Source organism: Pseudomonas sp. MMS21 TM103, assembly GCF_022132145.1.
Lineage (GTDB): Bacteria > Pseudomonadota > Gammaproteobacteria > Pseudomonadales > Pseudomonadaceae > Aquipseudomonas.
Window position 1 is genome coordinate 286,535 of record NZ_JAJISP010000004.1, and the last position, 56,765, is coordinate 343,299.

Annotated in this window: 51 protein-coding genes and 2 riboswitches (2 of these 53 running past the window's edge); of the genes, 27 read left to right on the forward strand and 24 right to left on the reverse strand. The window is 64.8% G+C overall.

Features of this window, described 5'->3' with window-relative positions; genetic code table 11:
- Positions 1 to 334: the final stretch of a lytic murein transglycosylase gene (locus LJY18_RS14775; RefSeq protein ID WP_238042579.1), read on the forward strand. 959 nt of this gene lie to the left of the window's left edge; the window shows 334 of its 1,293 coding nt (coding positions 960-1,293); its start codon lies beyond the left edge, outside the window; it ends in the stop codon at positions 332 to 334.
- A 15-nt stretch (positions 335 to 349) separates the two neighbouring features.
- On the opposite strand, the gene LJY18_RS14780 is transcribed toward LJY18_RS14775, so the two are convergent.
- Both LJY18_RS14780 and LJY18_RS14785 read right to left on the reverse strand, forming a co-directional pair.
- Entirely contained in the window at positions 350 to 784 is a 435-nt protein-coding gene (locus LJY18_RS14780; RefSeq protein ID WP_238042580.1) for a GFA family protein, read from the reverse strand.
- 182 nt (positions 785 to 966) lie between these two features.
- A complete protein-coding gene (locus LJY18_RS14785; RefSeq protein ID WP_238042581.1) occupies positions 967 to 1,932 on the reverse strand; it encodes a carbon-nitrogen hydrolase family protein in 966 nt (321 codons plus the stop codon).
- A gap of 136 nt (positions 1,933 to 2,068) precedes the next feature.
- On the opposite strand from LJY18_RS14785, the gene LJY18_RS14790 reads away from it, so the two are divergent.
- Positions 2,069 to 2,782, forward strand: coding sequence for a winged helix-turn-helix transcriptional regulator (locus LJY18_RS14790; RefSeq protein WP_238042697.1), 714 nt, complete (start codon positions 2,069 to 2,071; stop codon positions 2,780 to 2,782).
- 237 nt (positions 2,783 to 3,019) lie between these two features.
- On the opposite strand, the gene LJY18_RS14795 is transcribed toward LJY18_RS14790, so the two are convergent.
- Positions 3,020 to 3,229 (reverse strand): hypothetical protein, encoded by a 210-nt coding sequence (locus tag LJY18_RS14795; RefSeq protein WP_238042582.1) that lies wholly within the window; start codon positions 3,227 to 3,229, stop codon positions 3,020 to 3,022.
- A gap of 150 nt (positions 3,230 to 3,379) precedes the next feature.
- Here LJY18_RS14795 and lipA point away from each other — a divergent pair, with 150 nt between their 5' ends.
- Complete coding sequence (gene lipA, locus LJY18_RS14800; protein ID WP_238042583.1) at positions 3,380 to 4,432, forward strand: lipoyl synthase; 1,053 nt, start codon at positions 3,380 to 3,382, stop codon at positions 4,430 to 4,432.
- A gap of 50 nt (positions 4,433 to 4,482) precedes the next feature.
- Here the strand turns inward: lipA and lipB are convergent, their stop codons facing one another.
- The 11 genes from lipB to LJY18_RS14855 form a co-directional block, all read right to left on the reverse strand.
- Positions 4,483 to 5,178: a lipoyl(octanoyl) transferase LipB gene (gene lipB / locus LJY18_RS14805; protein ID WP_238042584.1), complete on the reverse strand. Its 696-nt coding sequence runs from the start codon at positions 5,176 to 5,178 to the stop codon at positions 4,483 to 4,485.
- The gene (locus LJY18_RS14810; protein WP_238042585.1) at positions 5,178 to 5,456 is read right to left on the reverse strand and encodes a DUF493 domain-containing protein; all 279 of its coding nucleotides are present in this window, start codon (positions 5,454 to 5,456) and stop codon (positions 5,178 to 5,180) included. Before LJY18_RS14810 ends, lipB begins: the two co-directional genes overlap by 1 nt.
- A 66-nt stretch (positions 5,457 to 5,522) precedes the next feature.
- Positions 5,523 to 6,683, reverse strand: a complete 1,161-nt coding sequence (locus tag LJY18_RS14815) for a D-alanyl-D-alanine carboxypeptidase family protein (protein WP_238042586.1) — start codon at positions 6,681 to 6,683, stop codon at positions 5,523 to 5,525.
- Between the two features lie 91 nt (positions 6,684 to 6,774).
- The gene (locus LJY18_RS14820) at positions 6,775 to 7,776 is read right to left on the reverse strand and encodes a septal ring lytic transglycosylase RlpA family protein (RefSeq protein WP_238042587.1); all 1,002 of its coding nucleotides are present in this window, start codon (positions 7,774 to 7,776) and stop codon (positions 6,775 to 6,777) included.
- Positions 7,776 to 8,786, reverse strand: coding sequence for a lytic murein transglycosylase B (gene mltB / locus LJY18_RS14825; protein ID WP_238042588.1), 1,011 nt, complete (start codon positions 8,784 to 8,786; stop codon positions 7,776 to 7,778). The genes LJY18_RS14820 and mltB overlap by 1 nt, the downstream gene beginning before the upstream one ends.
- 18 nt (positions 8,787 to 8,804) lie before the next feature.
- Positions 8,805 to 9,908: a rod shape-determining protein RodA gene (rodA, locus tag LJY18_RS14830; RefSeq protein WP_238042698.1), complete on the reverse strand. Its 1,104-nt coding sequence runs from the start codon at positions 9,906 to 9,908 to the stop codon at positions 8,805 to 8,807.
- A gap of 38 nt (positions 9,909 to 9,946) precedes the next feature.
- Positions 9,947 to 11,836 carry a penicillin-binding protein 2 gene (mrdA, locus tag LJY18_RS14835; protein WP_238042589.1) on the reverse strand — a complete coding sequence of 630 codons (1,890 nt, stop codon included), beginning with the start codon at positions 11,834 to 11,836 and terminating at the stop codon, positions 9,947 to 9,949.
- A gap of 40 nt (positions 11,837 to 11,876) precedes the next feature.
- Positions 11,877 to 12,344, reverse strand: coding sequence for a 23S rRNA (pseudouridine(1915)-N(3))-methyltransferase RlmH (gene rlmH, locus LJY18_RS14840; RefSeq protein ID WP_238042590.1), 468 nt, complete (start codon positions 12,342 to 12,344; stop codon positions 11,877 to 11,879).
- Positions 12,345 to 12,356: 12 nt separating this feature from the next.
- On the reverse strand, positions 12,357 to 12,722 hold the full coding sequence (gene rsfS, locus LJY18_RS14845; RefSeq protein WP_238042699.1) for a ribosome silencing factor: 366 nt from the start codon (positions 12,720 to 12,722) through the stop codon (positions 12,357 to 12,359).
- Between the two features lie 37 nt (positions 12,723 to 12,759).
- Positions 12,760 to 13,404 carry a nicotinate-nucleotide adenylyltransferase gene (gene nadD, locus LJY18_RS14850; RefSeq protein ID WP_238042591.1) on the reverse strand — a complete coding sequence of 215 codons (645 nt, stop codon included), beginning with the start codon at positions 13,402 to 13,404 and terminating at the stop codon, positions 12,760 to 12,762.
- Positions 13,397 to 14,665, reverse strand: a complete 1,269-nt coding sequence (locus LJY18_RS14855; RefSeq protein ID WP_238042592.1) for a glutamate-5-semialdehyde dehydrogenase — start codon at positions 14,663 to 14,665, stop codon at positions 13,397 to 13,399. The genes nadD and LJY18_RS14855 overlap by 8 nt, the downstream gene beginning before the upstream one ends.
- Positions 14,666 to 14,857: 192 nt before the next feature.
- Between LJY18_RS14855 and LJY18_RS14860 the strand changes: the two genes are divergently transcribed.
- Both LJY18_RS14860 and LJY18_RS14865 read left to right on the forward strand, forming a co-directional pair.
- Positions 14,858 to 15,574 (forward strand): DNA-3-methyladenine glycosylase, encoded by a 717-nt coding sequence (locus LJY18_RS14860; RefSeq protein ID WP_238042593.1) that lies wholly within the window; start codon positions 14,858 to 14,860, stop codon positions 15,572 to 15,574.
- Positions 15,571 to 16,887: a bifunctional DedA family/phosphatase PAP2 family protein gene (locus LJY18_RS14865; RefSeq protein WP_238042594.1), complete on the forward strand. Its 1,317-nt coding sequence runs from the start codon at positions 15,571 to 15,573 to the stop codon at positions 16,885 to 16,887. Before LJY18_RS14860 ends, LJY18_RS14865 begins: the two co-directional genes overlap by 4 nt.
- Here LJY18_RS14865 and LJY18_RS14870 read toward each other — a convergent pair.
- The 3 genes from LJY18_RS14870 to LJY18_RS14880 all read right to left on the reverse strand — a co-directional run bounded on the left by LJY18_RS14870 (position 16,881) and on the right by LJY18_RS14880 (position 18,667).
- Positions 16,881 to 17,477 carry an LON peptidase substrate-binding domain-containing protein gene (locus LJY18_RS14870; protein ID WP_238042595.1) on the reverse strand — a complete coding sequence of 199 codons (597 nt, stop codon included), beginning with the start codon at positions 17,475 to 17,477 and terminating at the stop codon, positions 16,881 to 16,883. The genes LJY18_RS14865 and LJY18_RS14870 overlap by 7 nt on opposite strands.
- A gap of 114 nt (positions 17,478 to 17,591) precedes the next feature.
- Positions 17,592 to 18,308, reverse strand: coding sequence for an LrgB family protein (locus LJY18_RS14875; protein WP_238042596.1), 717 nt, complete (start codon positions 18,306 to 18,308; stop codon positions 17,592 to 17,594).
- On the reverse strand, positions 18,305 to 18,667 hold the full coding sequence (locus LJY18_RS14880) for a CidA/LrgA family protein (protein WP_238042597.1): 363 nt from the start codon (positions 18,665 to 18,667) through the stop codon (positions 18,305 to 18,307). Before LJY18_RS14880 ends, LJY18_RS14875 begins: the two co-directional genes overlap by 4 nt.
- Positions 18,668 to 19,159: 492 nt before the next feature.
- On the opposite strand from LJY18_RS14880, the gene LJY18_RS14885 reads away from it, so the two are divergent.
- The 6 genes from LJY18_RS14885 (at position 19,160) to LJY18_RS14910 (ending at position 25,916) form a co-directional block, all read left to right on the forward strand.
- Positions 19,160 to 19,615, forward strand: a complete 456-nt coding sequence (locus LJY18_RS14885; protein WP_238042598.1) for a MaoC family dehydratase — start codon at positions 19,160 to 19,162, stop codon at positions 19,613 to 19,615.
- 130 nt (positions 19,616 to 19,745) lie between these two features.
- Complete coding sequence (locus tag LJY18_RS14890; protein WP_238042599.1) at positions 19,746 to 21,512, forward strand: C13 family peptidase; 1,767 nt, start codon at positions 19,746 to 19,748, stop codon at positions 21,510 to 21,512.
- A 50-nt stretch (positions 21,513 to 21,562) separates the two neighbouring features.
- Positions 21,563 to 22,204: an oxidoreductase gene (locus LJY18_RS14895; RefSeq protein WP_238042600.1), complete on the forward strand. Its 642-nt coding sequence runs from the start codon at positions 21,563 to 21,565 to the stop codon at positions 22,202 to 22,204.
- A 27-nt stretch (positions 22,205 to 22,231) separates the two neighbouring features.
- Entirely contained in the window at positions 22,232 to 22,585 is a 354-nt protein-coding gene (locus LJY18_RS14900) for a DUF5629 family protein (protein ID WP_238042601.1), read from the forward strand.
- Positions 22,586 to 22,602: 17 nt separating this feature from the next.
- Positions 22,603 to 23,214, forward strand: coding sequence for a class I SAM-dependent methyltransferase (locus tag LJY18_RS14905; RefSeq protein WP_238042602.1), 612 nt, complete (start codon positions 22,603 to 22,605; stop codon positions 23,212 to 23,214).
- 101 nt (positions 23,215 to 23,315) lie between these two features.
- Positions 23,316 to 25,916 (forward strand): EAL domain-containing protein, encoded by a 2,601-nt coding sequence (locus LJY18_RS14910; RefSeq protein WP_238042603.1) that lies wholly within the window; start codon positions 23,316 to 23,318, stop codon positions 25,914 to 25,916.
- Positions 25,917 to 25,928: 12 nt separating this feature from the next.
- Here the strand turns inward: LJY18_RS14910 and LJY18_RS14915 are convergent, their stop codons facing one another.
- From LJY18_RS14915 to LJY18_RS14925, 3 genes are all read right to left on the reverse strand, one after another.
- Positions 25,929 to 28,580 carry an EAL domain-containing protein gene (locus LJY18_RS14915; protein WP_238042604.1) on the reverse strand — a complete coding sequence of 884 codons (2,652 nt, stop codon included), beginning with the start codon at positions 28,578 to 28,580 and terminating at the stop codon, positions 25,929 to 25,931.
- Positions 28,581 to 28,705: 125 nt separating this feature from the next.
- Positions 28,706 to 29,353 carry a response regulator transcription factor gene (locus tag LJY18_RS14920; protein ID WP_238042605.1) on the reverse strand — a complete coding sequence of 216 codons (648 nt, stop codon included), beginning with the start codon at positions 29,351 to 29,353 and terminating at the stop codon, positions 28,706 to 28,708.
- The gene (locus tag LJY18_RS14925) at positions 29,350 to 31,647 is read right to left on the reverse strand and encodes a PAS domain-containing sensor histidine kinase (protein WP_238042606.1); all 2,298 of its coding nucleotides are present in this window, start codon (positions 31,645 to 31,647) and stop codon (positions 29,350 to 29,352) included. Before LJY18_RS14925 ends, LJY18_RS14920 begins: the two co-directional genes overlap by 4 nt.
- A gap of 258 nt (positions 31,648 to 31,905) precedes the next feature.
- Here LJY18_RS14925 and LJY18_RS14930 point away from each other — a divergent pair, with 258 nt between their 5' ends.
- From LJY18_RS14930 to LJY18_RS15000, 15 genes are all read left to right on the forward strand, one after another.
- Entirely contained in the window at positions 31,906 to 33,528 is a 1,623-nt protein-coding gene (locus tag LJY18_RS14930) for an acyl-CoA synthetase (protein WP_238042607.1), read from the forward strand.
- 115 nt (positions 33,529 to 33,643) lie between these two features.
- Positions 33,644 to 35,017, forward strand: a complete 1,374-nt coding sequence (locus LJY18_RS14935) for a solute carrier family 23 protein (protein WP_238042608.1) — start codon at positions 33,644 to 33,646, stop codon at positions 35,015 to 35,017.
- Between the two features lie 69 nt (positions 35,018 to 35,086).
- Positions 35,087 to 36,859, forward strand: coding sequence for an acyl-CoA dehydrogenase C-terminal domain-containing protein (locus tag LJY18_RS14940; protein ID WP_238042609.1), 1,773 nt, complete (start codon positions 35,087 to 35,089; stop codon positions 36,857 to 36,859).
- 118 nt (positions 36,860 to 36,977) lie between these two features.
- Entirely contained in the window at positions 36,978 to 37,844 is an 867-nt protein-coding gene (locus tag LJY18_RS14945; protein WP_238042610.1) for an MBL fold metallo-hydrolase, read from the forward strand.
- Positions 37,845 to 38,024: 180 nt separating this feature from the next.
- Positions 38,025 to 38,185, forward strand: a riboswitch (FMN riboswitch).
- Positions 38,186 to 38,310: 125 nt separating this feature from the next.
- Positions 38,311 to 38,973 carry a riboflavin synthase gene (locus LJY18_RS14950; RefSeq protein ID WP_238042611.1) on the forward strand — a complete coding sequence of 221 codons (663 nt, stop codon included), beginning with the start codon at positions 38,311 to 38,313 and terminating at the stop codon, positions 38,971 to 38,973.
- 12 nt (positions 38,974 to 38,985) lie between these two features.
- Complete coding sequence (gene ribBA / locus LJY18_RS14955) at positions 38,986 to 40,080, forward strand: bifunctional 3,4-dihydroxy-2-butanone-4-phosphate synthase/GTP cyclohydrolase II (protein ID WP_238042612.1); 1,095 nt, start codon at positions 38,986 to 38,988, stop codon at positions 40,078 to 40,080.
- 186 nt (positions 40,081 to 40,266) lie between these two features.
- Positions 40,267 to 40,743, forward strand: coding sequence for a 6,7-dimethyl-8-ribityllumazine synthase (gene ribH, locus LJY18_RS14960; RefSeq protein WP_087515564.1), 477 nt, complete (start codon positions 40,267 to 40,269; stop codon positions 40,741 to 40,743).
- Complete coding sequence (gene nusB / locus LJY18_RS14965) at positions 40,740 to 41,231, forward strand: transcription antitermination factor NusB (protein WP_238042613.1); 492 nt, start codon at positions 40,740 to 40,742, stop codon at positions 41,229 to 41,231. Before ribH ends, nusB begins: the two co-directional genes overlap by 4 nt.
- A gap of 104 nt (positions 41,232 to 41,335) precedes the next feature.
- On the forward strand, positions 41,336 to 42,304 hold the full coding sequence (gene thiL, locus LJY18_RS14970) for a thiamine-phosphate kinase (RefSeq protein ID WP_238042614.1): 969 nt from the start codon (positions 41,336 to 41,338) through the stop codon (positions 42,302 to 42,304).
- Positions 42,297 to 42,809: a phosphatidylglycerophosphatase A family protein gene (locus LJY18_RS14975; RefSeq protein ID WP_238042615.1), complete on the forward strand. Its 513-nt coding sequence runs from the start codon at positions 42,297 to 42,299 to the stop codon at positions 42,807 to 42,809. The genes thiL and LJY18_RS14975 overlap by 8 nt, the downstream gene beginning before the upstream one ends.
- Positions 42,810 to 43,000: 191 nt before the next feature.
- Entirely contained in the window at positions 43,001 to 43,738 is a 738-nt protein-coding gene (locus LJY18_RS14980; RefSeq protein WP_238042616.1) for a transporter substrate-binding domain-containing protein, read from the forward strand.
- Between the two features lie 17 nt (positions 43,739 to 43,755).
- Complete coding sequence (locus LJY18_RS14985; protein ID WP_238042617.1) at positions 43,756 to 44,403, forward strand: retropepsin-like aspartic protease family protein; 648 nt, start codon at positions 43,756 to 43,758, stop codon at positions 44,401 to 44,403.
- 140 nt (positions 44,404 to 44,543) lie between these two features.
- A complete protein-coding gene (gene ribA / locus LJY18_RS14990) occupies positions 44,544 to 45,164 on the forward strand; it encodes a GTP cyclohydrolase II (protein WP_238042618.1) in 621 nt (206 codons plus the stop codon).
- Complete coding sequence (locus LJY18_RS14995) at positions 45,161 to 45,577, forward strand: MFS transporter (RefSeq protein WP_238042619.1); 417 nt, start codon at positions 45,161 to 45,163, stop codon at positions 45,575 to 45,577. Before ribA ends, LJY18_RS14995 begins: the two co-directional genes overlap by 4 nt.
- Positions 45,577 to 46,374, forward strand: a complete 798-nt coding sequence (locus LJY18_RS15000; RefSeq protein ID WP_238042620.1) for a cobalamin-binding protein — start codon at positions 45,577 to 45,579, stop codon at positions 46,372 to 46,374. The genes LJY18_RS14995 and LJY18_RS15000 overlap by 1 nt, the downstream gene beginning before the upstream one ends.
- A gap of 171 nt (positions 46,375 to 46,545) precedes the next feature.
- Here LJY18_RS15000 and LJY18_RS15005 read toward each other — a convergent pair whose 3' ends face one another.
- The 4 genes from LJY18_RS15005 to LJY18_RS15020 form a co-directional block, all read right to left on the reverse strand.
- The gene (locus LJY18_RS15005; protein WP_238042621.1) at positions 46,546 to 48,450 is read right to left on the reverse strand and encodes a TonB-dependent receptor domain-containing protein; all 1,905 of its coding nucleotides are present in this window, start codon (positions 48,448 to 48,450) and stop codon (positions 46,546 to 46,548) included.
- Positions 48,451 to 48,551: 101 nt separating this feature from the next.
- A riboswitch (cobalamin riboswitch) is annotated at positions 48,552 to 48,789 on the reverse strand.
- Positions 48,790 to 48,949: 160 nt separating this feature from the next.
- Positions 48,950 to 50,848 carry a 1-deoxy-D-xylulose-5-phosphate synthase gene (gene dxs / locus LJY18_RS15010; protein WP_238042622.1) on the reverse strand — a complete coding sequence of 633 codons (1,899 nt, stop codon included), beginning with the start codon at positions 50,846 to 50,848 and terminating at the stop codon, positions 48,950 to 48,952.
- Between the two features lie 146 nt (positions 50,849 to 50,994).
- Positions 50,995 to 54,285: an acetyl-CoA carboxylase family protein gene (locus tag LJY18_RS15015; protein ID WP_238042623.1), complete on the reverse strand. Its 3,291-nt coding sequence runs from the start codon at positions 54,283 to 54,285 to the stop codon at positions 50,995 to 50,997.
- Positions 54,282 to 55,973, reverse strand: a complete 1,692-nt coding sequence (locus tag LJY18_RS15020) for an AMP-binding protein (RefSeq protein ID WP_238042624.1) — start codon at positions 55,971 to 55,973, stop codon at positions 54,282 to 54,284. Before LJY18_RS15020 ends, LJY18_RS15015 begins: the two co-directional genes overlap by 4 nt.
- A gap of 157 nt (positions 55,974 to 56,130) precedes the next feature.
- Here LJY18_RS15020 and LJY18_RS15025 point away from each other — a divergent pair, with 157 nt between their 5' ends.
- Positions 56,131 to 56,765, forward strand: partial view of a LysR family transcriptional regulator gene (locus LJY18_RS15025; protein WP_238042625.1) — the 5' portion only. It continues 286 nt past the right edge of the window; the window shows 635 of its 921 coding nt (coding positions 1-635); its start codon is at positions 56,131 to 56,133; its stop codon lies off the right edge, out of view.

Genomic DNA, 56,765 nt, shown 5'->3' on the forward strand with positions numbered 1-56,765 from the left:
CCCGGCCTTCCTGCTGCTGAGCAATTTCCGCAGCATTCTCAAGTACAACAACTCGACCTCCTATGCCCTGGCTATCGGCCTGCTGTCCGACGGCCTGCGCGGCGGCGACGGCGTCCATGCCGCCTGGCCTCGCGAGGAGCGTCAACTGGGGCGCAGCGAGCGCATCGAACTGCAGGAGTTGCTTGCCCAGAACGGCCTGGAACCAGGGGCGGCCGACGGCATCATTGGCGCCAAGACACGCAAGGCTGTGCGCGCCTTCCAGCTGCAACTGGGCTGGCCAGCCGACGGCTACCCGACCCAGGAACTGCTGGTGCGGCTACGCACGCCGCTCTGAGACCGGATGGCCGGGCTATTCAGGCATAGTCAGCCCCGAGCCGCCCATCTCCGTGGGCACATCCTGCAGTTTCGCCAGCCCATCTTTGATATGCAGAACCGCCTCTTGGTAATGCACATGGACTTCTGGCGTGTAGGCCAGTTGCGGGACGAGAGCCGCATACACATCGACCAGTCCCATTTCCGGATGATCGGTGAACAGGTGACCGCCACAACTCTTGCACCACTTGCGGCTACTGCGCGGCGTCTTGTTGTAGCTGCCGATATTGTCGGCGCCGCGGGTCACGGTCAGCGCCTCGGGCTTCCACAGGGTGAAAGCATTGACCGGTGCGGCCGACCACTGCCGACATGACTGGCAGTGGCAATAGCCCATTGCCACCGGCTCGCCGCTGACCGTAAATTCCACCGCGCCGCAGAAACAGTGCCCCTGGTAAAGCTGTTCGCTACTCATGCTTGCTCTCCTCTGTCGTTACCCAGGCTTGTAGGCCGTTGAAAAGCGACCTATGTTGTCGATTCGTCGTTAAAAACAGGCTTGGGGGGGGCCCAGACTTGGCGCCCCCGAAAAATGCTCCGTTACAACACGCAAACTGCGGCGTGCTGGGTTGCGCCTGCTGTTGTCTAGCCTCGACTGCCTCACCTATGCTTTTCAACGGCCTGGTAGTCGTCGATCTGCCGCAGGCTTGTCGCCGGCGTACGCCGCACCTGCAACTCGAAGATGTCAGCGCGGGCGTAATGCCCGCTGACGTCTAGGGTGCGCCGGGCCGGCGCTACCTGGCCGACATCGATGTCTGCATACAGAATGCCTTCCTCGCGGTGCAACGGCCCCGCCACCAGCCGACCCATGGGGTCGACCACCAGCGAATCGCCGTCATTGATCCATTCCTGCGGATCGGCAAACAGCTGCTCGCGGCCGGGAAAGTCCTCGGGAATGTCGCTGCCGCGCAGTACGGTGCCACTGCCGAGCACCCAGCAGCGGCCTTCGAGGGCGATGTGGCGCAGGCTGCCGATCCAGCTGTCGCCACTGTCGTAGGTCGGCGCGATGTAGATCTCCACGCCCTGGGCATAGAGCGCGTAGCGGGCCAGCGGCATGTAGCTCTCCCAGCAAGTCAGCGTTCCCAGGCGGCCGACGGGGGTGTCCACCGTGCGCAGCCCAGCGGCATCGCCGGGCGCGTGCACCATGCGCTCGGGGTTGGTCGGCATCAGCTTGCGGTGACGATTGAGCAGCTCACCGTCGGCGCCAATCACCACCACACTGTTGTAGAGGGTGCCGCCACCCTGGCGCCGCTCGCACTCATTGAGCCCACAGACCACGGTAACGCCATGCTCGCGGGCCGCTTGGTACAGGGGGTCGAGATCCGCGCTGGCGAGGTCCACGGCATTGGCCAGCAGTCGCCCATGCAACAGACTCAGCAACGCGCCATCTCGGCCTGGGGCCAGGCGCCAGATCCACGACGGATAGCCGGGAATGAACAGCTCGGGCAAGACCACCAGCGTGGCTCCCGCCGAGGCTGCCTCGGCAACCGACTGCACGCCTCGCGCCAGGGTCGCGGCGCGATCGAGCAGAACGGGTGGGCGCTGGATGATGGCAATCATGGTCATGATGCTCTCCTAGGCGTGGACGCTTTCGCTATCGAAGCTTCAGCCTGCGCCTGGCGTATCAAGCAGACTAGTCCAGAATCTGAAGTGTTGAATCTGGCGCCTTGAACCCCAGACGCCCCAACATTGAGAGTTCATGATGGATGACAGCTACGGGCAATTCTGTACGGTCGCACGCGCCGCCGAGGCGCTGTGCGAACGCTGGACGCCGCTGGTGGTGCGCGAGTTGCTGTGCGGCAGCAAGCGTTTCAACGATCTGCACCGCGGCGTACCGCGCATGTCCACCAGCCTGCTGAGCCAGCGCCTGCGCCACCTGGAAGAGCTCGGTGTGGTGCGGCACAGGGCCAATGGCAAGGTCTGGGAGTACAGCCTGACCGAAGCGGGCGAAGACTTGCGCCCGATCATCATGGCGCTCGGCCACTGGGGCGCGCACTGGATCGGCAGTCGTCTGCGCGACGACGAACTCGACGCCGGTCTGCTGATGTGGGATGTGCGCCGCTTCGTGTGCATCGCCGAATTCCCGCCTCGGCCGGTGGTCATCCAGTTCAGCTTCCGCGACGCCCGGCCTGGCGAATCCGCGTGGTGGCTGCTGGTCGAGCAGGGCGTGGCCGACCTCTGCCGCGACGATCCCGGTCGCGAGCCAACCTTGGTGGTGGACGCGACAGTGCGCGCCCTCACCGACGTCTGGAGTGGCGAACGCAGCCCGCAAGAAGTGCTGCAGGCGCACGAGCTGCAGGTGCTCGGCGCGCCTGTGGATGCGCAGAACCTTTGGCGCTGGCTTGGCACCAGCGCCTTCGCCACCACTCGGCGCAACGCACCGCGGCCCCAGGGCGATGGCAGCACAGCCTCTTAGGGGGCGCCGTGCCCCGACCCGGGCCAATCGCAGCGACAGCACACCCACGCCCCAGAAACAATAAAGCGCCCCCCGATGGAGGCTCGCTGCGCGGGCATTCTGCTCAGTCGGTCATGACTGCTTGGGTCTGCCGGTCGACATGATAGCTGGCACTCCGTAGCGGGCCGGTCATAGCGGCCCGGCACTCAGGTTGCCGAGCAACGGCCGCAGCATCCTCAAGCACAACAACTCCAGGTCCTATGCCCTGGCCTCGGCCTGCTCTCCGACACCCAACGGAGCGACGCTTAGCTGCAGGGCAGCTGGCAACATCATGACCGTCAACTGGGCCGCAACGAACGCATCGAGCGACAGGAGCTGCTGACCAAGGATCAGGCCGACGGCATCGCCGGACCTACACACCACGCGGCTCGCGACTTTCAGCAACTCCCGGGGCAGCAGCTCAGACAACTGACAGCGCTGCGCTTTACCTGGCCCTCCCCCGCCGGCGGCCTGAACCACACGGCGCCCCACGGATTGAACAGTCAGCTTCTGTGGTAAAGTTCGCGGCGGCCACAAGCCGCCTCGTCCACGGAGCCTCTAGCGGAGCCCAGATTGCCGATGTCCGATACCTCTCAACCCAAAACCGTTGCCAGCGGCGAAAAATTTCGCACCACCGAGGGCATCACCGCAATCAAGGACGGGCAGAAGCGCCGCGCCTCAAGCGAACCCCAGGTGTACGAACCCAAGCCCAAGTGGCTGCGGGTCAAGGCACCCGGCGGCAGCCGCTTCGAAGCGGTCAAGCGCAATGTCGGCGAACACCGTCTGAGCACCGTGTGCCAGGAATCACATTGCCCGAACATGGGCGAATGCTGGTCCAACGGCACCGCCACCATCATGCTGATGGGTTCGGTATGCACCCGCGCCTGCCGGTTCTGCGCGGTGGATACCGGCAACCCCAACGGCTGGCTGGATCTGGAGGAGCCACAGAACACCGCCAAGTCGGTGGAGCTGATGGCGCTGCGCTATATCGTGCTGACCTCGGTGGACCGCGACGATCTGGACGACGGCGGTGCCGCGCACTACGCCGCCTGTGTGCGCGCGATCAAGGAGCGCACCCCGCAGGTGGTGGTGGAGGCCCTGACCCCGGACTTCGACGGCGACCACCAGGCCATCGAACGCGTGGTGGACTCCGGCCTTGAGGTCTTCGCGCAAAACGTCGAGACGGTCAAGCGCCTGACCCACGAAGTGCGCGACCCCCGCGCCGGCTACGAGAAGACCCTGCGCGTACTGGAGCATGCCAAGCGCCATCGCCCGGCGATGCTGACCAAGACCAGCCTGATGCTGGGCCTGGGCGAGACCGACGAGGAAGTTCTGCAGACCATGGATGACCTGCGCGCCATCGGCGTGGACATCCTCACCCTCGGCCAGTACCTGCAGCCAACCCGCAACCACCTGCCGGTCAAGCGCTGGGTCAGCCCGGAAGAGTTCAATCGATTCCGTGACCTCGGCCTGCAGAAGGGCTTTATGGAAGTGGCCGCGGGTCCGCTGGTTCGCTCCAGCTACCGCGCCGACAAGGTGTTCGAGAAGAACAACCTGGGTCTGGCCGCCCCTGTGCCGGTGCCGGGGCAGCAGGTCGACAGCAGCCTGATCCCGACGTTCAACCTGAACTGATCGGCCCACACAACGCCTGGCCCAAGGCTTTGCCTGGGTCAGGCGTTTGTTTATCCGCTACTTTCAGCGCAAGGTGGAAAGCTAGGCGGCACCTCGGCTTTCCCGCTAATTGCGCCCGTCAGGGTCTTCTGCTGCGCGTATTCGAGGTGTTTGCCCAACTGCTCTCGCAGCCGGGCACTGACCTCGGAGAACTCTACTGGCCCAGCGACCAGATCAGCCAACTGGGTCATGGCCATACCGGCATAGCCGCAGGGATTGATGCGCTGAAATGGCGCCAGATCCATGTCCACATTCAGCGCCAGGCCATGGAAAGACCGGCCATTGCGGATGCGCAGGCCGAGCGAGGCGATCTTTGCCCCATCCACGTAAACCCCGGGCGCATCGGGCTTGGCGCTAGCGCTCACCCCATAGCTGGCCAGGGTAGCGATCAGGCTGCGTTCGATGCGGCTGACCAGTTCGCGCACGCCAAGACCGGAGCGACGCACGTCCAGCAGCAGGTAGGCCACCAGTTGGCCGGGGCCGTGATAGGTCACCTGGCCGCCGCGATCGACCTGTACCACCGGGATATCACCGGGCAGCAGCAGGTGTTCGGGCTTGCCGGCCTGGCCTTGGGTAAATACCGGCGGATGCTGCAACAACCAGATCTCGTCGGCGGTGTCGGGGCCACGCTCATTGGTGAAGCGCTGCATGGCCTGCCAGGTCGGCTCGTAGTCGACCAAGCCGAGCTCGCGAAAGCCCAGGCTCATCACAACACCATGTGCACGCGGCCAGTGGCACGCAGATCGAGGTGCAGCGCTTGCAACTGCTCCACCCCGGTGGCGGTGATCAGCACCTGCACCGTAAGGAAACGACCGTTGCGGCTGTCGCGTACCACCAGCGAGGTCGAATCGAAATCCGGCGCGTGGCGCTGGATGACCTCGACCACCAGTTCGGTGAAGCCTTCGCCAGCATCGCCGATCACCTTGATCGGATAGCGCTCGCAGGGGAACTCGATTTTGGGGGCTTGAACGTCAGTATCAGTCATGGCATCAGCAGGCTTGTGGCCTGTCCAGAACGGGACGCCCCGGGTAAAGGCGCCCCTGGGGCAGAATCAGTTGAACAACCCGAAGAAGAACAGACGAATGCTATCCCACAGACGCCGGAATAGGCCACCTTCCTCGACGGTTTCCAGGGCGATCAGATCGGCGCTGTGTACCACCTCATCGCCCAGTTTGACCTCGACCTTGCCGATCACGTCACCCTGCTGGATAGGTGCGATCAGCTGCGGGTTAAGGGTCATGCCGGCTTGCAGCTTGTCCAGTTGGCCTTTCGCCATGGTCAGGGTCAGGTCGCTGGCCAGGCCAGCCTTGAGCTGACGAGTGGCGCCTTTCCAGACCTGTGTTTTGGCCAACTCAGCACCTTTCTGATAGAAGGTACGGGTCTCGAAGAAGCGGAAGCCGTAGGTCAGCAGCTTCTGGGTTTCAGCGGCGCGGGCTTGTTCACTATTGGTGCCAAATACCACGGAGATCAATCGCATGCCATCACGTACGGCGGAGGACACCAGGCAATAGCCGGCTTCGTCGGTGTGCCCGGTTTTCAAACCGTCGACGGTCTTGTCGCGCCACAGCAGCAGGTTGCGGTTGGGCTGCTTGATGCCGTTCCAGAGAAATTCCTTCTGCGCGTAGATGGCGTAGTGCTGCGGGTCTTCGAAGATGATTGCGCGCGCCAGCCTGGCCATATCTTTGGCCGAGGAATAATGATCAGGGTCCGGCCAGCCGGTGGCGTTGCGAAATTGACTGTTGTCCATGCCCAGACGCTGGGCAGTGCTATTCATCATGTCGGCGAAGGCTTCTTCGCTACCGGCGATATGTTCGGCAATCGCCACGCTGGCGTCGTTACCGGACTGGATGATGATGCCATGCAGCAGGTCGTCAACCGAGACTTCCTTGCCAACCTCGACAAACATCTTCGAGCCGCCCATGCGCCAGGCTTTCTCGCTGATACGCACCATGTCGGTCTGCTTGATCTGGCCGCGGTTGATGTCCAGGGTCGCCAGGTAGGCGGTCATCAACTTGGTCAGGCTGGCTGGCGGCAGGCGCTCGTCAGCATTCTCCTCGATGAGGACATTGCCGCTGGCGGCATCCATCAGCACATAGGACTTGGCAGCCAACTGTGGCGGCGATGGAATTGCCATCTGGCTGGCCCAGGCGGCCGGTGCGGTGAGCAGCAGGAGTGACAAGGAAACGCGTTGGGCAAAGCAGGTGATATTCATCCGTCTCTCTAGGTTGCTAATGGTCGAACAGGCCCAAAGGGGCAAATCAGGTAGTGCTTGGAGGGCGGTTTGTGCCCCGGTAAATGTCATCTCAGTCTGCCTTGACCAGCCTTGGCTCGCCGAGGTTGGCCAAGCGCACACTGAGCTGCAATTGCTCAGCCTCGCCCCGGCTGCTCACCGGCCCCAGGCGCACGCGATGGAGAATCTGCTGGTTGTGCACCACTGAGCTGATGAACACCGGGGCAGCCACCGTATCGCTCAACTTGGCCTTGAGCAACTCCGCAGCGTCCGGATTGGCGAAGGCTCCCACCTGGAGATACAGGCCAGAGGCTGCGCCTGAAGCGTTTTTTTTTGCGTCTATGAGGACCGGCAGCACGGCCGCGGCATGCTGCTCTACTGGCGGCGAGTACTGTTCAAGCGGCGCTGCAACCGGCAGGGCGACGGGCTTGACCTGAGCCGCGGGTTGCGCCGCCAGCACCAGTGGCACCGTGCGCCCCTGCTGGGCCCACCACTCATTGGGATCAATGCCCTCGACCTTGACCCGCGCGGTACCCTGTTCGGCATAGCCGAGCTTTTTCGCGGCCGCAAACGACAGGTCGATGATCCGATCCGAATAGAACGGGCCGCGGTCATTGACCCGCACAATCGCACTCTTGCCATTGTCCAGGTTGGTTACCCGCACGTAGCTCGGCAGCGGCAAGGTCTTGTGCGCGGCGGTCATGCCGTACAGATCGTAAGTCTCGCCGTTGGCGGTGGCCTGACCGTGAAACTTGGTGCCGTACCAGGACGCCGGACCTATCGCGTGATAGCGACGCGCGTCGGGGATCGGGTAATACTGCTTGCCAAACACCACATAGGGGCTGGCCTTGACCCGACCATAATGCGGCATTGGCACGGCATCCTGGATCAACGAGACATCGACATCCCACCAGGGCGCGCCGTCCTTGTGCGGACGACTAAAGTCACCGGGACCGGAAATAGTCGCACTCGGCTTGCCCGGCGCCACTGATTGCGGGGCGCGGGTGGACGTGCAGCTGGCCAGCAAAAGGCCGAGCGCAGTGCAGACGACAATCTTGAGCGGCAGGCCCGACATCAATTGGCCCCTCGCGCATCAACCAGCAATTCAGCCAACTGATTGACCGCCATGGCGTACATCACGCTGCGGTTGTAGCGTGTGATGACGAAAAAATTCGGCAACCCCAGCCAGTACTCATCGCCCTGCGCACCCTCGAGGCGGAAGGCGGTGACCGGCATTTCGCCGTCCAGAGCAGCGCTGCTCGACCAGCCGAGGCGGCGCAGTTCGTCGACGTTCATCTGTGGGTCAAGGCCGGCGCTCAAGCCTTGCTCGACCTGGTCGCCGGTGACCGTGGCAACGCTGACCACCGGCTCGCCAGGCAGCCAGCCGTGGCGGCTGAAGTAGCTGGCCACGCTGCCGATGGCATCCACCGGGTTGGTCCAGATATTGATATGGCCATCGCCGTCGAAGTCCACTGCATAGGCGCGGAAACTGCTCGGCATGAATTGCGGCAAGCCCATGGCCCCGGCGTAGGAGCCCTTGAGGGTCAGCGGATCGACCTGCTCCTCGCGCGAGAGCATGAGGAACTCGCGCAGCTCCTTGCGAAAGAAAGGCGCGCGCGACGGGTAATCGAAAGCCAGGGTCGAGAGGGCATCCATGACCCGGTAGCTGCCGGTGTTGCCACCGTAAAAGGTTTCCACGCCAATGATTGCCACTATCACCTGCGCCGGCACGCCATATTCGGCCTCGGCGCGCGCCAGGGTCGCTTGATGCTCACGCCAGAAATCCACACCGCGGGCGATCCGCGAGTCGGTAATGAAGATCGGCCGGTAGTCCTTCCAGGGCTTGACCTTCTCCGCCGGACGCGAGATGGCGTCGAGAATCGATTGTTTTCGCTCCACTGCGGCGAACAAACGCCCCAGTTGCTCCGAGGCAAAACCATAATCGCGATTCATCTCGGCGATGAACTCGCTGACCTGCGGCGAATCCTGGTAATCGGCGGCGAGCGCCGGCTGAACCACAGCCAAGGCAGCGGCCAGACCGAGCCAATGTGTTTGCCGTGCTGCCCAGCCACGCGATATGTGCATTGAATTCATAACCCCAATTTAAGCCTGTGCAATCCACTTACGGTGAGTGTGGATCGACATCAAAATGCCAAACCCTGCCAGCAGGGTAATCAGCGACGTACCGCCATAGCTGATGAACGGCAACGGCACCCCCACCACTGGAAGCAGACCACTGACCATACCGATATTGACGAAAACATAAACGAAGAACGTCATGGTCAGCGCGCCCGCCAGAAGCTTACCGAACAGCGTCTGCGCTTGCACGGTAATCACCAAACCGCGTGCGATCAACAGCAGGTAAACCAGCAGTAACAAACAAACACCGACCAGGCCGAACTCCTCCGCGAGCACGGCGATGATGAAGTCGGTGTGGCTTTCCGGCAGGAAGTCCAGATGCGACTGGGTGCCAAGCAGCCAGCCCTTGCCGAAGACCCCGCCCGAGCCGATCGCTGCCTTCGACTGGATGATGTTCCAGCCGCTGCCCAGCGGATCGCTCTCGGGATTGAGAAAGGTCAGCACGCGCTGTTTCTGGTATTCACGCAGGACAAAGAACCACATCCCCACTGCAACCGGGACCAACGCACCCAGTGCACCGATAATCCAGCGCCACTGCAGCCCGGCGATGAAGAGTACGAAAACCCCCGAAACGATCACCAGCATCGAGGTACCCAGGTCTGGCTGCAGCAGAATCAGCACGAACGGCAACAGAATCATCGTCATGCTGATTACGATGTGCTTGAAGCGCGGCGGCAAACTGCGCTTGGACAGGTACCAGGCGATGGTTGCCGGCATGATCAGTTTCATGAATTCCGAGGGCTGGAAGCGAATCACCCCGGGGATATTGATCCAGCGGGTGGCGCCCATGGCGTTGTGACCCATTACATCCACTACCACCAGCAGGCCGACGCCTGCCACATAAGCCAAAGGCACCCAGCGCGCCATGAAGCGCGGCTCGAACTGGGCAAGGATGAACATGCCCACCAAGCCAATGCCAAAGGAACTGGCCTGCTTGGTCAACAGGTCAACATTCTTGCCGCTGGCCGAATACAGAATGAACAAGCTGCCGACCGCCAGGATCAGTAGCAGCAACAGCAGAATGCCGTCGATATGCAGGCGCTGCAGCAGACTGGCGCGACGGCGCAGTACATCTTCGCTGGACAGCACGCGGTCGAAATTACCGTTCATCGCTGACTGATCTCTGTACTCGCCGGCTGGGCGTATTCGGCCTTGAGCTGGCCGTTGTCATCGAGCAACCAGGCATCCATCACCTGCTTGACCACCGGAGCGGCCACACCCGAGCCGGACTCGCCATTTTCCACCATCACCGCCACCGCGATCTGCGGGTTTTCCGCCGGGGCGAACGCGACGAACAGGGCATGGTCACGATGGCGTTCCAGGGTCTTGTCGCGGTTGTATCGTTCACCCTGCTTGATCGCCACCACCTGCGCCGTGCCGCTCTTGCCGGCCATTCGATAGACCGCCGTGTCGCCAACCTTGCGGGCGGTGCCGCGCGCCCCATGCATCACTTGCTCCATACCGATACGGGCGTAATCCCAGTACTTGGCATCGTGCAGCAGGATATCCGGCAGCGGCTGGCTATCCACCGGCGGCACCCCCTCGAGGGTCTTGGCCAGGTGCGGACGAATCCACTTTCCCCGGGTGGCAATCAGGGTTACCGCCTGCGCCAACTGCAGCGGTGTAGTCTGCATATAGCCTTGGCCGATGCCGAGAATCAGGGTTTCCCCCGGGTACCAAGGCTGACGGTAGCGCGCGCGTTTCCAGTCGCGCGACGGCATCAGCCCGGAAGTTTCCTCGAACATGTCCAACGACACTCGCTGACCCAGGCCGAAGCGGCTCATGTAGTCGTGCATCCGGTCGATGCCCAGCTTGTGGGCCAAATCGTAAAAATAGGTGTCATTGGAGCGCATGATCGCCATCTCCAGACTCACCCAGCCGTCGCCATTGCGGTTCCAGTTGCGGTATTTGTGGCTGTTGCCGGCCAGTTGATAGAAGCCCGGATCGAACACCCGCGAACTGGGGGTGATCACCCCGGCATCCAGGGCGGCCACAGCCATCATCGGCTTGATGGTCGAGCCCGGTGGGTAGAGGCCACGCAAGACGCGGTTGAACAATGGCTGGTCGAGCGAATCGCGCAGCTCGGCATAGGCCTTGAAGCTGATGCCGGTGACGAATGGGTTGGGGTCGAAACTCGGCTGACTGACCATCGCCAGTACCTCGCCGGTGCCTGGCTGGATCGCCACGATGGCACCACGGCGCCCGCCCAGCGCAGCCTCGGCGGCTTCCTGCAGGCGCACATCGATAGTCAGCATGACATCCTTGCCCGGCAGGGGATCGATGCGCTTGAGCACCCGCAGCACCCGGCCACGGGCATTGGTCTCGACTTCTTCGTAGCCGACCTCGCCGTGCAACTGCGCTTCATAGAAGCGCTCGACACCGGTTTTACCGATATGGTGAGTACCGCTATAGGCCACCGGATCGAGTTCCTTCAGTTCTCTCTCGTTGATCCGCCCGACATAGCCCACCGAATGCGCGAAATGCTCGCCCTCGGGATAATGCCGCACCAGCTGCGCCACCACCTCAACCCCGGGCAGGCGGAACTGGTTGACCGCGATCGTGGCGATTTGCTCTTCGCTCAACTCGAACAACACCGGCACCGGCTCGAACGGCCGCCGCCCCTGGCGCACGCGTTTTTCGAACAGCGCCCGCTCCTCGCTGCTCAGCCCCAGCACCTCGACGATCACATCCAGCACCGGCTCCCAGTCGCCCGCCCGCTCACGGGTCAGGGTCAGGCTGAAACTCGGCCGGTTGTCAGCGAGAATCACCCCGTTGCGGTCGAAGATCAGCCCACGCGTCGGCGGAATCGGCTGAACGTGAACCCGATTGTTTTCCGAAAGGGTCGAGTGGTACTCGTACTGCACCACCTGCAGGTAATACATACGGGCAACCAGGGCCGCGGTCAGCAGCAGAAACACCAGGGCACCAACCACGGCACGCCGGCGAATCACGCGCGCGTCTTTTTCGTGGTCCTTGAGGCGAATCGGCTGCGGCATCTAATGACTGCTGATTATGGGTGGGACATCTGCTGGGAAATCATTTGTGGTACGGGTGCCCGGACAACACGGTCCAGGCCCGATACATCTGTTCGCCGATAACAATCCGTACCAGCGGGTGCGGCAGGGTCAACGGCGATAGCGACCAACGCTGTTCACTGCGCGCCTGTACTTCCGGCGCCAACCCTTCAGGACCGCCGACCATGAGATTGACGGTGCGTGCATCCAGGCGCCACTTGTCCAGCTCGACCGCCAACTGCTCGGTGCTCCACGGCCGCCCTTCGACTTCCAGGGTGACGATGCGTTCCCCCGGCTGCACTTTGGCCAACATGGCTTCGCCTTCCTGGCGAATCATCCGCGCCACATCGGCATTCTTGCCGCGGGTGGTCAACGGAATCTCGACCAGCTCCAGGGCAAGCTCCGTCGGCATGCGCTTGGCGTACTCCTGCCAGCCGTCTTCGACCCAGCGCGGCATGCGCGAGCCGACGGCAATCAGTTTGATTCGCACAGCGCGCCGCCCTTATTCTTGTTCCGGCTCAGGGCTGAACTGCGCACGGCTCTGTTCGGCACCCTGCCAGAGACGCTCGAGGTCGTAGAACTGACGGGCGGTTGGCAGCATCACGTGGACGACGATGTCACCCAGGTCGAGCAGGGCCCACTCGCCAGTGTCCAGGCCTTCGCTGCCCAGTGGACGCACGCCCTTCTCCTTGACCTTCTCCAGCACGTTGTCGACCAGCGACTTGACGTGACGGCTGGAGGTACCGCTGGCGATCACCATGAAGTCGGTGATGCTGGTCTTGTCGCGCACATCGATGGTGGTGATGTCTTGCGCCTTGATGTCTTCCAGGGCAGCGATGGCCAGTTTGACCAGGTCTTCGCTGAGCATTTTTTGCTTCTTCATAAGTAACTCGTTTGCCTTGTGTTCAGTTCGACGCACGGTAGAGTCCGTGCGCATGGATATAGGTGAGTACCGCATCGGGTACCAGGTAACGCGCCGATTTGCCGCTCGCCAGCAGCGTGCGAATCTGCGTGGCGGACACCGCCAGGGGTGTCTGCCAGATAAAGGAAATCTGTCCCCCGGGCCCCTCCAGGGTCAACGGGTCGCTGATGCTGCGGGCCGCCAGCAAGTTGCGCAAGGTTTCCGGCGCTTCGCTGTCGGCATCCGGGCGCTGCAGCACCAGAATATGGCAGTGCTCCAGCAACTCGTTCCAGCGATGCCAGGTGGGTAGCCCGCAGAAGGCATCCCAGCCGATAATCAGGAACAACTGGTCGTCGGCCGCCAACTCGGCGCGCAACGACTCCAGGGTGTCGATGCTGTAGGACGGCTTGTCACGCTTGAGCTCGCGGTCGTCGACACACAGCGGTGACAAACCGGCCACCGCCAGCTCGACCATGGCTAGGCGATCGTGCGCCGAAACCTGTGGCGCCTCGCGGTGCGGCGGCCGCGCACTGGGGATCAGGCGCAACTCGTCGAGGGCCATGAACTCCGCCACTTCCAGCGCACTGCGCAGGTGGCCGATATGCACCGGATCGAAGGTGCCGCCGAATATGCCGATGCGTTTAGGCATTCTGCCCGCGCAGTTGACCGTCGCCGATCACCACATACTTCTCGCAGGTCAGGCCTTCCAGGCCCACCGGGCCTCGGGCATGCAACTTGTCGGTGGAAATACCGATCTCCGCGCCCAGGCCGTACTCGAAGCCATCGGCGAAACAGGTTGGCGCATTGAGCATCACCGAGCTGGAGTCGACCTCGGCGAGAAAACGCCGGGCGCGGCCCTGGTGCTCGGTGACAATGGCATCGGTGTGGTGCGAGCCGTAGCGATTGATGTGCTCGATGGCCTGGTCCAGGCCGTCGACCACGCGGATCGACAGGATTGGCGCCAGGTATTCGGTGCTCCAGTCCTCCTCCATCGCCGGGATTGCCTGGATCAGTGCGCAGGTGCGTTCGCAGCCGCGCAACTCGACGCCCTTCTCGACGAACATCTGCTCCATGGCCGGCAAAAACGCAGCAGCCACGGCCTGATCGACCAGCAGGGTTTCCATCGCGCCGCAGATGCCGTAGCGGTAGGTTTTGGCGTTGAAGGCGATAGCCTGGGCCTTGGGCAGCTCGGCCAGGGCGTCGACATACACATGACAGATGCCATCCAGGTGCTTGATCACCGGTACCCGGGCGTCGCGACTGACCCGTTCGATCAGGCCCTTGCCGCCACGCGGGACTATCACATCGACGAATTCGGGCATCGTGATCAGCGCACCGACGGCGGCGCGGTCGGTGGTTTCCACCACCTGCACCGCGGCGGCCGGCAGACCGGCCGTCGCCAGGCCGCGCTGGATGCAGGCGGCAATCGCACGGTTGGAATGAATGGCTTCCGAGCCGCCACGCAGGATGGTGGCGTTGCCGGATTTCAGGCACAGGCTGGCCGCGTCAATGGTCACGTTGGGCCGCGACTCGTAGATGATGCCGATCACGCCGAGCGGCACGCGCATCTTGCCGACCTGAATACCCGACGGACGGTAACTCAGGTCACGGATCGCGCCGACCGGATCGGCCAGACTGGCAACCTGGCGCAGGCCTTCGATCATGCCGTCGATCCGCGCCGGGGTCAGTGCCAGACGGTCCAGCAGCGCCGGCTCCAGGCCATTGGCCCGGCCAGCGGCCAGGTCCAGCTCGTTGGCGGCGGTCAGTTCGGCGCGCGCGGCATCCAGGGCCTCGGCGGTAGCCTGCAGGGCACGGTTCTTCTGCCCAGTGCTGGCGCTGGCGACCACGCGCGAGGCGGCGCGGGCCGCACGGCCCAGGCGGGTCATATAGTCGAGTACGGACTCGGTCATGGTCTCGGTAGCCTGGCAATAACTAAAGCGGCTGATTATAGCGGCGCCACCGCCCCACGCACAGCGGCGCCTGGCGGATAGTGGACAAGCAGTAGCAAAGACCTGCCGACCAGGACAGGCTCAGACACCAATACGGCTCTTGTTGGTATCATCGAGCCCCACCTGAGGCCTGCCTTCAACCAGGGACACCTGATGCCTGCCGAACCCGCCCGAAGCCTGCCCTGGCCACAAGCCCGCCCCCTGAGCGCCAGCTTCTTCGAGCGCGACGCGCGCCTACTCGCCCGCGAGCTGCTCGGCAAGGTGATTCGCCACCGCTGCGGCACGCTCTGGCTGAGCGCGCGGATCATCGAGACCGAAGCCTACTACCTCGAGGAAAAAGGCAGCCACGCCTCGCTCGGCTACACGGAAAAACGCAAGGCCCTGTTCCTCGGCGGCGGGCACATCTATATGTATTACGCCCGCGGCGGCGATTCGCTGAACTTCAGCGCCTGCGGGCCGGGTAACGCGGTACTGATCAAATCGGCCTATCCCTGGCTCGACCCGGTTTCGCCCAACGCCAGCCTGGCGCAGATGCAGGCCAACAATCCGGATGGCCAGGGCCGGCCGCGCCCGGCGGAAAAACTCTGCGGCGGACAAACCTTGCTGTGCAAGGCCCTGGGCCTGAAAGTGCCGGACTGGGATGCGCGGCGTTTCGATCCGCAGCGCCTGTTCGTCGAAGACCTCGGCGAATGCCCCGCGCAGATCGTTCAGACCACACGCCTGGGCATTCCCGCCGGGCGCGACGAACATCTGCCCTACCGCTTCGTCGACGCGGCCTTTGCCCGCCATTGCACCCGCAACCCACTGCGTCGCGGCCAGGTCGAAGGTCGCGACTTTTATCTACTCGCCCCCACGGATGCACATCGATGAGCCAGTGGCTGGACAGCTTGACCCTCTGGCTCACGGCCAGCCCCGAGTGGCTCGGCCTGGCGATTTTCCTGATTGCCTTTCTCGAGTGCCTGGCGATTGCCGGGATCCTGGTACCAGGCACCATCTTGCTGTTCGCCGTCGCCGTGCTCGCCGGCCACGGTGCCCTGACGCTCAGTCAAACCCTGGCCCTGGCCTACTGCGGCGGACTGCTCGGCGACCTGCTGTCCTATGCCACCGGTCGCTACTTTCACCAGGACATCCGCCGTCTGCCGGGGCTGCGCCACCACCCGGAATGGCTGGTGGGGGCGGAATTCTACGTTCAGCGCTACGGCATCACCAGCCTGCTGGTGGGCCGCTTTATCGGCCCGCTGCGGCCGATGCTACCGATGATTGCCGGCATGCTCAGTATGCCGTTCGGGCGTTTTGTACTGGTCAGCCTGCTCGCCTCGGCCGGCTGGGCGCTCGCCTACCTGTTGCCGGGCTGGGCGACTGGCGCGGCATTGCGCCTGCCACTGCCCGCAGGCTTCTGGCCCGAAGCCGCGGTACTTGCCGCCGGCCTGGCCGCCTTGCTGCTGCTCAGCGCACATGACAGCCTGCGCGAAAGACGCCGCGCCAGCTGGATCGCTGCGGGCTTGAGCCTGCTGCTGTTGTTCTGCCTGTTAATCGGCTGGCCGCGCCTCGAGCAGTTCGACCGGGGGTTGCTCGCCCTGATCCAGGAGCAGCGCAGTGCCAGCCTCGACACGCTGATGGTGCTGATCACCCGCCTCGGCGATTTTTCCAGCCAACTGGCCGCCGGGCTGCTGCTCTGCCTGCTCCTGCTCCTGACGCGACAATGGCGGGCCTTGTCCTTTGCCGGCGGCGCCCTGCTCGCTACCGCGCTGGCCAACGGCGCGCTGAAAGCCCTGCTCGCCCGTCATCGCCCGCAGGTATTGCTCGAGCCCCTGGACAGCTTCAGCCTGCCCAGTGGTCACAGCTCGGCGGCGTTCGCGTTCTTCCTGGTACTCGGCGTACTCGCCGGCCGCGGCCAACCGGCGCGCCTGCGCCTGGCCTGGCTACTGCTGGCCAGCCTGCCGGCCATGACCATCGCCCTGTCACGGGTCTATCTGGGCGTGCATTGGCCGAGCGACATCATCGCCGGAGCCTTGCTGGCGGGCGGCCTGTGCGCGCTCAGCCTGGGCCTGACGCAATGGCGCATGCCACAGCCAGGGTTAGCCGCCAAAGTGTGGTGGTTGATCCTGCCGGCGTGCCTGGCACTGCTCGGGGCCATTGCCACCCGGCACTTGTCGGCAGGCTTGCTGCTCTATCGCTATTGAGCGATGCCACTCTCGCCCTGAATCTGCTCAAGCCAGGCTTGCAGCTGGGTCAGGCGCGCTTGCGGCGTGTCGAGTTCGAGCAGCTGGAGTTTCTGCTCGAGCGCCAATGGCAACAGATAGGCCAGTTGATTGGCCAGGGCCGCTTGACCGCTGACCGAGTCAGTCATGCCCAAGGCGACGACCAGCGGGTGCTCGGCCAGGGCCTCGAGCAACGCGACAAGATCCGCATGCTCGGATCCCAGGGGTTGCTCCGCTGGCTCCTCCAGCCACTCGACCTCGGCGACGGCCAGTTGATCCGGCAGCACCTGGGCGTGGCGAACCTTGAAGCGCCGCCCCCCTTCGACCCGAATCCCCAACAAGCCGTTGGGCCGTTGCTGAAAGTCGCAAATCCGTGCCTCGCAACCAATCGCCGAGAAGTGGCCGGCGGCCTCGCCGACTTCCTGGCCCTCGACAATGCACACCACGCCGAAGCCCTCGCCCTGCTTCATGCAGCGACTGATCATGTCCAGGTAGCGCGCTTCGAATATCTGCAAATCGAGTAGGCAACCCGGAAACAACACGGTATTGAGCGGAAATAGGGAGAGTGTCATGGGGTTGTCCTTGGAGGTTGTGAAAAGATCGAGCGCCGTCGCGGGACCGCCTCCAGGCGTAGCGCAACGTCAGCAGCAGGCGCGTGGAGGCAGGCGGGAGTTTTTCACCGCCGATCAGACCAGGAAGATGATCGCCAGCGGTAACAGCACCGCGGTGAGCATGCCCATCAGACTCATCGCCAGCGCGGCGAACGCGCCACACTCTTCGCTTTCCTGCATGGCCCGCGCAGTGCCGACCGCATGCGCGGTCATGCCCAGGGCCATGCCGACGGCCGCGTGGTGCCGCACACCGCACAGGCGCAACAGCGACGGGCCGAGCATCGCCCCGATCACCCCGGTGATCATCACGAAGACCGCCGCCAGTGCGGCAATACCACCGATCTGGCTGGCCACCAGCATGGCGATCGGCGAGGTCACCGACTTCGGCGCCATGCTCATCAACATGATCGAGTCGGCGCCAAACCACCAGGCCAGGGACACGCCGAGCACCGTAGCCACCACCCCGCCGACCAGCAAGGTCAGCACGGTCGGCAAGAACAACTGGCGAATCCGCCGCAAATTGAGGAACAAGGGCACCGCCAACGCCACGGTGGCTGGACCGAGGAACAGGGTCAGGGCCTCGGCGCTGACCCGGTACTCGGCATAACTCAGGCCGCACAGCAACAGCACACCGATAACGATCGCCATCGACACCAACACCGGCTGCAGGAACATCCAGCGGGTCTTTTCGTAGGCGGCGATGGACAACTGGTAAGCACCCAGAGTGATTCCCGCGCCAAACAACGGATGATGGGTGACCGCCTGCCAGGCACCGTACCAGTCGAGACTCATACCTCACCCCGCCGACGCTGCTGGCGCTCGATGAGCTTTTGCATCATCCAGCCGGCGAAGACCACCGACAGCACCAGCGACAACACCAGCGCCCCGATTACCGCCCAGAAGTCCGCGGCAATCGCATCGGCATAGGCCATTACGCCGACCGCAGGCGGCACCAGCAACAGCGGCAGGTACTTGAGCAGGTTGCTGGAGGCAAGGCTCAGGGGCTCGCTGACCTCGCCATGCACCAGCAGGAACAGCAACAGCAACAACATGCCGATAATCGGCCCTGGCAACATCGGCAGTAACAAGACGTTGAGTCCGGTGCCGAGCAACTGGCACAGCACCAGCCAGGACAAGCCGCGTAACAGCATGGGGTGAATCTCCGATTGAAGTGACGAACAGCATCGCGGCGGTATAACCGGCCAGCAGTTACCGCATAAGCATAGCGCCATGGTTTCAGGCCACGGCGTGCAGCGGCCATTATAGGCAGGCAAAGCGCCCGCCGAAAAAGACTGCATGAGAACGTCGCGAGCAAAGATCAGGCAAGGCAACCACTGCTGCGAGCCGCAGCGCAATGAAGTAAACGCCGACCACTGGCCCGCCAAGCGAGCGCAACGAATCAAGCGAACTGGACTCGCCTGCAGGGCAGGAACTGCATGACACGCTGAGCGCATTGACCGCAAGTTGCTGGTCCAACCTGTTTTTTAACGCCGCATAACGACGGGCAGCCGTGCTTACCCGGTCTGTATAGCCGACTATTCAGCAAGCCATTGCAGACTTGACCCTGCGTGCGCCCCATGATGATCTAGGGCCCAAGCGGTTAGACTCGAAAAACAACACCACCGTCTCCTCAAGGAGGAACTATGCCGTCAGTACCCGTAGCAGAACTCAGCAATTACGTAGGCAAGGAACTGGGACGCTCCGACTGGCTGATCATCGATCAGCAACGCATCAATCAGTTTGCCGAATGCACCGGCGACCACCAGTTCATTCACGTCGACCCGGAAAAAGCCAAGCACACGCCCTTCGGCGGCACCATCGCCCACGGATTCCTGTCGTTGTCACTGATCCCCATGCTGATGGAAGACATCATGCTCATGCCCGAGGGCCTGAAAATGGCGATCAACTACGGCCTGGACAGCGTGCGCTTCATCCAGCCGGTCAAGGTCGACTCCAGGGTACGCCTGGTGGTGACCCTGACCGACGCCACCGAGAAAAATCCCGGCCAGTGGCTGCTCAAGGCCCGCGCGGTATTGGAAATCGAAGGCCAGGATAAACCGGCCTATGTGGCCGAACCCCTGACCCTCTGCTTCGTCTGATCTGCGCCCGTATAAGCGGCGCTCACTCAGCCGAGCGAACGCCGCTTATGCATCGGCACTGTGCGGTGCGGCAGCGCAGAGTCAATGGTTTACGGCATACTCCGGCAACACCTGGATCTGGATGCTTGCCATGCGCCGCCTCGCCAACCTGGCCCCCCTGAGCCTCGCCCTGCTGCTTGTCGCCTGCGGTGACGGCGAACCCCTGCTACCCGCGGATGCGACCCTGCCCGACGGCGCGCGCTATCGCGGCGAGGTGATCGACGGCTTGTTGCAAGGCCCCGGCCGCCTGGATTACCGCAATGGCAGCTGGTTCGTCGGCACCTTCAAGGATGGCCAGTGGCATGGCCCCGGCGAATGGCACGGCACCAATGGCGAGCACTACGTCGGCGAGTTCGAGCAAGGCGCCTTTCACGGCCAGGGCACTCTCCACTATCGTGACGGCAGCAGCTACCAGGGCGGTTTTGCCGCCGGCCGGTTTGCCGGCGAAGGCACGCTCAAGCAGGATGGCCTGGTTTATCGCGGCGCATTCAAAGACGATCTGTTCGATGGCCTGGGCACCCTCGAACGCGCAGATGGCAGCAGCTTCCACGGCCAGTTCCGCAAAGGCTTGGCGGATGGCCAGGGCGTGCGCCACGACGAGTACGGCAACCAGTACAGCGGTCAGTTCGACCAGGGCCAGCTGCAAGGCCCCGGCAGCTTCAAAAGCACTGAAGGCGATCTCTACAGCGGCGACTTCCGTGACAACCAATTCCACGGCAAAGGCCGCTACCAGAGTGTCGATGGCGATGTCTGGAGCGGGCAGTTCGTCGAGGGCGCACTCAACGGCGCGGGCGAGTTCCAGGGCGCTGATGGCGACCGCTACCGCGGCGAATTCCGCGACTGGCGTTACCACGGCCAAGGCCGCCTGCAGCTGGCTGATGGCAGTCTTTACCAAGGTCGCTTCGAGAATGGCGAGTACTCGGGTAACGGCACCCTGACCCTCGCCTCAGGTGACCCGCAGAGCGGCACCTGGCAGCGCGGCCAGCGCCTGCGTGACGAACAGGGCCGCCTGCTGCCCGACCCACTGGAACTCGGCCTGCTGGCCCAGGGCCGGCTGCTCGATGAGGCCATCGCCGACCTGCCGGCGTCCACCCCCGCCATCGAGCTGTACGCCCTGACCCTGGCCGGTGACGGCAAGCAGAGCGTGTTCCTGCGCGAAGCCGATTACGTCGCCAAACTGCTTGGCGAGCGCTTCGCCGCCTATGGCCGCATCACCCTGACCAACCACCGCGACCACTTCGCCGACCGCCCACTGGCCACCCGTGAAAGCCTGTCCCGGGCGGTGCAGGCCCTGGCCGAACGCAGCGGACCGGAAGACCTGATCTTCATCTACCTGACCAGTCACGGTTCGCGCCGGCATGAGCTGAGCCTTGATCAACCGCGCCTGCAGCTCAGCGACCTGCCGGCCAGCGAACTGGCTGCCCTGCTGCAGCCGCTGCACGAGCGACACAAGGTGGTGGTGATCTCGGCCTGCTACTCCGGCGGCTTCATCCCCCCGCTGCAAGACGACAAAACCCTGGTGATGACCGCCGCCCGTGCCGATCGGGTGTCCTTCGGCTGTTCCGAGGACAACGACTTCACCTATTTTGGCCGAGCGCTGTTCGCCGAAGCCCTCAACGAGACCGATGACCTGCAGCGCGCCTTCGAGCTGGCCAAGATAAACGTCGCCGAGCGCGAACAAGCCGAAGGCTTCGAGGCCTCCGAGCCGCAAATCTGGCCAGCCAAGGCGGTCCTGCAACACTGGCGCGCCCTGCGCGCGCAACAGGCGCGCCAGGCGTTGAGTGCAGCACCCGGTGACAGCAGCGGCGCCAGCCCTGCCCCGCCCATCGAACAAAGTATCGAGCGCAGCACGCAGTAGTTTTTCAACGGCCTGTTAAGCTGATTGATATCAGCGGAGACCCCACGATTATGTATTTGACGCCCCAGCACATCCTCCTCGCGGGTGCCACCGGCCTGACCGGTGAACACCTGCTTGATCGCCTGCTCAACGAACCTACGGTCGCGCGCGTGCTGGCGCCGAGCCGCCGGCCATTGGCCGAACACCCGCACCTGGAAAACCCGGTGGGTGAACTCCTCGACCTCTTGCCCCGGCTCAACGGCCCCATCGACACGGCCTTCTGTTGCCTGGGCACCACGATCAAACAAGCCGGCTCGCAGGAGGCCTTTCGCGCCGTCGACCATGACCTGGTCGTGGCCTTCGCCCAGCGTGCCCGCGAGCTCGGTGCACGTCACCTGCTGGTGGTCAGTGCCCTCGGCGCCGACGCCAAGTCAACGGTGTTCTATAACCGGATCAAGGGCGAAATGGAGCAAACGCTGCAAGCCCAGGACTGGCCGCAGCTGACCCTGGTACGGCCATCCCTGCTGCTCGGCCCGCGCAACGAATTCCGCCTCGGCGAACGCCTGGCCGCGCCGCTGGCGCGCTGGCTACCCGGCAAATACCACGGCATCGAGGCCACCGTGCTGGCCCGCGCCCTCTGGCGCCTGGCCCTGGAGGAAGGCCGCGGCCTGCGCGTCATCGAGTCAGACCGGCTGCGTCGCCTCGGCCGCTGATCCCCCTATCCCCTATCGAGTCAACCCATGAGCACAACCCACAGCAGCCTGATCGAAGCCCTCGAAGCCGCCGACATGCTTGAAATCGACGACCTCTACGCCTGGCAATTCAACCTGGACAAGGAGCTGCTGGCCCAGGTCAGCGCCGGCTCGGCTGGTGCCGACAGCAAGAATCAGCCCCTGCTGAGCATCGACTGCGTCGATGGCAGCGCTCGCCGCCATTGGCAGTTCTCCCTGGCGGCGGTCAGCGCGGCGAGCTTCGATGCCGAGACGGACAGCTGGCACCTGAGCGATGGCGATGCAGAGCACCGGATCAAATGCTACGCGGCGATCAGCGGCGACAATCTCGACAGCGACGACGCCGAAGCCAGCAACGACTGATCCCAGCGGAGCGTGCCATGCAACTCTATGACCGCTACATCCTGCCGCACCTGATCGACTTCGCCTGCGGCATGGGTGAGGTGATGAAGGCCCGCGCGCAGATCGTCCCGCTGGCCGAGGGGCGGGTGCTGGAGATCGGCATCGGTAGCGGACTGAACCTGGCGTTCTACGATGCGGCGAAAGTCAGCGCGATCGTTGGCGTCGACCCATCTGCCGACATGCAGCACCTGGCCCGCACCCGTGCCGCGCGTTGCGCCATACCGGTGCAGATGATTGCCCTGGAGCTGGGCCAGATCCAGGCCGCCGACGCCAGCTTCGACAGCATCGTCTGTACCTTTACCCTGTGCACCATCCCGGACGCCGTAGCCGCGCTGCAAGAAATGCGTCGGGTCCTGAAACCCGGCGGCCGCCTGTTGTTCTGCGAACACGGCCTGGCCCCGGATGCCCCCGTGGTGCGCTGGCAGAACCGCCTGACGCCCTACTGGAAACCCCTGGCCGGCGGCTGCCACCTCAATCGCGACATTCCTGCGCTGATCGGGGCTGGCGGTTTCACCATCACCCAGTTGCAGTCGGGCTACCTGAAAGGGCCCAAGCCCATGACCTTTGTCTATCGTGGCTGGGCACAGTGAGCCCGCCACGCAGGGGCATGAGCACTTACTCGGCGAGGCAATCTCCCCGTATGCTGTCTATGGTTGCTGGATAATTTCATTGGATTGAACTCGGTCAGCGCATGAAGCCACCCTCGACACGCCCCTTCAACACCCGCTACACCTGCCTTGGTGGCTTACTGGCACTGTGCATGGCCTGCGCCTCGCCGATCTGGGCGCAGCAACGCGAGGTGCGTGTGGGGGTCTATGCCAATGAGCCGAAGATCCTGCTCGGCCAGGACGGGCAAATCTCCGGGATCCTCGGCGAGTTGCTGAGTGAAATCGCCCGTAAGGAAAGTTGGCAACTGATCCCGATGCCCTGCGACTGGCAGACCTGCCTGGAGCTGGCACAGAGCGGCACAATCGACCTGCTGCCAGATGTGGCCTTCAACGAAGCGCGCGCGCGGTATCTGGACTTTCACCAGCAGCCTTCGCTGTATAGCTGGTCGCAGCTGTATAGCCGCGAGGAGGCCAAACTCCAGTCGATTCTCGACCTCAAGGACCGACGCATCGCCGTGCTGGACGGCTCCATTCAGCAGAACTACCTGCAAACGCTGCTCGACAGCTTTGGCCTGCAGGCCAGGCTGATTGCCGTGCAGAGCCTGGCCGAGGGTTTCGAACTGGTGGCCAGCCAGCAGGCCGAGGCGGTAGTGGCCAACCAGCGCTTCGGCGACTTCCACGCGCCGCACTACCAGCTACGCAGCACGCCGATCATGTTCCAGCCCGTGCGGCTGTTCTATGCCACCCGCAAGGGCTCCAACAGCGACCTGCTGAGCAGCATCGACCGCCATCTGCGCGAGTGGCAAGACTCGCCCTCATCGTATTACTACCAGACCCTGCAGCGCTGGGGCGGCGAACGACCCCGACTGCTGGTGCCAACCGCCGCCTGGTGGGGCCTGGCCATCCTCGCCGGCCTGCTCCTGACCGCGCTCGGCGGCGCCCTGCTGCTGCGCCGCCAGGTCGCCGAGAAGACCCGCCACCTGAAGGCCAGCGAGCAGCGCCTGAACACCATTCTCGACAGCGTCGAAGCCTATATCTACATCAAGGATCCCGACCTGCGTTACCAGTACGCCAACCGCAAGGTCTGCGAACTGTTCGGCGTGCCGCTGGCGCAGGTGGTGGGGCAGACCGACCAACACTTCTTCGACGCCGCCACTGTGGCCGGTCTGCATGAGAATGATCGCCGCGTGCTGCTGCTCGGCGAGCGGGTGGAGACCGAAGAAATCAACCGCAGCCCTGATGGCGCCCTCGAGCAGACCTACCTCTCGGTGAAGCTGCCACTGCGCCGTCCGGATGGCAGTATCTACGCCCTGTGCGGCATCTCCACCGACATCAGCGAGCACAAGAGGAACCTCGAGCAGATCCATCGCCTGGCCTTCTACGACCTGCTCACCGGCCTGCCCAACCGCCGCCTGCTGCTCGACCGCCTGCAGCATGCCCTGGCGCAGCGTGGCCGCAACCAGTTGGACGGCGCCCTGCTGTTCATCGACCTGGACAACTTCAAGGACATCAACGACACCCTCGGCCACGACATGGGCGACCAGCTGCTGCAACAGGTCGCCTTGCGCCTGAGCAGTCATGTCCGCGAGGAGGACACCCTGGCCCGCCTCGGCGGTGACGAGTTCGTCCTCATGCTCGAAGGGCTGCAGCTGCAGCACCCCGAGTCCATCGCCCAGATCGAAACGGTGGCGAGCAAGCTGATCCAGGTCCTGGGCGAACCCTATGTGCTGCAGGGGCGCAGCCATACCAGCACCGCCAGCATAGGTATCGCCCTGTTTTCCGAGGCCCAGGGCACCATGGATGAACTGCTCAAGCGGGCCGATCTGGCCATGTACGAGGCCAAGGCCGCCGGACGCAACACCCTGAGGTTCTTCAACCCCGAGATGCAGGCCGAAGTCAGCGCCCGCACCAACCTGGAAAACGAGCTGCGCCAGAGCCTGGGCGCGCGTCACTTCATCCTGCACTATCAGCCGCAGGTCAACGCCCAGGGCCAACTGCTCGGCGCCGAAGCCCTGGTGCGCTGGCAGCATCCCAGTCGTGGCCTGGTGGCCCCCGGCGAGTTTATCCCGCTGGCGGAAAGTACCGGCCTGATCCTGCCCCTGGGCCGCTGGATCCTGCAAAGTGCCTGCCTGCAACTGGTGGCCTGGGCTGCAGACCCCGAGCGCGAGCCACTGACCATGGCGGTCAACGTCAGCGCGCGGCAATTCCACCACCGTGATTTTGTCAACGACGTGCTCGCCGTGCTGGATGAAACCGGGGCCAACCCACAGCGCCTGGAGCTGGAGCTGACCGAAAGCCACCTGATCCAGGACGTGGAAACCATGATCGTCAAGATGGGTCAGCTCAAGGCGCGCGGCGTGCGCTTCGCGCTGGACGACTTTGGCACCGGCTATTCGTCGCTCAGCTACCTCAAGCGTCTGCCGCTGGACCAGCTGAAGATCGACCGTTCCTTCGTCCGCGACCTGCTCAGCGACCCCAACGACGAGGCCATCGTCCGCACCATAGTCGCGCTGGGCGCCAGCATGGACCTGGAGGTGATCGCCGAAGGCGTGGAAACCCTGGCGCAGCGCGATGCCTTGCTGCGCCTTGGCTGCCAGCGCTTCCAGGGTTATCTGTTCGGCAAACCGGCGCCGCCACAACTGCTCGAACAGCGGCCCAAGCCGGCCGACACCAGCAGCGCCTGAGCCGGATACCGCTCAAGCCTCGGACACAGCCCCTGCATGCCTGAAGCGCAACAGATCGGACGCGGCAAAATCCGCCACGGCCATGGGCCGGCCATAAAAGTAGCCCTGGTAATGCAGGCAGCCATTGCTCTGCAGGCTGTCGCGCTGTGCCTGGGTTTCCACGCCTTCGGCGATCACCTCCAGCTTGAGGCTGTGCGCCAAGGCGATAATCGCGCGGACGATGGCCAGGCTGCTGGGATTGTCCGGCAACTCACGCGTAAACGACTGATCGATCTTCAGCTGATCCAGCGGCAACTGCTGCAGATAGGCCATGGACGAGTAACCGGTACCGAAGTCATCGATGGAGAAACGGATCCCCATGTCTCTCAGCGTCTGCATGCGCACAATGGCTTCGTCCATGTCCGTCAGCAGCAATGACTCGGTCAGTTCCAGTTTGAGGAGCCGGGGGTTGGCCCCGCTCTGCTGCAAGGTCTGTTGCACTGCTTCGACAAAGTCCGCCCGATAGAGCAGACGCGCGCTGAGGTTTACCGACAGGCTCAAGCCGGCGCTGGAGGGCTGTTGCGCCCACTTCGCGAGTAACGCGCAGGCGGCGCCGAGCACCTGCATATCCAGGGTTTCGACCAGCCCGCAGCGCTCGGCGATGGTGATGAAGGCGCCAGGCGCCAGCAACCCGCGCCGCGGATGCTGCCAGCGCACCAGCGCCTCGGCACCGTTCAGGCAGCCCAGCTGATCCACCTGCGGCTGCAGATACACAAGGAATTCGCCGTTCTGCAGCCCTCGGCGCAGGTCCTGCTCCAGCTGCAGGCGCGCGCTGACCGCCTCCTGCATCCGCGCGTCGTAAAAACTCAGGGCGTTCTTGCCCGCGGCCTTGGCCGTGTACATCGACAGGTCGGCGCGCTGCATCAGCTCATCCACCGAATGCTGATCGTCGTTGAACAGCACCACGCCCAGGCTGGCGCTGCTGAACAGGCGGTGCCCGCCAGCCAGATAGGGCTGGCGCAGGGCGTCGAGCACCTGGGCGCCAAGGTGCTCGACCTGGGAGGCGGCTTCCTCGGTTCGGGTCTCCAGCCCTTCGAGCATGACGACGAACTCGTCGCCACCCAAGCGGGCCACGGTATCGCGCTCGCGCAGGCTATCGCGTAAGCGCTCGGCCACCTGACACAGCAGCTCATCACCGACCTGATGGCCATACAGGTCATTCACATTCTTGAAGTTGTCGAGGTCGAGGAACACCAGCGCGGCATGCTGGTTGTTGCGCCGACTCAGCGCCTGCGCCTGCTGCAGGCGGTCACGCAGCAGGCGCCGATTGGGCAGGCCGGTAAGGGCATCGTAGAACGCCAGGTGCTTGATCTTCTGCTCGGCAGATTTGCGCTCGCTGATATCGGTCAACGACGCCACATAGTTGCTGACCCGCCCACGCTCATCGCGCACCGCGCTGATGGCCAGCCACTCGGGAAAGACTTCACCATTCTTGCGCCGGTTCCAGACCTCCCCCTCCCACATACCCGTCTCGACCAGGGTCTGCCACAGGGCCTGGTAGAACTCCGGGCCATGGCGCCCGGAGCTGAGCATCTGGGTGGTCTGGCCAATGGCTTCGGCGGCACTGTAGCCGCTGATCTGGCTGAAGGCGCGGTTGACCTTGAGGATCCGCGTGCTGGCATCGGTAATCAGCATGCCCTGCTGGGACTCGAAGGCAATCGCCGCAACCCGCCGATCCAGCTCGAAATTGACCCTGTCGGTAATATCACGGGCGATGAACACCCCTGCCCGCTTGCCCTGCAGCAGGGTATCCAGACGCCTGGCGCGCCCCTCGAATACCCGGTGGCCGGAAGGCGTGCGCATGCTGTATTCCAGGGTTTGCGGGCTGTCGCTGGCCAGGGTGTGCGCGAGAAAGGTCATGAAGCGCTCCGTCTGGCCAACGGACAGCACATCGGCCAGGTGCTTGCCGACCAGACCCACACCGCCGCCATAGAGCAGCTGCGGGTCGGGGGCCATCACCTCCAGGTAGCGCCCCTCCTCGTCCAGCACCAGGGTCAGGTCCGGGCTGGCCTCATTGATCGCCCGCAGGCGCGCCTCGCTCTCACGCAGGGCCTGACGATCACGGGCTTGCTGGGCGATATCCTGCAACAGCAGCCCCAGCAGCACGGTGGCCGGCGTCAGCACCAGAAAGATCGGCACCGCCACCTGCTGCAGCGCCTGGCTGAAATTCTTGGCCGGCAACAGGCTCAGGCTCAGCACCAGCAGCAGATGCACCAGCGCGCCGAAGAGCAACAACTGCCAGACCCCAATGCGCAGCCAATTGCGCTGGCAGGCCGCTCGATAGGCCAGGCCCATCAGCACCGGCATGACGATATTGAACAGGCCCGGAATGACCCCCACCCCACCCAGCCAGAGCCGATAGGCGCCAGCCATCAGCCCGGCGATGGCCGCCACCATGGGGCCTCCGAACAGGCCGGCCATGCTCAGCACCACGCTGCGCGCATCGAAGATCAGCCCCTCACGGAGGGTGAGCGGAGTCAACATGCCGATCACGCAGATGGCCCCGAACAGGCCGCCGGCAAGCAGCTGACGCAGCAGTTGCCGCTGGACATGCCGCATATTCAGGGCATGCAGCCAGCACAGCGCGATCAGCACAGCCGCGCTCTCGATAAGCTTCAGGATCATTGAACAACTCGATGGGTTTACCAACACTGGCGGGCAACGGAGGCCGAGTGCCAGCAACGGCGCATGATAGCAATTTACCAGCAACCCGCTAAGGCCTTAGGTCAATCAGAACACCCGGTCGCTGGCTAGCTCGCTGACTCGCGCAGCTGCAGGGCATCCACCAGGCCCGCGGCGATGGCCATGCCGACCAGATCGGCGAGGGTCTCTGCCTGCATGCGCTTCATCACCCGCGAGCGGTACAGGTCGACGGTTTTGACGCTGATCGCCAGCTGCTCGGCCACTTCCCGATTGGTGTAACCGCACACCAGCGGCAGCAGCACATCGCGCTCGCGCGGGGTGAGACTGTCCAGGCGCGCCTGCACCGCCTGCAGGCGCTCATCCACCGCCGGGGTCGCCGGCGGCCGACTCAGGGCCTGCTGCACGCTGTCGAGCAGCAACTGTTCGTTGTAGGGCTTCTCGATAAAGTCCACCGCACCGGCGCGAAAGGCGCGCACCACGATGGGCACATCGGCATGGCCACTGACGAAGATGATCGGCATCTCGATCCCACGCTCGCGCAGGGCTTCCTGCACATTCAGCCCCCCCATGCCGGGCATGCGCACGTCCAGCAGCACGCAGCCACGGGTCTCGGCCGCACAGGCCTCGAGAAAGTCCCGGCCGCTGGTAAAGGGCAAGGCCTTGAGCCCCACCGACTCCAGCAGCCAGACGGTGGAATCGAGCATGCCCTGGTCATCATCGACCACATATACCTGCTGTTGCACTTGTCCGCTCATCCCTTGCTCCTCTGGTTATTCTTGCTCGCGGCCTCGTCAGCCCGGCCCAGCGGCAGCCGACATTCCAGGCAGAGTCCGGCCGCCTTGCCTGGATGAGCCTCCAGGGCACCACCAAAGCCTTCGACAATGCTACGACTCATCGACAGGCCCAGACCCAGGCCTTCCGCCTTGCTGGTGTAGAACGGGGTGAAGATGTGCTCCAACTGCGCCGCTGCCACGCCCGGACCCTGGTCACTGACCCAGACGCACAACTGGCCGCCACGCTCGCCGGCACTCAGTTCGATACGCGAGGGCTGGCCCGGATGGGCTTCGCGGTTGGCGTCGATGGCGTTGCGCAACAGGTTGAGCAGCACCTGCTCGAGCAGCACCCGGTCGGCGTAGACCGGCGGCAGATTATCCGCCAGTTGCTCGACGATATTCACCTGCCAGTTGCTCGCCTCCCACTGACACAGGCGCATCGCCTCGCGGGCCACCTCGGCGATATCCAGGGCCTGGGTGCGACGCTGGCCCTTGCGCAGGAAGGCGCGCAGCCGCTTGATCACCTCGGCGGCGTGGTTGGCGTGTTCGGTGATGCGCTCCAGGCCTTGGGCCACCTTGTCCGCCGCCTGCGGATTAGTGCCGAGGGCCTTGAGGTAGCGTTGGCTGGCACTGGCGTAATTGACTACCGCCGCCAGCGGCTGGTTGATCTCATGGGCGATACCCGAAGCCAGCTCGCCCAGGGTGACCAGTCGCGCGGTGTGCGCCAGCTCGTCCTGATGGTGACGCTGCTGGGCCTCGCGCAGCTCGCGCTCGGTCATGTCGCGGGCCACCAGCGAATAGTAGTGCTCGCCACCACTGCCACGATGGGCCAGCAGCACCAGCGACACCGGCAGCGGCGCGCGCGCACCCAGCGGCAGCAGGCGGGCCTCGGCGCTCCACACCCCGCGGCTATCGGCGGTGGCCCAGCCGCGGGCCTGCAGGCGTTGCACATCGTCTTCGCCGAGCAAGGTTTCCAGCGCGGGCAGCGGCTGGTCCGGGGCGATATTCAGGGCATGCCGGGCCGACGGGTTGAGGTAGGTCAGGCAGCCGCCCGGGTCGATAAACAGCACCAGGTCGGTATTGGCCTCGACCACTTCGGCCAGGCGGCGCTTGTTCTCCTCGGCCTGCACCCGCGCGGTGATGTCGCGCGACACGCTGACCACTTCCACCACCGCACCGGTGTAGGTTTCGCGGATTGCCCGGCTGGCGGTCTCGAACCACAGGTAGTGGCCATCGCGGTGGGCAATGCGGAAGGTCATGGTGTGGTAGCCGTCCTGCTCCAGCGCTTCGCGGGTGCTCTGCACCAGTTGCGCCTGGTCCTGGCGGTGGAACAACGCCTGCACCCGGGTGCCGCGCAGCTCTTCCGGCCAGTAGCCGAGCAGCGTCCAGCTGGCCGGCGAGGCATCGAGGAAACGCCCGTCCGGGGTGTGCCGGGAAATCAGGTCGGTGGTGTTCTCGGTGATCAGCCGGTATAGCCGGCTGGCTTTGGCCGCCTCGCGTTCGGCACGAACCTGAACGGTGGCCAGCCGGCAACGGGCCAAGACCCGCTGTTCCAGCGCGTCGGGCATGAACAGCCAGATCAGAATCTGCCCGTCGACCTGCGCCTCCACCTCCTCGATGGCCCGGCCCTGCTGCAAGCAGGCGCGCACCAGTTGCACCGCGTTGACCGGCAGAAACTCGGCCACCGCCGGCAACGGCCGCTCGCCCAGCAGCTTGAGCATGGCCGCATTCAATTGCAGCGGCTGAGCCTGGGCATCCAGCAGCAGACTCGGCTGCGGGTCGGCGCCGAGCAGGGCGTTGCCGCGCGCCTGCAGGGGCAGGCTGGCCAGCAGGGCCAGCAGCAGTTCATGGATGAAACCGAGCCAATCGAGGCTGATACCCTCCTGCAGTTCGATCAGCAACAGCCCGGGCTGGCCCTGATCCAGCTGCAAGGCCAGCACCTGACCGTGGCTGATCGCGGCGCGGCGCACGCGTCCGGCCAGCCAGCAGGGCAACACGCGCAACTCGGCCAGGCTCAGGCGCGGCTGCTCTGCCAGGGCGTCGAACAGCAGCCGATCGCTGACCTGCAAGGGATCGCCAAAGCCCGGCGGCAGGTGCGGGGCACTGCCTTCATGGCTGTAGATGCCCGTGCCTGGCTTCCAGCCAAGAAAGAACGCCTGACGCACTTCGGGGCACGCCTGCAGGGTGCGACGCAAGGCATCGGCGCGCACCGCCAGGGGTAGCGCCTCGCGCTGCAGACACAGCCAGCTGTGCAACTGCACCTGGATCTCACTCATCGATTGTGTTTCCTCGCAGCGGGCTGTCCGCAAGCCTGAATTGAACAGCCGCGAGCATCGGGGCAACGCGCGCGGAATGCAAAGCGACCAAGGCATATAACCCCACCCAGCCGGTCTAGTAAACATACTATAGAACTATGGTTTAACTTCCATATTTTACTAGGCGAATATATAAATAGCCTCCGGTTACAACATCAAGCGTCCGCTCGCCCAGCGAACCGGCGCCACAAGAGCAAACAATCTGCCATGGGTACCCGCATGTCGATCTACGAACAGGGCCTTGCGCCTGCCGCCGTTAACCACATCGCCCTCTCCCCGCTGAGCTTTCTCGAGCGCACCGCGAGCGTCTACCCGCACTACCCCGCGGTGATCCATGGCTCGATTCGCCGCGACTGGGCCGAGACCTATGCCCGTTGCCGGCGCCTGGCATCGGCCCTGGCCGGCCGCGGCATCGGCAAGGGCGACACGGTGGCGCTGATGCTGCCCAATACCCCGGCGATGCTTGAAGCGCATTTCGGCGTGCCAATGATCGGCGCGGTGCTCAACCCGCTCAACGTACGCCTGGACGCCGAGGCCATCGCCTTCATGCTGCAGCACGGCGAAGCCAAGGTGCTGATCACCGACCGCGAGTTCTTCGATGTGGTGCATGCCGCCGTCGGCATGCTCGATCATCCGCCGCTGGTGATCGATGTCGATGACCCGGAATACGGCGAAGGCCAGGCGGTCAGCGACCTCGACTACGAAGCCCTGCTGGCCGAAGGCGATCCGCAATTCGCCTGGCAATGGCCGGATGACGAATGGCAGGCGATCAGCCTCAACTACACCTCCGGCACCACCGGCAATCCCAAGGGGGTGGTCTACCACCATCGCGGCGCCTATCTCAACTCGCTGGGCAACCAGATGACCTGGGCCATGGGTCACCACCCGGTGTACCTCTGGACCCTGCCGATGTTCCACTGCAACGGCTGGTGCTACCCCTGGACCATCACCGCCCTAGCCGGCGTGCACGTGTTCCTGCGCCGCGTCGACCCGCAGAAAATCCTCCACCTGATCCGCGAGCACAAGGTCAGTCACCTGTGCGGCGCCCCCATCGTGCTCAACGCCCTAGTCAACATGCCCGAGTCGGCCAAGGCGGCCATCGAGCACCCGGTCAATGCCATGGTCGCCGGCGCGGCGCCGCCGGCCAAGGTCATAGGTGCGGTCGAGGAGATGGGCATCAAGGTCACCCACGTCTACGGCCTCACCGAGGTGTACGGCCCGGTCACCGTATGCGCCTGGCATGCCGAATGGGATGAACTGCCACTGGAGCAGCGGGCGCAGATCAAATCGCGCCAGGGCGTGCGCTACCCGACCCTGGAAGGGCTGATGGTCGGCGATCCGAAAACCCTGGAGCCGACGCCGCGCGATGGCGAGACCATCGGCGAGATCTTCATGCGCGGCAACACCGTAATGAAGGGCTACCTGAAGAACCCCAGCGCCACCGCCGAGGCCTTCGAAGGCGGCTGGTTCCACACCGGCGACCTGGCCGTGTGTCACCCCGATGGCTATGTGGAGATCAAGGATCGCCTGAAGGACATCATCATCTCCGGTGGCGAGAACATCTCCACCATCGAACTGGAGGCCGTGCTCTACCGCCACCACGCGGTACTGGAAGCGGCCGTGGTCGCCCGCCCGGATGAAAAGTGGGGCGAAACCCCCTGCGCCTTCATCACCCTCAAGGTCGACCAGCAAGCCACCCGCGAGAGCGAAATCATCGCGTTCTGCCGTGAGCACCTGGCCGGCTTCAAGGTGCCGAAAACCGTGGTCTTCACCCAGCTGCCGAAGACCAGCACCGGCAAGATCCAGAAATTCGTCCTGCGCGACATGGCCAAGGCGCTCTGATCGACAAACCCGCTCGCCCCTGCCCGGCGAGCGGGCAGTCAGCCCGATCCACAACAACAAAAACCCAACAAAAAGGCACGCGCCCCGAGGCGCTATGCCAACGGAGACAGCACCCATGCAACTGTACCAACGCAAAGATGGCGAACAGCAACCCTGCTGGTCGTTCGGGCCTTTCCGAGTGCGCCTGCCGTTTATCCACTACCGCTGGGAAACCGCGGAAATGCTCCAGGCGCTGATCATGTTCGTGGTCAGCCTGGCGATGATTCCGCTGCTGGAAAAATACCTCGGCCTGCCCTACGACGTGGCCCTGGCCTATGTGGTGGTGTGCGGCATCGGCTTCATGCTGCCGGCGCTGCTCGGGGTGCCCTTCGTGCCCGGCTGGATCACCCCGGGCATCCCGGTGGTGCTGCTGTTTCTGGGTAACTTCAAGCCCGGCCCGGAAGCGATCCAGGCGCTGTTCGCCCTGCAGTTTCTGGTGTTCGTGATCTTCCTGGTGCTCGGCGTCACCCGCCTGGGCAGCACCCTGGTCAAGATCATTCCCAACTCGATGAAAGGCGGCATCATCATCGGTGCCGGTATCGCCGCACTGATGGGCGAAATTTCCAGCGGCGGACGCCTGGCCAACACCCCGATCTCCCTGGTGCTGGGCAGCCTGATCTGCCTGTACCTGATGTTCTCGGTGTCGTTCAAGGGCCTCACCGAGCGCGTGCCCTTCGCCCGCAAGATCGTCAACTACGGCATGGTGCCGGGCATGTTGATCGCCATTTTTATCGGCATCGCCGTCGGCGAATACAAGATGCCCGACGTGCGCTTCGGCATCACCGCGCCGGCCTTCGCCGAGATGTGGAACTACCTGCCGTTCAACGTCGGCTTCCCCGGTCTGGATGTGTTCCTGCTGGCCGTGCCCACCGCGGTGATCGCCTATATCATCGCCTTCGGCGACATCATCGTCGGCCAGTCGCTGATGCAGCGCGCCGACGAACTGCGCACCGATGAAGTGATCGAGAACAATATCGACCGCGTGCACCTGGTGACCGCCCTGCGCAACGCCCTGCACGCCTTCTTCGCCCCCTACCCGGGCCTGGCCGGGCCGCTGTGGACCGCCGTCGCGGCGACCATGGCCGAGCGTTACAAGTACGGGCGCAAGGCCATGGACTCGATCTACAGTGGTGCCGGCACCTTCTGGATCACCGGCTTTATCGCCCTGTTCGCCCTGCCGCTGGTGAGCTTCTTCCAGCCGGTACTGCCGATCGCCCTGTCGCTGACCCTAATCCTAACCGGCTACATCTGCCTGATGGTCGGTTTCGAGCAACTCAACAACAACACCGAGCGCGGCGTCGCCGGCACCATGGGCGTGGTCCTGGCTGTCTACGGCGCAGGCTGGGGGCTGGCCGCCGGTGCCGCGCTGTACATCCTGGTCGAGCGCACCCACCTGCTCAGGTTCGCCTCGAGCAAGGACAAGACCAGCGGCGCCCCCGAGGTCGACTAACGCGCTATAACCCTACTTATCTTGCCCACGCCGCAGGTTCGCCTGCGGCACTCTGTTTTGAGGTGCCCCATGCCCGAGTACAACGCCCCCCTGCGCGACCTGCGTTTCGTCCTCCACGAAGTCTTCGACGCGCCAGCCCTGTGGGCACGCCTGCCGGCACTGGCCGAGACCGTGGATGCCGACACCGCCGACGCCATTCTCGAAGAAGCGGCCAAAGTCACCGGCAGCCTGATCGCCCCGCTCAACCGCAGCGGCGACGAGGAAGGCGCGCAATGGGTCGCCGGCGAAGTGCGCACCCCGGCCGGCTTCAAGCAGGCCTACGCCACCTATATCGAGGGCGGCTGGGTCGGCCTGTCCGGCAACCCGGCCTACGGCGGCATGGGCATGCCCAAGATGCTCGCGGTGCAGTTCGAAGAGATGCTCTACGCCGCCGGCTCCAGCTTCGCCCTCTATTCGGCGCTGAGTTCCGGCGCCTGCCTGGCGATCGACGCCCACGCCAGCGAAGCACTGAAGAACACCTACCTACCGCCGATGTACGAGGGCCGCTGGGCCGGCTCCATGTGCCTGACCGAAGCCCATGCCGGCACCGACCTGGGCCTGATCCGCACCAGGGCCGAACCCCAGGCCGACGGCAGCTACAGCATCAGCGGCAGCAAGATCTTCATCACCGGCGGCGAGCAGGACCTCACCGAAAACATCATCCACCTGGTGCTGGCCAAGCTGCCCGGCGCGCCGGCCGGGCCCAAGGGCATCTCGCTGTTCCTGGTACCGAAAGTCATGGTGGGCGACGACGGCAGCCTGGGCGCGCGCAACGCCGTGAGCTGCGGCTCGATCGAACACAAGATGGGCATCAAGGCATCCAGCACCTGCGTGATCAACTTCGACGGCGCCAGCGGTTACCTGATCGGCGAAGCCAACAAGGGCCTGGCGGCGATGTTCACCATGATGAACTACGAGCGGCTGTCGATCGGCATCCAGGGCATCGGCTGCGCCGAAGCCTCCTACCAGGCCGCCGCCGCTTACGCCCGCGAGCGCCTGCAGAGCCGCGCCGCCACCGGCAAGGTCGCACCGGACAAGGCCGCCGACCCGATCATCGTGCACGCTGACGTACGCCGCATGCTGCTGACCATGAAGGCCATGACCGAGGGCGGCCGCGCCTTCGCCTGCTACGTCGGCCAGCAACTCGACCTGAGCAAGTTCGGCGCCGATGCCGACGAGCAACATAACGCCGCGGCCCTGGTCGCCCTGCTCACCCCGCTGGCCAAGGCGTTCTTCACCGACAGTGGCCTGGAAAGCTGCGTGCATGGCCAGCAGGTGTTCGGCGGCCACGGCTACATCCGCGAGTGGGGCCAGGAGCAACTGGTCCGCGATGTGCGCATCGCGCAGATCTACGAAGGCACCAACGGTATCCAGGCCCTCGACCTGCTCGGGCGCAAGGTAGTGGCCAACGGCGGGGCCGGGCTGCGCCAGTTCGCCGCCGAAGTGCGTCACTTCGCCCACCAGCACGAAGCGCCTTATGGCAGCGAACTGGTCACCGCCCTCGAGCGCCTGGAAGGCGTCAGCGGCTGGCTGCTGGAGCAGGCCAAGACGGATGCCAACGCGGTCGGCGCCGCCTCGGTGGAGTACCTGCACCTGTTCGGCTACGTCGCCTATGCCTATATGTGGGCGCGCATGGCGGCCGTGGCCGAAGCCAAGCACGACGAGGATCAAGCCTTTTACGGCGGCAAGCTGGCCACTGCGGCCTTCTATTTCGCCCGCCTGCTGCCGCGCACCCTGAGCCTGGAAGCGAGCATCCGCGCCGGCAGTGCGCCGCTGTATGGCCTGGACGCTGAACAGTTCTGACCGGCTAAGGCTATAGTTGAGCGTTTGCGCGGTGTGCTGACAACGAGACATCGCGCTTTTTTATTCGAGCCGAGGGTGCACCCTACGCACCGATAGCAACCAGCCAGACGAGAAGACCATGCGCACCCTGACCACCCTGACCGGCAACAGCCAGAAACTCGACGGCGGCGCCATGTTCGGCAACGCCCCCAAGGCCCTTTGGCAGCGCTGGATGGCCGCGGATGAGCAGAACCGTATCGACCTCGGCTGCCGCGCACTGCTGGTGCAGGAAGAGGGGCGCAATATCCTGGTGGAAACCGGTATCGGTGCCTTCTTCAGCCCGGAGCAGAAAGACCGCTTCGGCGTTCAGGAAGACCGCCATGTACTGCTCGACAGCCTGGCCGAACTGGGCCTGGACGATGCCGACATCGACATCGTGGTGCTCACCCACCTGCACTTCGACCATGCCGGCGGCCTGCTCGCCGCCTGGGAGAAGGATCAGCCGGCACGCCTGCTGTTCGCCAATGCACGCTACGTCACCGGCAAGCGCCAGTGGCAACGCGCCTGCCAGCCCCACGCCCGCGACCGCGCCTCGTATATCCCGGAACTCCTGGCCCTGCTGGAAAGCAGCGGCCGCCTGACCTTGCTGGAGGAGACCGAACAGTGCCAGCTGCTCGGCCCGGACTGGCGCCTGCACTGGAGCGATGGCCACACCCCGGGACTGCTTCTGCCCGAAGTGGCCATGCCCGGCGGCCCGGTGCTCTTCCCCAGTGACCTGATCCCCGGCGCGCCCTGGGTGCACCTGCCGATCACCATGGGCTACGACCGCTTCCCCGAAGGGCTGATCGAGGAGAAACAAGCGCTGCTCGCCGACCTGCTGGCCCGTGGCGGCCGCCTGGTCTTCACCCATGATCCGGAAATCGCCATGGGCAAGGTGGTGCGTGACGCCAAAGGCCGTTATGGCCTGAGCCAAACCCGCAGCGCGGTTCGCGCCCTGGATCAGTAGCCATTCTCAGGCTGGCGCACAGTCCCGGGCGGCTTCAGCCCGCCAAGATAAAGGCGTTCCCCCGCGGGGAACGATGACAGCGCCCGAGGCAAATCGGCCATCGGCCAGCACAGACCGTCGTGCGGCGGTGCAGACGCGCGGCAATTATGGTAAAACGCGTCTCGGCCACCTCGGTGGCCGCAACGTTCTCAGGGCGGGGTGTGATTCCCCACCGGCGGTAATGGCAGTCAATTGCCTAGCCCGCGAGCGCTTGCCCAGGCTGCGTAAGCAACCCGGCAAGGTCAGCAGACCCGGTGTGATTCCGGGGCCGACGGTATAGTCCGGATAAAGAGAGAGCGGGATTCCCTCCTCGGGCGCGGCATGCGCACCCGTGAAATCCCTATCGATCGGCATTGCCCTGTTTTGCTCAAAACAGGAGTTCATTCATGCTGTTCAACATCAGCTTCACTCGAGCACCGGAGGACCCATGTTCACCGGCATAATCGAATCCATTGGCAGCATCCGTGCGCTGACGCCCAAGGGCGGCGACGTGCGGGTCTATGTCGCCACCGGCAAGCTCGACTTGGGCGACGTCAAGCTGGGCGACAGCATCGCGGTCAATGGCGTCTGCCTGACTGCGGTGGAACTGCCCGGCGACGGTTTCTGGGCCGATGTCAGCCGCGAGACCCTGGCCCGCACCGCCTTTATCGACTTGAAGCCCGGCAGCCCGGTCAATCTGGAAAAGGCCCTGACGCCATCCAGTCGCCTCGGCGGCCATCTGGTCAGCGGCCATATTGATGGTGTCGGTGAAGTCATTGCCCGCGCCGACAACGCCCGCGCCGTGCAATTCACCATCCGCGCGCCGCGCGAGCTGGCCAAATACATCGCCCACAAAGGCTCGATCACTGTCGACGGCACCAGCCTGACCGTCAATGCGGTGAATGGCGCCGAATTCGAGCTGACCATAGTGCCGCACACCCTGGCCGAGACCATCATGGTCGACTATCGCCCCGGCCGGCAGGTCAACCTCGAGGTCGACCTGCTGGCGCGTTACCTGGAGCGTCTGCTGCTCGGCGACAAAGCCGCCGAGCCAAGCGCCTCGGGCATGACGGAAAATTTTTTGGCCGAACACGGCTACCTGAAGAATTGAAGGAATAGCCTCATGGCTCTCAATAGCATCGAAGAACTGGTTGAAGACATCCGCGCCGGCAAGATGGTCATCCTCATGGATGACGAGGACCGCGAGAATGAAGGCGACCTGATCATCGCCTCCGAGTGCGTGAGCGCCGAGCACATCAACTTCATGGCGCGTTTCGCCCGTGGCCTGATCTGCATGCCGATGACCCGCGAGCGCTGCGAGACCCTCAAGCTGCCGCTGATGTCACCGCGCAACGGCTCCGGTTTCGGCACCAAGTTCACCGTCTCGATCGAGGCGGCCATCGGCGTCACCACCGGCATTTCCGCCGCCGACCGGGCGCGCACCGTGCAGGCCGCCGCCGCCAGGAACGCGGTAGCCGACGACATTGTCAGCCCCGGCCACATCTTCCCGCTGATGGCCCAGCCCGGTGGCGTGCTGGCCCGTGCCGGCCACACCGAGGCGGCCTGCGACCTGGCGCGCATGGGTGGCTTCGAGCCGAGCGGGGTGATCTGCGAAATCATGAACGACGACGGCACCATGGCCCGCCGCCCCGAACTGGAAGAGTTCGCCAAGGCCCACGACATCAAGATCGGCACCATCGCCGACCTGATCCACTACCGGCTGATTCACGAACGCACCGTCGAGCGCGTCAGCGAGCAGATCCTGGATAGCGAACTGGGCCAGTTCAACCTGGTGACCTACCGCGATTCGGTGGAGAACGATGTGCACATGGCGCTGACCCTGGGCACCATCTGCGCGGATGAGCCGACCCTGGTGCGGGTGCACAACATGGATCCGCTGCGCGACCTGTTCATGGTCAAGCAGCCCGGCCGCTGGAGCCTACGCGCGGCCATGACCCAAGTTGCCCAGGATGGCAGCGGCGTGGTGCTGCTGCTGGGCAACCCGCTGACCGGCCCTGACCTGCTGGCACACCTGGAACGGCAGCTGGGCGGCGAGACGAAAGTGGCCAATCCGACCACTTACAGCACCGTCGGCGCCGGTTCGCAGATACTGCGTGACCTCGGGGTGCGCAAGATGCGCCTGATGAGTTCGCCGATGAAGTTCAATGCGATATCCGGTTTCGACCTGGAAGTTGTAGAATACCTGCCCGCTGAATAACGACCGCCGCGCTACTGCGCGTGGACATACTGCGTTGCAAACAGGCTCGGCTTGCCCATTTACCCCCGTAAACGCCGCAGCCCCGCCTGTTTCCGCCTTGTCTGTCCTGCGCTCGCCACGCGCTGTTCCGTTGGAACTGTAGATTTTTTGCCCCCTGGCTCTTTAACGCTATATGAGAATTGTTTTATGACCCTGAAGACCATCGAAGGTACTTTCATCGCCCCCAAGGGCCGCTTTGCACTGGTCGTCGGCCGCTTTAACAGCTTCGTTGTCGAGAGCCTGGTAAGTGGCGCCGTTGACGCCCTGGTTCGCCATGGCGTGAGCGAAAGCGACATCACCATCATCCGTGCGCCGGGTGCCTTCGAGATCCCGCTGGTCGCCCAGAAAGTCGCCCAACGTGGTGATTTTGACGCGATCATCGCCCTGGGTGCGGTGATCCGTGGCGGCACCCCGCATTTCGAATACGTGGCTGGCGAATGCACCAAGGGCCTGGCCCAGGTGTCCATGGAGTTCGGCGTACCGGTGGCCTTCGGCGTACTGACCGTCGACTCCATCGAGCAAGCCATTGAGCGTTCCGGCACCAAGGCCGGCAACAAGGGTGCGGAAGCTGCACTGTCCGCCCTGGAAATGGTCAGCCTGCTGGCGCAGTTGGAGGCCAAGTGAGCCAGAACGACAGCACCGGGCAGAAGCCGCAGCCGGGCAAGAAAGCACCCAGTGGCAAAACCCTGGCGCGCCGTCAGGCGCGCACCCTGGCCATGCAGGCGCTGTACTCCTGGCATATGGCCGGTCAGCAACTGAACGAGATCGAGGCACAGTTCCGCGTCGATAACGATTTCAGCACGGTCGACGGGGCCTACTTCCACGAGATCCTGCACGGCGTGCCGCGGCAGAAAAGCGAGATCGACGGGGCCTTCGAGGTTCTGCTCGATCGGCCGATCGCGGAGATCGACCCGGTCGAGCTGTCGATTCTGCGTCTGTCGACCTACGAGCTGAAGAACCGCCTCGATGTGCCCTATCGCGTGGTGATCAACGAAGGTATCGAGTTGGCCAAGGTATTCGGTGCCACCGACGGGCACAAGTTCGTCAACGGCGTGTTGGACAAGCTGGCGCCACGCCTGCGAGCCGACGAAGTCCGCGCCAACCGGCGCTGATCGCCTCTTGACGCGCGACTGCGAGTTGCGGAGTCCGGGCGACCGCCTGGTCGCCGCGGGTGATTCGCGGCAGCGGGCAATGCACCTGTCAGGAGTCGCCATCTTTGGGTGAGTTCGAGCTGATCCGTCAATACTTCGCTGCGGCGTCCTGTGCGCAGGCCGGCGAAGGCGTGGCGCTGGGCATTGGCGATGACTGTGCCCTGCTGGAACTGCCGGCTGGCGAGCAGCTGGCGGTATCCACCGACACCCTGGTTGCCGAAGTCCATTTTCCCGAATCAGCCGATCCGTTTCTGCTGGCTCAGCGTGGCCTGGGCGTGTCGGTCAGTGACCTGGCCGCCATGGGGGCCACTCCGATCGGCTTCACCCTGGCCTTGACTCTCCCCCGCGCCGAACCGACCTGGCTGCAAGCCTTCGCCTGCGGCCTCGATCGAATGGCGCAGGCCTGCGCCGTGCGCCTGATCGGCGGCGATACCTCGCGCGGGCCGCTGAGCCTGACCCTGACGGTGTTCGGCCGGGTGCCCTGCGGCCGGGCCCTAACCCGCTCCGGTGCCCGGGTCGGCGACTTGCTCTGCGTTGGCGGCGAGCTGGGCGATGGCGCCGGCGCCTTGCCGCTGGTGCTCGGTCAGCGTCAGGCGCCGGCGGCGATTGCCGAACCCTTGCTGGCGCGCTATTGGTCGCCGCAACCGCAACTGGCGCTGGGCCAGGCGCTGCGCGGCAAGGCTACAGCGGCGCTGGATATTTCCGATGGCCTGCTGGCCGACTGCGGGCATATCGCCGCCGCCTCCGGCGTGGCGCTGCTGATCGAGCAGGCGCGCCTGCCGCTGTCGACGGCGCTGCTGGCCCTGCTCGGCACCAGTGGCGCGTGTGACTGCGCGCTCAGCGGTGGTGACGATTACCTGTTGGCCTTTACCCTGCCGCCTGAGCATCTCGCCGATTTGCAGGCGCAGGGCTGGCCGATCCACGTGATTGGTCGCGCCGAAGCAGGGGCAGGCGTACAACTGCTGGATCAACGCGGTCAACGCATCACCCCGCAGGCGCGGGGCTATCAACATTTTGGGAGTGACGGTGACTGAACCGCTAAGCGTGCCGCCATCGGTATGGCGCAATCCATGGCATTTCATCGCCTTCGGCTTTGGCTCGGGCACCCTGCCCAAGGCGCCGGGCACCTGGGGCTCGCTGGTGGCGCTGCCGTTTATCCCGCTGTGGCAGCTGCTGCCGGACTGGGGCTACTGGCTGATGCTCGGCGTCACCATGCTGTTCGGCTTCTGGCTGTGCGGCAAGGTTGCCGCAGACCTGCGCGTGCATGACCATGCCGGCATCGTCTGGGATGAAATGGTCGGCATGTGGATCACCCTGTGGCTGGTGCCGGAAGGCTGGGCCTGGCTGCTGGTGGGTTTCCTGATGTTCCGCCTGTTCGACATCCTCAAGCCCTGGCCGATCAGCTGGATCGACCGTCACGTGCATGGCGGTGTCGGCATCATGCTCGACGATGTGCTGGCCGGGGTGTTCGCCTGGCTGGCCATGCAGGCGCTTGTGTGGGGCTGGGCCAATGGCCTGGCGAGCGGACTGGGCCTTTAACCGACTGTGGAAAATCCACCGGCGCTGCCAATACAGCGTTAAAAAACACCCCACAAGTGAGCCCAGCCAACATGCTCATTTACCACAGTAGACTTGCGCGCCAGCCCGGCCCGTTTTTCGGCCATTTCTGCCTTGCCTTGGCTGCCGCGCCCACTGCATCAGGCGGTAGGTCAAGCAGGCCGAGATCGCTCATGGTGAGCTGCTGGCTGGCTATATTGCTCGGCGTACTCGGTGTACTGGGCTGCTCAGGCGCCCTGGCGGATCCTGCTGCGCCGCAGGAGATTCGCCTGGCCAGCGAGGTGTGGGTAGACCATACCAATGCCGACGGTACGGGGCTGGCCTGGGATATTCTGCGTCAGGTGTTCGAGCCCGCGGGCATCGCCCTGCTGATCCAGAGCGTGCCTTATACCCGCTCCATTGGTCTGGTACAGCGCGGTGAGGCCGATGCCTGGGTCGGTTCCTACCTCAATGAAGTGGAAAAAGGCGTGCTCTACCCGCACTGGCATTATGACGTCGATCAGATCAGTGCGCTGGGCTTGAGCGAGCTGCCAGCGCCAAGTCTGGCGACGCTCGGCAAGTTTCGCCTGGTGTGGATGCGTGGCTACGAATATCAACGCTATCTGCCGAATTTGACGCACTACCGGGCAGTGCAGCGTCAAAGCGATATCCTCAATATGCTGAAGCTTGACCGCACGGATTTTTATATAGATGCGCGCACAGAGGTCGACGAGGTACTTGAGACGGCCAGCGATCCGGCGCGCTACCGGATTACCGACCTGACCCGTTTGCCGGTGTACCTGGGATTTGCCGATACTCCGCGTGGCCAAGCCTTGGCCCAGATCTACGACCAGCGCATGGCGGTGCTGGTCGAAGCACACAGCTTGCGCCCCCTGTTCAAGCGCTGGCAGCAACCCTACCCCTTCGATTAACCGAATGTGAGAGCCTGATGCGTGGACTGAAATCGTTGACTGTCGCGGCGCTGCTAGTGGCCTGCGGCTCGAGCGGGGCGGAGCCCCTGGTGCTGGTGGTCGGCCTGTTCCCCGGTGCCGCGGTGCTCAATGTCGACGGCCAGCGCAAACTGGTGAAGGCCGGCCAGACCGGTCCCGGGGGGGTGGTGGTGGTCAGTGCCGACAGTCGCGGGGCCGTGTTGCGGGTGAATGGCGTGGAACGCACTTACACCCTGAGCCGGGAATACAGCGAAGGTTTTGCCGAGCCGAAAACGCGCCAGTTGAGCATTGCCAAAGGCATTGGCGGACATTACTGGATCGCCGGCTCGGTGGATGGCCATCCGGTGCAGTTCCTGGTCGACACCGGTGCCACTTCGGTCGCCCTCAACGATGGTCAGGCGCGCCGCCTGGGCATCGACTATCGCGTGGTCGGCCAGCCGCTGCAGGTCAATACCGCCAGCGGCACCGTGCGTGGCTGGCGGGTCAACCTCAACAGCGTCAAGGTCGGCACCCTGGAAGTGCTCGGCGTCGAGGCGGTGGTGCTGGAGGGTGGCTCACCCACCGAGGCGCTGCTCGGCATGAGCTTTCTGAGCCGGGTTGGCTGGCGGGTGGAGCAGGACCTGCTGGTGCTGGAATCCAAGCTATGAGCTGCACCTGAACTGCCGGGTTCGCAGCGTGCGGCTTATCCGATCCTTATCATCGGTAATTCAGGCTGACCCGCCGGCGGGGGCTGCTGTTACAATGCGCCCTCGCAAATTTCCAGCCCTTATCTATTTAGGAGCATCCGGTGTCTGTCGTGTTCGTCGCCGCCTCCCAGCTGCCTACCCCGTTCGGGGTGTTTACCATGCATGGCTTTCTCGAAACGGCCACGGGCAAGGAACATGTTGCGCTGACCTTTGGCGATGTAGCCGATGGCGCGCCGGTACTGGGGCGCCTGCACTCCGAGTGCCTGACCGGCGATGCGCTGTTCAGCCTGCGCTGTGACTGCGGCTTCCAGCTCGAAGCCGCGCTGCGGGCGATTGCCGCCGAAGGGCGTGGCGTCCTGCTCTACCTGCGCCAGGAGGGTCGCGGCATTGGCCTGCTGAACAAGATCCGCGCCTATGAGCTGCAGGATGGTGGCGCCGATACGGTTGAGGCCAATGAACTCCTCGGTTTTGGTGCCGATCAGCGCGACTACGCGATCTGCCTGCCGATGCTTGAACACCTGCACATCAAGGCGCTCAAGTTGATGACCAACAACCCGCGCAAGGTCAAGGCGCTGGGCGATATGGGCATCAACGTGGCCACTCGCGTGCCACTGCAGATCGACCATAACCCGCACAACAAGAAGTACCTGGCGACCAAAGCCGGCAAGCTCGGGCACATGCTTGGCAGCCTGCATCAGGGCGAGGTCGAGGAAAGCCTGTGACCCGCGCCGACGTGCGCCGTCGCCTGGCGCTGGCCTGGTGGTCGCAGCTGGCGATGGCTCTGGCGCCGCTGTTTGTCCTCAATCTGCTGTTCGGTGCGGATCAGCAGGTCGGTGTGCTGAGCATGCCGGTGTTTATCGCCGGCCTGGCTTCGATGTTTGTCAGCCTGCCGCTGTTCCATGCCTACAAGCACGCGTTGATCGCCACCGGAAAGGCCCTCGACAGCCCTGCAGAGCCGGCCGCCTGGCTGGCCTTGGCCGCGCGGCGCCGGCTGGCCCTGCTGGGTGCCGGCCTGCCGGCCTGGATTGCCGCCATCGCGGTGTTTGCCGGGCTGGAGGCGATCCCGCTGATGCTCCTAGCGCTGTCCAGCGTCGTCCTGTTCTACCTCTACCGCATTCCCCGCCAGCTCGGCTGATGCGCCGTCTTTGCGCCTGCCTGCTTGCGTTGCTGGCCTGGCCGGTGAACGCGGTCGAGCGGGTGGTCAGCCTGGCGCCCTCCCTGAGTGAGATCGTCGTGGAACTGGATGCCGCCGACTTGCTGGTCGGCGTGCTGGATGGCGGCGAGCGGCCGGCGGCGCTGGCCCACCTGCCCTCGGTGGGGCGCTACGGTCAACTGGAAATGGAAAGCCTGCTGCAGTTACAGCCCGATCTGATCCTGCTGTGGCCAGACAGCATCAGCAGCGCCCAGCGTCAGCAGCTGGAGCGTTTCGGCATCCCGCTGCTGATCACCGAGCCGCACAACCTGGCGAATCTGGCCGAGCAGTTCGCCGTCATCGGCACCCGCCTCGGCCGCCATGCACAAGGGCAAGCCCTGCGCCAGCGCTTCAGCCTGCGCCTGGCCGAACTGAGCGCCCGCTACCGGCGAGAGCCACCGCTGCGGGTGTTTTACCAGATCTGGGATGTGCCGCTGTACACCATCGGTGGTCGGCAGATCATCAGCGATGCCTTGCGCGTATGCGGTGGCGAGAATGTGTTTGCCGAGCTCGACCTGCCGGCGCCGCAGGTCAGCGTGGAGGCAGTGCTGCAGCGCGATCCCGAGGTGATCCTCGGCGGCAGCGGCGCGCAGCTGGAAGCCTGGCGCATCTGGCCGCGCCTGACGGCGGTGGCGCGCCAGCAACTCTGGCAGGTGCCGGACAAGGGCCTGGAGCGGCCCAGTTTTCAGATGCTGGAAGCGACCGAGCGCCTGTGCCAGCAGTTGGCCGAGGCGCGCTGAAGCTCGGGATAAACGCCCTATGGGATGGTCCTGGCTACGATTCTCGGGCATTTCGTAGGAGCGGCGGGGGCGCCTAGCCCATGCCCACGATAGCGCGCGCCTGCAATAAGCATCGCGGACAAGTAACTGGCCCCCCGCTCCCGCACGAAGTAGCTACGTTCTGCCTCTGCGTTAAAGCTGAGGTGTCCAGGTCAGCGCGAGCAATCCGCTGCGGCCCTCCTCGCGGAAGCCATGGCGGGACATGCTGCTGAAGAAGGCATCGTCCGGGCGGCTATAGGTCGCCTGGCTGTAGTCCTTATCCAGCAGGTTGTCGACTTTCAGCTGCCAGTTCAGTTCATCGTTCATTTTCCAGCTGCCACGCAGGCCGAGCAGGCCGTAGCCGGCCACTTCGATGCTATTGGCGGCGTCGTCGTAGCGGCTGGAGACCGCTTGCCAGGTCAGGCCGGCGCCGAAGTCGCCGAACTGACGGTCGAGATCCAGGCTCAGGCTACGTTTGGCGCGCCTGGGCAGGGTATGGCCGCTGTCGCGGTCACGCGGATCGACCCAACCGGCGGCCAAAACCGCCTGCCAGCCCAGCAGGTCGCGTTCCAGGCTCAACTCCACGCCTTGCAGGCGTGCCTTGCTGACGTTTTGCGGTTGACTGAAGAAGGTCAGCGGGTCGCTGACCACGGTGATCAGATCCTTCACCTCGGTACGGTAGGCCGCCAGGCTCCAGATGGTCTCCAGATGCTCGCCGCGCAATTGCACCTCGTAGGTCTTGGAACGTTCCGGATCCAGATCGGGGTTGCCGCCAAAGAATGCCGAAGTAGGAAAGTACAGGTCGTTGAAGGTCGGCGCGTGGAAGCCTTCGCCATAGCTGAGCAGCAGGTCCAGCTGCTGGCTGAGATTGAGGGTCAGCGCGGCGTTCAGCGTGTTCTCGCTGCCGAACTGCTCGTTGTCGTCATGGCGCAGGCCCAGTTCGGTGGCGAAGCCATCGCCCTGATAGCGATGCTGGGCGAAGGCCGCCTGGTTCCAGCGCTCGGTTTCGCTGAAGCTGGTGCTACTGGTTAGGCGATCCTCGTACCAATCCGCACCCAACAGGAGCTGATGGGCATCCCCCAGTTTCAGGGTGTTCAGCCAGCTGGCGGAGTCGCGGTAGGTGTTGAAGGCGAAGTTGTTAAACACGTTGAAGCTATCGCGGTTGTCGCTCTTGTCCTCGACATGACCGAGTTCCAGGCGGCTGCTCCAGGCATCCAGCAGCTGCGCCTCCAGATGGCCGGCGACGCTGGAAAGGCTGAAGCGCTCGCTGGGGTTGCCCGGGTCGAAGCTGAAGAGGTCGTCATACTCGGTCTCGCCGCGCTGATCGAGCAGGTTGAAACCGCCTTTCAGGCGCTCATTGAAACGATGTTCCAGGCTCAGGTTGAGGGCCTGACGGCGTAGGCCATCATGATCGCTATCGCGGCCGCGAGAATCGTTGGAGCGGTCGAAGCCCGCGGATTCGTCGAGGCTGGCGCCGAGGTCGAAGCGGGTTTGCGCGTCGCCGCCGGACAGGCCGAGGCTGCGTTCGAAACTCTGCTGGCTGCCCGCGGCCAGGCGCAGGCGCGACTGCAGGCCGGCCTCGCCGCGGCGGGTGAAGATCTGGATCACCCCGCCGATAGCGTCGGCGCCATAAAGCGCCGAGCGTGGCCCGCGCACCACCTCGACCCGCTCGATCTGCTCGGGACTGAGGAACTCCAGGCGCGCCAGACCACTGGCGGCGGCGTTGAGGCGTACGCCATCGACCAGCACCAGGGTCTGACTGGAGTTGGCGCCGCGCAGGAACACGCTGGTCAGGCTGCCGCGGCCGCCGTTTTGCACGATCGATACGCCGGGCACGCGGCTCAGTAGTTCGGGCACGCTGCGCACCTGTAGGCGCTCGATATCCTGGCGCGTGAAGACGCTGGTCGCGGCCGTCGACTGGCGTTGTGGTTCCAGTTGCCGCCCGGAGGTCACGATCAACGGTCGCAATTCAAGCGAATCGGCGTAGCTGCTGGCCTGTTCAGCCTGGGCAGTCAGCGGCAGCAGCGCCACAGCCAGGGCAATTCGGGACAATTTCATCGGTAAACCCTCAAAAGGCAGAAAACTTTCGAGGAGGGCAGGGACAAGCACCGGACAAGGAGGCAATAGCCAGCGCTTGACGGTGATGCCCTCCGCAACACCAGTCAGATCGCGCCGAGGCAGGTCTCCGGGCTGCCGACTGGCACTTTCCCGCCTTCCCAGGCGAACCCAGTGGCGTATCGAGAAAGCGGGCGCCCTGGCCGTGCTGGTCGGGCGCTGTCGGTTACCGTTGCGGGGGCAGCGCAGGCATTGCGGCCGTCGAGTCGACGGCAACGCACCTGCTTCCCTTTTCACGCCTGGGCCTTGCGGCTGTCGGCGACCTCGGACAAGTAAAACGCCGCGCACCATAAACGTACGCAGCGGGTAAAGCAATTCATGTGGCCAGTACCAGGGGGCGCGGCTTCGGCCTGCACGCTTTAAAACTCCAGGTCGGGCCTAAGCCCACCCTGCCCCAGCCGTTGCCGATCCTCGCCCGCCCGCTGGAGACCTCGTGCTGCGCTCAGCTCGTGAGGATCGCCAAGTGCTGGCGCACTGCGACCTCGATGCCCGCCTGGTCGAGGCCGCACTCGGCGAGCATCTGGCTCGGCTTGGCGTGCTCGACGTAGTAGTCCGGCAGGCCCAGGTGGAGCATCGGCTTGAGGATGTTTTCGCTGACGAGGAATTCGCTGACCGCACTGCCAGCGCCGCCCATGATGCTGTTTTCTTCGATGCTCACCAGCAGTTCATGGCTGGCGGCCAGTTCGCGCAGCAGGGCTTCGTCCAATGGTTTGACGAAGCGCATGTCGACCACGGTGGCGTCCAGGGTTTCGCCGACCTTGAGCGCTTCGGCCAGTTGCACGCCGAACACCAGCAGGGCAACGCGCCGGCCCGTGCGGCGAACGACGCCCTTGCCGATCGGCAGGGGGTCGAGGCGCGCTTCGATCGGCGCGTTCGGGCCGCTGCCGCGCGGATAGCGCACCGCCGCCGGGCCATCGAACAGGTAGCCGGTGGTGAGCATGTGGCGCAGTTCGTTCTCGTCGCTGGGGGTCATCACCAGCATGCCGGGGATGCAGCGCAGGTAGGACAAATCGAAGCTGCCGGCGTGGGTCGGACCGTCTTCGCCAACCAGGCCGGCGCGGTCGATGGCGAACAGCACATCCAGATTCTGCACCGCGACGTCGTGGATCAGCTGGTCGTAGGCACGCTGCAAAAAGGTCGAGTAGATCGCCACCACCGGCTTGATGCCGTCGCAGGCCATACCGGCGGCCAGGGTCACCGCGTGTTGCTCGGCGATGGCCACGTCGAAATAGCGCTGCGGGTAGCGCTCGCTGAAGGCCACCAGGTCCGAGCCCTCCTTCATCGCCGGGGTGATCCCGACCAGGCGTGGGTCTTGCTCGGCCATGTCGCACAGCCACTGGCCGAACACGCTGGAATACTTGGGGCCCGCAACTTTTTTCGGGGCCGCGACCGGCGCATTGATCGGCTCCAGCTTGGTGATCGCGTGATAGCCGATCGGGTCGGCTTCGGCCGGGGCGAAGCCCTTACCCTTCTTGGTCACGACATGGAGGAACTGCGGGCCTTCCAGGTCGCGCATATTGCGCAAGGTAGCGAGCAGGATCGGCAGGTCGTGGCCATCGATGGGGCCGACATAGTTCCAGCCCAGCTCCTCGAACAGGGTGCCGGGCACCAGCATGCCCTTGGCGTGCTCCTCGACCTTGCGCGCGATCTCCCAGGCGCCGGGAAGGCTCGAGAGGATCTTCTTGCTGCCCTCGCGCATGCTGGCGTAGGTGCGACTGGAGATGATCTTGGCCAGGTAGTTGGACAGGCCGCCGACGTTCTTGGAGATCGACATGTCGTTGTCGTTGAGGATCACCAGCATGTTGGCGTTGACGTCGCTGGCGTGGTTGAGCGCCTCGAAGGCCATGCCCGCGGTCAGCGCGCCGTCGCCGATCACCGCCACTGCCTTGCGCCGCGAACCCTGCAGGCGGGCGGCGATGGCCATGCCCAGGGCGGCGCTGATGCTGGTGCTGGAGTGGCCGACGCCGAAGGTGTCGTACTCGCTCTCGCTGCGGCGCGGGAAGGCGGCGATGCCGTCTTTCTGGCGCAGGCTGGCCATGCGTTCACGACGGCCGGTGAGGATCTTGTGCGGATAGGCCTGGTGGCCGACGTCCCACACCAGACGGTCGTCCGGCGTGTCGAAGACGTAATGCAGGGCGACGGTCAGCTCGATCACGCCGAGGCCCGCGCCGAAATGCCCGCCGGTCTGGCCGACCGTGTAGAGCAGGTACTGGCGCAGTTCATCGGCCAGGGTTTCCAGCTCGGCCTCGCCCAGACGGCGCAGCTGATCCGGCGTGTTGGCGCGGTCGAGCAAGGGCGTCAGTGGGCGTTCGCGAGGAATCTCGTGGAAGGTCGTCGGCATCGGGCTGATCGTTATAGGTGCAAAAGATGCGGCAGTTTACCCGAAGCGCCGGAAACTGCCCAAACAAGCTGTTGCAGTGGCATGCAGGCAGGGTGGCTTTCAGCCCAGATAGGCTGAAAGCCACCCCGCACGCCCTCCCCTAGCGGTCACCAGGTGTCGACAAACGGCCGTTTCTTGCCGGCTCGAGCGGCAGGTTTGGGCGCGGCATTCAGCCCGCGCACCAGCCAGGCGCGGGTTTCGAGCGGGTCTATCACTGCATCTATCTCCAGAAAGCTGGCCATATTGATGCCCTTGCCGCTCTGGTAGGCCTTGGCCACCAGCTTGTCGAACAGCTGCTGACGGGCGCCAAGTTCCTCGACGGCCGCCAGTTCCTTGGAGAAACCCAGGCGCACCGCGCCCTCCAGGCCCATGGCGCCGAATTCGCCGCTGGGCCAGGCGATGGTGAACAGCGGCGAGTGGAAGCTGCCGGCGGCCATGGCCTGGGCACCGAGGCCGTAGCCCTTGCGCAAGACCACGGTAAAGAACGGCACCGTCAGGCTGGCGGCGGCGACAAACATGCGTGATACATGGCGCACCGTGGCCTGCTTCTCCGCCTCCGGCCCGACCATGAAGCCGGGGGTGTCGCACAGCGACAGCATGGGGATGTCGAAGGCATCGCACAGCTGCATGAAGCGCGCGGCCTTGTCGCCGGCCACCGCGTCGATGGCGCCGCCCAGGTGCGCGGGGTTGTTGGCGAGCAGGCCGAAGGGTTGGCCCTCGATGCGCACCAGGGCGGTGATCAGCCCAGGAGCGAACTGCCGGCGCAGCTCCAGCACCGAGCCCGTATCGGCCAGGGTGGCGATCACCTGGCGGATGTCGTAGACCCGCAGGCGGTTTTCCGGGATCAGCTGGCGCAACTCGCGTTGATCGGCGCACTGCCAGTCGGGGAGCACGCCCTGGAAGTAGCCCAGGTACTGCTGGGCCACTCGCACCGCTTCAGCCTCATCCGCCACCTGCACATCGATCACCCCGTTTGGTCCCTGCACCGAGACCGGGCCGACTTCTTCGGGTTTGTAGCTACCCAGGCCGCCGCCCTCGATCATCGCCGGGCCGGCCATGCCGATGGTCGCGTTGGCGGTGGCGATGATCACATCGCAGCAGCCGAGCAGTGCCGCGTTACCGGCAAAACAGCGCCCGGAGACCACCCCGACCAGTGGCACCAGCCCGGACAATCGGGCCATGCCGACGAAGGTGTGGCAGTCGAGGCCGGCGACGCCAACGAAGTCGGTGTCGCCCGGCCGCCCGCCCCCGCCCTCGGCGAACAACACCAAGGGCAGGCGCCATTGCTCGGCGAGGCCGAGCATGCGGTCGGTCTTCTTGTGGTTCATCACCCCCTGGGTACCGGCGAACACCGTGTAGTCGTAGGCGATGGCCAGGCAGCGCGCGGCCTGGCTGCCGAACAGCCCGGCGTTGACCGTTCCGATCCCGCTGACCAGGCCGTCGGCCGGGCTCTGCTCGATCAGCTCCTCCAGCGAGCGGCGTCGGCGCTGGGCGGCCAGGGCCAGGGCGCCGTATTCGCTGAAGCTGCCGTCGTCGAGCAAGTCGGCGAGGTTCTCGCGCACCGTCCGTTGACCGGTCTTGCGCCGTTTGGCCACGGCGTGCGGACGGCGTTCGTCGCGAGTGATGGCATGACGTTCGAGCACCTCGGCCAGATCCGCGCGGATATGCTCGAGATCCAGGCTTTGCTCGCTGTGGCTGTGCGCCGCATCGACCTCGGCCGGCTCGATGAACAGCAGCGGCTGGCCTTCGCCGACTACGCTGCCGGGCTGCACGGCGAGGACACGAACGATGCCGCTGTGGCTGGCCTTGACCACGAACTCCATCTTCATTGCCTCGAGCACGGCGATGCCCTGGCCGATCGCCACGGCGTCGCCTTCGGCCACATCCAGGCACACCAGCACGCCGCTGCTCGGCGCCTGCAAGGGCAGGCAACCGGGCGGCGCATCGAGCGCCTGTTGCGCCGCACTGGCCACCGCCGGGCCGCCGGCAAAGAACAGGTGCGGATGGGCCTGCTGTTGGGGCGCCAGCAATCGCTCCAGCTGGCTTTCGACGAAGCGCGTGCTGACGTGATTGGCGGCGACTTCCGGCAGGCGCAACAGGTTCTGCAGCAGGTGCAGGTTGCTCGCCACGCCCTCCAGGCGGAACTCGCAGAGCGCACGGTAGGCGCGGCGCAGGGCGCTCGGGTAGTCCGGGGCATGGGCGATCAGCTTGGCCAGCAGCGAATCGTAGCTGGGGCTGACCGGATAGCCGGCGTAGCCGTAACCATCGACGCGCAGGCCGGGGCCGCTGGGCGGCTCGTAGGCCGTCAGGGTGCCGCTGGCCGGACGGGTGCTGCCGTCGGCGTTCATGCTTTCCAGGTTGATCCGCAGTTGCACGGCGCAGCCATGGATCGGCGGCGGCGGCAGCAGATGCAGTTGCTCCAGGCTGTGCCCGGCAGCCAGCCTGAGCTGGGTCTGCAGCAGGTCGATGCCGGTGACCTGCTCGGTCACCGTGTGCTCGACCTGGATGCGCGGATTGGCTTCCATAAAATAGAAACGCTCGGGCTGCTGGTTATCCAGCAGGAACTCGAAGGTGCCCAGGCCCTGATACTGCGCTGCGCCGGCCAGTTTCAGCGCGGCGGCGATCATCCGTTCGCGGGTAGCGCCAGGCAGATCCGCGCTGGGGGCGATCTCCACCAGCTTCTGCTGACGCCGCTGCAGGCTGCAATCGCGCTCCCACAGATGGCTGACTGCGCCCGTGTGGTCGCCCAGCACCTGGATCTCGATATGCCGGGCATCGCGCACCAGCTGCTCGACATACAGCCCGTCGCTGCCGAAGGCCGCGCGGGCTTCCGACTGGCAGCGGGCGAAGGCTGCATCCAGCTCAGCTGCCGCGAACACCGGGCGCATGCCGCGTCCGCCGCCCCCGGCCAGAGCCTTGAGCATCACCGCGCCGCCGTCGCCCAGGTTGTGCAGGAAGGCGTGAGCCTCGTCCAGGGTCACGGCGCGGTTAATCCCGGACACCAGCGGCACGTCGCAGCGCTCGGCCAGCGCGCGCGCAGCGGCCTTGTCACCGAACAGTTCCAGCACCTCGGCACTGGGACCGATAAAGCACAGGCCGGCGGCCTGGCAGCGCCGGGCAAACTCGGCGTTCTCGGCGAGAAAACCGTAACCGGGATGGATCGCCGCGCAGCCCTGCGCTTTGGCGATGGCGATCAGCTGGTCCATGTCCAGATAGGCCGGCACGCCCCGGCCGCTGAGCGGCACCGCGCTGTCGGCCTTGCGCAGATGCAGGGAGGCGGCGTCGTCCTCGGCGTAGACCGCCACCGAGCGAATGCCCAGCTCGGCGGCGGCGCGGGCGATACGGATGGCAATCTCGCCGCGGTTGGCGATCAGCAGGGCGGTAAAGGGGGCGATCACAGCAGCTTCTCCAGTTCGTTCTTTTTCACCTTGCCGGTGGCGGTCAGCGGCAGGTCATCGAGCAGGCGGATATCCGGCACTTTGTAAACCGCCATGGCCTCGCGACACCAGGTTTGCAAGCTGTCCGGGCTGGCGGCGCTGCCGGGTTTGAGCACCACGAAGGCCACCGGTCGCTGGCCGGAGCGTTCGTCGCTGCGGCCGAGCACGGCGCTGGCGAGGATCGCCGGGTGCTGGCCGAGCAGCGCCTCCAGCTCGCTGGGGAACACGCTCATGCCATTGACCTTGAGCATCTCCTTGCGCCGACCGAGGTAGCGGATAAAGCCCTGCTCGCTGATCTGGCCGAGGTCGCCGCTGTGCAGCCAGCCATCGCGCAGCGCCTCGGCGCTGGCCTCCGGGCGGTTCCAATAGCCCTTGAGCAGCGACGGACTGCGCAGGCACAGTTCGCCCTCCTGGCCCAGCGGCAGCAGCTCGCCGGTGACGAAGTCACAGACCTTGAACTGGGTGCCCGGCACCGGCAGGCCGACGAAGGTCGGCGCGCTCCTGAGGTCGAAGTCGTCGTCCTGCAGGCCGGCGGTGAAGGTGTCGCAGGTGTGGCTCTCGGTCATGCCGAAGCTGAACTCGAACAGGCGGGTGCCGGTCAGCGCGCGCCAGCGCGCACGGTAGTCGGGGGTGAGCTTCTTGATAAAGGAGATGCTGCCGGTCTGCTGCAGCGAACTGAAATCGAAGTCGCCGACCCGTGGGTGCTCCAGCACCTCGGCGGCGTTGTCCACCAGCAGGCCGCAGTGGCTGACCCGGTAGTGCTCGACCGCCGCCATGAAGGCCGGGGCGTCCCAGCGCGCCAGCAGCACCAGCTGGCAGCCGCTGAAGACCGGGAACAGCAGGCCGGCGTTTTCTCCGGCGATCCAGAATTCGGGGAGGAAGTTCAGCAGCACGCTGCGCGGGTGCAGTCGCAGGGCCACCGCGAGGAAGCTGGCGCAGGTGTAGAGCATGTCGCCATGGGTATGCACGCAGCCCTTGGGCAGGCCGGTGGTGCCACCGGTGTAGTTGAGCGCGGCGATGTCGTCCAGTTGCGGACGGTGCGCCGGTGTTGGCGCCTGGCAGGCTGCCAGGGCCGGGTAGAAGTCGATGAAGTCGTCGCCCTCCACCTTGGGCGCGCGCAGCAACTCCGGTACCGGGATGCTCGGCTCAGCCGGGCACAGCTCGGACAGGCTGGTCGCCAGCACATGACCAAGCTGGCAGTCCTCGCGCACGGCACGCACCACCGGCAGCAACTGGTCGAAACAGAGGATGGTGCGCGCGCCGCTGTCCTTGAGCTGATAACTCAGCTCCAGCGCCTTGCTCAGCGGGCTGACCGGCGCATAGACGGCGCCGCACTTGAGGATGGCGTAGAAGGCGATATGCAGCTGCGGGCAGTTGGGCATGAATACCGCCACCCGCTCTCCCGGTTCGATGCCCAGCTCCACCAGCAACGCGGCGCAGCGGTCGGACTGCCGGTCCAGCTCGGCATAACTCAGGCGCGCGCCGTAGAAGTCCAGGGCCGGCGCCTCGGGCTGCAGCCGGGCCCAGGCGCGCAGGTATTCGCTCAGTGGCTGGCGGCCGTGCGGGTAGTGCGGCTGGCGCGGCGTGCCGGCCGGCCAGGCGGCGGCTTGCAGGGCGGCCAGCTGTTCGAGGTAGGCGTCTTGGTTCATGGGGGCCTCGGTTGTGTGTGTGTCTACGGGCATCCTAGGGGGCCGCGCCACCGGGCAGAACTGATGCTTATGCATCGACATCCATGAATCTCATGCATGACTACCTCTAGCCTTGCTGCTGCTAGGCTCAGGGTCATTGCCAAAGGCTGGAATAACCATGAATCAACCGCATGAATGGTCGACACTGAGCCGCCTCGATCTCAACCTGTTCCGCGTGTTCGAGGTGATCTACCGCGAACGCAACCTGACCCGCAGCGCGGTGATCCTGCACCTCAGCCAGTCGGCGGTGAGCCACGCCCTGGCACGGCTGCGCGAGCAGATTGGCGACCCGCTGTTCGTCCGCGACGGTCGCGGGGTGGCGCCGACGCCATTGGCCGAGCAACTGGCGCCGAGCATCCAGGAGGCCCTGAGCAGCCTGCGGCGCAGCGTCGGCGGCTGGCAGGCCTTCGACCCGCAGCGTGACCGGCGCAGCTTCACCCTGAACATGGCCGAGCAGCTCGAGCCGCTGGTGCTGCCGGCGGTGCTCACCCAGCTGCAGCGGGTCGCGCCCCAGGTGCAGGTGCGCAGCAGTTGCGTGCATTGGGCCGAACTGCAGCTGGAGCTGGCGGCCGGCCGGGTCGACCTGGCCATCGAGATCGCCCGGCCGACGGACGCCGAGCTGCGCCAGCAGCAACTGTTGCGCGACCCGCTGTGCGTAATGGCCGGGCCGGCGTTCAGCGGCGAACTGACGACGCAGCGCTACCTGGCCGCTGAGCACGTGGCGGTGACCTCGCGCCGCCGCGGCATCTGCGT

Excerpts from the sequence above, each read along its gene's own strand:
- LJY18_RS14905 (WP_238042602.1), top strand. The coding sequence starts at position 22,603 with ATGCAACTCTATGACCGCTACATCCTGCCGCACCTGATCGACTTCGCC.
- LJY18_RS14860 (WP_238042593.1), top strand. The coding sequence starts at position 14,858 with ATGCCTGCCGAACCCGCCCGAAGCCTGCCCTGGCCACAAGCCCGCCCC.
- LJY18_RS14780 (WP_238042580.1), bottom strand. The coding sequence starts at position 784 with ATGAGTAGCGAACAGCTTTACCAGGGGCACTGTTTCTGCGGCGCGGTG.
- LJY18_RS14920 (WP_238042605.1), bottom strand. The coding sequence starts at position 29,353 with ATGAGCGGACAAGTGCAACAGCAGGTATATGTGGTCGATGATGACCAG.
- LJY18_RS14820 (WP_238042587.1), bottom strand. The coding sequence starts at position 7,776 with ATGTCGGGCCTGCCGCTCAAGATTGTCGTCTGCACTGCGCTCGGCCTT.
- ribH (WP_087515564.1), top strand. The coding sequence starts at position 40,267 with ATGACCCTGAAGACCATCGAAGGTACTTTCATCGCCCCCAAGGGCCGC.
- LJY18_RS15000 (WP_238042620.1), top strand. The coding sequence starts at position 45,577 with ATGCGCCGTCTTTGCGCCTGCCTGCTTGCGTTGCTGGCCTGGCCGGTG.
- LJY18_RS14985 (WP_238042617.1), top strand. The coding sequence starts at position 43,756 with ATGCGTGGACTGAAATCGTTGACTGTCGCGGCGCTGCTAGTGGCCTGC.
- lipA (WP_238042583.1), top strand. The coding sequence starts at position 3,380 with ATGTCCGATACCTCTCAACCCAAAACCGTTGCCAGCGGCGAAAAATTT.
- LJY18_RS14895 (WP_238042600.1), top strand. The coding sequence starts at position 21,563 with ATGTATTTGACGCCCCAGCACATCCTCCTCGCGGGTGCCACCGGCCTG.
- LJY18_RS14940 (WP_238042609.1), top strand. The coding sequence starts at position 35,087 with ATGCCCGAGTACAACGCCCCCCTGCGCGACCTGCGTTTCGTCCTCCAC.
- LJY18_RS14890 (WP_238042599.1), top strand. The coding sequence starts at position 19,746 with ATGCGCCGCCTCGCCAACCTGGCCCCCCTGAGCCTCGCCCTGCTGCTT.
- mltB (WP_238042588.1), bottom strand. The coding sequence starts at position 8,786 with ATGCACATATCGCGTGGCTGGGCAGCACGGCAAACACATTGGCTCGGT.
- LJY18_RS14790 (WP_238042697.1), top strand. The coding sequence starts at position 2,069 with ATGGATGACAGCTACGGGCAATTCTGTACGGTCGCACGCGCCGCCGAG.
- LJY18_RS14910 (WP_238042603.1), top strand. The coding sequence starts at position 23,316 with ATGAAGCCACCCTCGACACGCCCCTTCAACACCCGCTACACCTGCCTT.
- LJY18_RS14810 (WP_238042585.1), bottom strand. The coding sequence starts at position 5,456 with ATGACTGATACTGACGTTCAAGCCCCCAAAATCGAGTTCCCCTGCGAG.
- LJY18_RS14875 (WP_238042596.1), bottom strand. The coding sequence starts at position 18,308 with ATGAGTCTCGACTGGTACGGTGCCTGGCAGGCGGTCACCCATCATCCG.
- LJY18_RS14785 (WP_238042581.1), bottom strand. The coding sequence starts at position 1,932 with ATGACCATGATTGCCATCATCCAGCGCCCACCCGTTCTGCTCGATCGC.
- LJY18_RS14980 (WP_238042616.1), top strand. The coding sequence starts at position 43,001 with ATGGTGAGCTGCTGGCTGGCTATATTGCTCGGCGTACTCGGTGTACTG.
- LJY18_RS14935 (WP_238042608.1), top strand. The coding sequence starts at position 33,644 with ATGCAACTGTACCAACGCAAAGATGGCGAACAGCAACCCTGCTGGTCG.
- dxs (WP_238042622.1), bottom strand. The coding sequence starts at position 50,848 with ATGCCGACGACCTTCCACGAGATTCCTCGCGAACGCCCACTGACGCCC.
- ribBA (WP_238042612.1), top strand. The coding sequence starts at position 38,986 with ATGGCTCTCAATAGCATCGAAGAACTGGTTGAAGACATCCGCGCCGGC.
- LJY18_RS14945 (WP_238042610.1), top strand. The coding sequence starts at position 36,978 with ATGCGCACCCTGACCACCCTGACCGGCAACAGCCAGAAACTCGACGGC.
- LJY18_RS14930 (WP_238042607.1), top strand. The coding sequence starts at position 31,906 with ATGTCGATCTACGAACAGGGCCTTGCGCCTGCCGCCGTTAACCACATC.
- LJY18_RS14925 (WP_238042606.1), bottom strand. The coding sequence starts at position 31,647 with ATGAGTGAGATCCAGGTGCAGTTGCACAGCTGGCTGTGTCTGCAGCGC.
- LJY18_RS14815 (WP_238042586.1), bottom strand. The coding sequence starts at position 6,683 with ATGAATATCACCTGCTTTGCCCAACGCGTTTCCTTGTCACTCCTGCTG.
- LJY18_RS14950 (WP_238042611.1), top strand. The coding sequence starts at position 38,311 with ATGTTCACCGGCATAATCGAATCCATTGGCAGCATCCGTGCGCTGACG.
- LJY18_RS14855 (WP_238042592.1), bottom strand. The coding sequence starts at position 14,665 with ATGACCGAGTCCGTACTCGACTATATGACCCGCCTGGGCCGTGCGGCC.
- LJY18_RS15005 (WP_238042621.1), bottom strand. The coding sequence starts at position 48,450 with ATGAAATTGTCCCGAATTGCCCTGGCTGTGGCGCTGCTGCCGCTGACT.
- LJY18_RS14870 (WP_238042595.1), bottom strand. The coding sequence starts at position 17,477 with ATGACACTCTCCCTATTTCCGCTCAATACCGTGTTGTTTCCGGGTTGC.
- LJY18_RS14880 (WP_238042597.1), bottom strand. The coding sequence starts at position 18,667 with ATGCTGTTACGCGGCTTGTCCTGGCTGGTGCTGTGCCAGTTGCTCGGC.
- rsfS (WP_238042699.1), bottom strand. The coding sequence starts at position 12,722 with ATGCTCAGCGAAGACCTGGTCAAACTGGCCATCGCTGCCCTGGAAGAC.
- LJY18_RS14885 (WP_238042598.1), top strand. The coding sequence starts at position 19,160 with ATGCCGTCAGTACCCGTAGCAGAACTCAGCAATTACGTAGGCAAGGAA.
- LJY18_RS14900 (WP_238042601.1), top strand. The coding sequence starts at position 22,232 with ATGAGCACAACCCACAGCAGCCTGATCGAAGCCCTCGAAGCCGCCGAC.
- nadD (WP_238042591.1), bottom strand. The coding sequence starts at position 13,404 with ATGCCTAAACGCATCGGCATATTCGGCGGCACCTTCGATCCGGTGCAT.
- LJY18_RS15020 (WP_238042624.1), bottom strand. The coding sequence starts at position 55,973 with ATGAACCAAGACGCCTACCTCGAACAGCTGGCCGCCCTGCAAGCCGCC.
- LJY18_RS14915 (WP_238042604.1), bottom strand. The coding sequence starts at position 28,580 with ATGATCCTGAAGCTTATCGAGAGCGCGGCTGTGCTGATCGCGCTGTGC.
- lipB (WP_238042584.1), bottom strand. The coding sequence starts at position 5,178 with ATGAGCCTGGGCTTTCGCGAGCTCGGCTTGGTCGACTACGAGCCGACC.
- LJY18_RS14865 (WP_238042594.1), top strand. The coding sequence starts at position 15,571 with ATGAGCCAGTGGCTGGACAGCTTGACCCTCTGGCTCACGGCCAGCCCC.
- mrdA (WP_238042589.1), bottom strand. The coding sequence starts at position 11,836 with ATGCCGCAGCCGATTCGCCTCAAGGACCACGAAAAAGACGCGCGCGTG.